Raw genomic sequence first — 55,267 nt, forward strand, 5'->3', positions numbered from 1 at the left:
ACCAAAATCCCAAACACATTCCCCCCCATCCCCCCATACCCCTTTGTGCCCACCGTGGTCAAAAACCCCCCCCCCCGGGCTTTGTCCCCCCGGTGTGGTGGGCCCGCCCCCCCCCCGGGGGGGCCCACCGCCTCCTGGACCAGGTCGAGGTCTTTTCGGCGCTGGCGGGGGATGGAGTCCACGGCGCCGATTGCCGCATCGATCATCAGGTCTTCCAGGCTCTCGCCGCTGCCGTCGGCCTCGGCGACGCCGATGGCGACCAGATCGGGATCGCCGGCAAGCTCGTATTTGTCGTCGAGCACGACATTGACGGCGACATGGCCGGCGAAGGACAGCTTGCGGCGATCGCGAATGCCCATCGCCTGGTCGCTGCCGATCAGCCTTCCGTCCTTGTAGATGCGGCCGAACGGCACCTGGTCGATGATGGCGGCGGCACCCGGATACAGCCTGAGCATGTCGCCGTCGCGCACCTGCGCGACCTGGCCGATGCCGGACGTCGACATCAGCGAGCCCTGCGCCACCAGATGCGCCGCTTCGCCATGCACGGGAACGCCGATTTGCGGCCGCACCCATTCATACATCTTGCGCAATTCGCTGCGGCGTGGATGGCCGGAGACATGCACCAGCGCATCGCCGTCCTCGATGATCTTGATGCCGAGATCGATCAGGCGGTTCTTGATTTCGAGGATCGCCTTCTCGTTGCCGGGAATGGTGCGCGAGGAAAACACCACCGTGTCGCCGGCCGTCAGCGCCACCGACTTCATCTCGTCGCGCGACAGCTTGGCAAGTGCGGCAAGCGGCTCGCCCTGGCTGCCGGTGCAGATGATGACGAGGTTTTCGCGCGGGATGAAGCCGTAATCCTCCTCGGCGATGAATTCCGGCAACCCGTCCATATAGCCGAGTTCATCAGCCACATCGATGACGCGCTTCATCGAGCGGCCAATCACCAGGCACTGGCGGCCGGCATCCCGCGCCGCCTTGGCGATGGAGACGATACGCCCGACATTGGAGGAGAAGCTGGTGACGGCGACCCGGCCCTTGGCGTTCTGGATGACGCTCTTGAGGCCCTCGCCCACCGCCACTTCGGACGGCGATTCCCCTTCCCGCATCGCATTGGTGGAATCGCAGACCAGCGCCAGCACGCCCTTGTCGCCATAGGCTCGGAAGCGCGCCTCGTCGGTCATCGGCCCGACCGTCGGCGCCGGATCGATCTTCCAGTCGCCGGTATGGATGACGACGCCGGCCGGCGTCGTGATCGCCAGCGACATCGGCTCGGGAATGGAGTGCGCAACAGGGATGGCCTCGATCTCGAACGGGCCGACGGTGAATTTCTCGCCGGCCCGGTAGATCGTCACCGGGATCTTCGGCGCCCCTTGCTCGCCCTGCCGCTTGGCTTCCAGCAGGCCGGCGCTGAACGGCGTCATCCACACCGGCGCCTTGAGCTTCGGCCAGATGTCGTGGAGCGCGCCGTAATGGTCCTCATGCGCATGGGTGATGACGATGCCGCGCAGATTGGCGACATTCTCCTCGATGAAGCGTGTGTCGGGCAGAACCAGGTCGACGCCGGGCAGGGTTGCATCGGGAAAGGTGACGCCGACGTCGACGACGATCCATTCGCGCGCATTGGCCGGCCCATAGCCGTAGAGGGCGAAGTTCATGCCGATCTCGCCGACACCGCCAAGCGGCACGAAGACAAGTTCGGCGTTTTCCGCTGTCGCCATGGTCTTTCCTTCCTTGCCGGTCAAAATTGCGGGCCGGTCAAAATTGTCGGCCGGTCAAAATTGTCGGCCGGTCAAATTCAAGCTGGTCAAATACCTGGCCAGTCAAACGTATTGGCCGGTCAAACGCCGGCCGAGGCAACCGCGCCGAAATGCACGTCGCCGGCGGCGATCGTCAGAACCGAACCTTCATCGTCGCGGATCACGAAACGGCAGTCCTCGTCAATGGTCTCGAAGGTGCCGCGCACCACATTACCGTCAATTCTGACAGCAACCTGCCCGCCAAGCCCCGCCGCACGCGCCAGCCAGCGCCGCCTGACGGCGGCAAGCCCACGCCCTTCGTTCCACAGCCGCGCATTCTCGCTCCAGGCATCCGACAGCGCCAGAAACAGCGTCTCGGCATCGCAAGCAGACCCCAGCGCGCTGAGCGACGTCGCTGGATAAGGCAAATCCTCAGGGTATGCCACCACGTTGACGCCGATACCGACAGCCACCGCCGAACGGTCGCCATCCAGCATCGCCGATTCCAGCAGGATGCCGGCGAGCTTGGCGCCCGAGGCAAGCACATCGTTCGGCCATTTCAGTTCGAAACGGTTCTTGCCTTGGCTCGCACCATCGAGGCCGATCGCGATCCTGCCCTTCGGCACGACAGCATCGAGCGCGTCGGCCAGCGCCAGTCCGGCAACGAAGCCGAGCGTCGCGGCAAGCCGAAGCTCGGTGTTGGTGATCACCAGCAGCGTCGCTGCCAGATTGCCCTCGGGCGTCGCCCAGGCGCGGCCACGGCGACCACGCCCGGCTTCCTGCTTTTTTGAGACGACCCAGAGTTTGCCCGGATCGCCGGCCCGCGCGTGCTCCAGCGCCAGCGCATTGGTGGAGCCGACCGTGTCGTGCGCCTCGAGCCGGAACCCGTCCGAAGCCGCGGTTGGAGCCAGCCTGAACGTCATTCCGTCAGAAGAAGGTCTTGGCCGCAGCAGCGGCGTAGGTTCCGATCGGGCCGCCGATCAGCACGTAGAACAGCACGAAAGCGCCGCAGACACCGAGCACGACGCGCAGTTCGGTCGCCATCGGCACGAAGCCGCCGACCGGTTCGTCGAACCACATGATCTTGATGATGCGCAGATAATAATAGGCGCCCACCACAGACGCCAGTACGCCGATGATCGCCAGCGCATAGAGGTTGGCATTGATGGCGGCGAGGAACACGTACCATTTCCCCCAGAAGCCGGCGAGTGGCGGGATACCGGCCAGCGAGAACATCAGGATGGTGAGGATCGTCGCCATGATCGGATTGGTCGCCGACAGGCCGGCGAGATCGCTGATCTGCTCGACATTGCCCTCCTTGCGCCGCATGGCGAGGATGAAGGCGAAGGTGCCGAGCGTCATCACCAGATAGATCAACATGTAGATGGCGACGCCGCGCACGCCGTCCTGGCTGTTCGCGGCAAGGCCGACCAGCGCATAACCCATATGACCGATGGAGGAATAGGCCATCAGCCGTTTGATGTTGGTCTGGCCGATGGCCGCGAAGGCACCAAGCGCCATCGAGGCGATCGAGATGAAGACGATGATCTGCTGCCAGTCGGCGGCGATCGGCTTGAAGGCGCCCATGGTGACGCGCACCATCAGCGCCATCGCCGCCATCTTCGGTGCCGCCGCCAGAAAAGCCGTCACCGGCGTCGGCGCGCCCTCATAGACGTCGGGCGTCCACATATGGAACGGCACCGCCGAGATCTTGAAGGCAAGGCCGGCCAGCACAAAAACCAGGCCGAAGACGAGGCCGAGCTGGCGCTCGCCGCCGCTCAGCGCCGCGGCGATCTCCTGGAAGCCGGTGTTGCCGGTGTAGCCGTAGACCAGCGAGATGCCGTAAAGCAGCATGCCCGACGACAGCGCGCCAAGGACGAAGTACTTCAGCCCGGCCTCGGTCGAGCGCAGATTGTCCCGGTTGATCGCCGCCAGCACGTAGATCGCCAGCGATTGCAGCTCGAGGCCGAGATAGAGCCCGATCATGCCGTTGGCCGAGATCATCAGCATCATGCCGAGCGTGCAGAGCAGGATCAGCACCGGATATTCGAACTTGTCGAAACGCTCCGCCTGGGCAAAGCGGACCGACATGACCAGCGTCACCGCCGAGCCGACCAGCGCCAGCACCTTCATGAAGCGGGCGAACGGATCCTGGATGAAGGCTTCGCCATAGGCGTTGCCCTGTCCCGGCGAAAAGACCAGCCAGGCGCCGGCGATCACCAGCACGGCGACGGCAAGGCCGCTCACCGTGACGGTGGTGTTGGCGCGCGAATAGGCGCCGAGCATCAACAGCGCCAAGGCGCCGATGGCGAGGATCAGCTCTGGCGTCGAGAGCGACAGGCTTGAGAGAAGGTCCGGCGTCATGGTTCGCAAACCCCCAGTCAGTTCGCCGCCGCGGTCTGCGCGGCGCCGATGGATGCGGTGACATTGGTAACGAGCGCCTTGACCGATTCGGCGGTCGCGTCGAAGATCGGCGCCGGATAGACGCCGAAGAAGATGACCAGCGCGACCAGCGGATAGATGATCACCTTCTCGCGCGTCGACAGGTCGAGCAGGCCTTTCAGGCTTTCCTTGGTCAGCGCGCCGAAGATCACCTTGCGGTAGAGCCAGAGCGCATAGGCCGCCGAAAGGACGACGCCGGTGGCGGCGAAGAACGCCACCCAGGTGTTGACCCGGAACACGCCGAGCATGGTCAGGAACTCGCCGACGAAGCCGCTGGTGCCGGGCAGGCCGACATTGGCCATGGTGAAGATCATGAACACGGTCGCATATTTCGGCATGTTGTTGACCAACCCGCCATAGGCGTCGATGTCACGCGTGTGCATGCGGTCGTAGACGACGCCGACGCAGAGGAACAGCGCGCCGGAGACCAGGCCGTGCGACAGCATCTGGAAGATCGAACCCTGGACGCCTTCCTGGTTCATCGCGAAGATTCCCATGGTGACGAAGCCCATGTGAGCGACCGACGAATAGGCGATCAGCTTCTTCATGTCCTCCTGCATCAGCGCCACCAGCGAGGTGTAGATGATGGCGACGACGGAAAGCGTGAAGATCAGCGGCGCGAACATTTCGGATGCGATCGGAAACATCGGCAGCGAAAAACGCAGGAAGCCGTACCCGCCCATCTTGAGCAGGATGGCGGCCAGGATCACCGAGCCGGCCGTCGGCGCCTCGACATGTGCGTCCGGCAGCCAGGTATGCACCGGCCACATCGGCATCTTCACCGCGAAGGACGCGAAGAAGGCAAGCCATAGCCAGGTCTGCATATTGGCCGGGAAGTTATGCGTCAGAAGCGTCGGGATATCGGTGGTGCCGGACTGGAAGAACATCGCCATGATGGCGAGCAGCATCAGCACCGAGCCGGCCAGCGTATAGAGGAAGAACTTGAACGAGGCATAGACGCGCCGCTTGCCGCCCCACACGCCGATGATGATGAACATCGGGATCAGGCCGGCTTCGAAGAAGACATAGAACAAGACGATGTCGAGCGCGCAGAACACGCCGATCATCAGCGTCTCGAGCAGCAGGAAGGCGATCATATAGGCCTTGACGCGCTTCTCGATCGATTCCCACGAGGCGAGAATGCAGAGCGGCATCAGGAAGGTGGTCAGGATGACGAACAGCATGGAGATGCCGTCTACGCCCATATGGTAGGAGATGCCGGAATCCAGCCAGGCAAACTTCTCAACGAACTGGAAGCCAGGCTGCGAATTGTCGAAGCCGGTCCAGATGAACAGCGAAACCACGAAGGTGAACGCAGTCGTGAACAGCGCGATGGCGCGGATGTTGCGGCGCGCGTTCTCGCTGTCGTCACGCACGAAAAGAATGAGCAGCACACCAACCAGCGGCAGGAAGGTGACCAGCGATAGGATCGGCCAGGCGGTCATCAGAGCATCATCCAGGTGACGAGTGCGGCAACGCCGATCAGCATGGCGAAGGCATAGTGGTAGAGATAGCCGGTCTGCAGCTTGACGACCCGGTTGGTGACGTCGACGACGCGCGCCGAAATGCCGTCCGGCCCGAGCCCATCGATGACGGTGCCGTCGCCTGTCTTCCACAGGAAGCTGCCGAGGCGCTTTGCCGGCCGCACGAACAGGAAGTCGTAGAGCTCGTCGAAATACCATTTGTTGAGCAGGAAGGCGTAAAGCAGGCGATGGTTGGCGGCGACGCTCCGAGGCATTTCCGGCGCGCGAATATAGAACTGCCAGGCAATCGCAAAGCCGATCAGCATGGCGATGAACGGTGACAGCTCGACCCACAACGGCACTTCGTGGATTTCGTGCAGGATGTGGTTGTCCGGCAGCGTGAACAGCGACGCCTTCCAGAATTCGGCATAGCCCTCGCCGATGAAGGCGCCGTGGAAGATCACGCCGGCGAACAGCGCGCCCGCCGCCAGGATGAACAGCGGCACCAGCATGACCGGTGGCGATTCATGGACATGGTGCATGACCTCGTGGCTGGCCCGCGGCTCGCCGTGGAAGGTCATGAAGATCAGCCGCCAGGAGTAGAAGGAGGTGAAGCAGGCAGCAATGACCAGCAATATGAAGGCAAACGCGGCTACCGCATTGTGGCCGGCGAAGGCCGCTTCGATGATGGCGTCCTTGGAAAAGAAGCCGGCCGTGCCGATGATCGTTACCGGAATGCCGACACCGGTCAGCGCCAACGTGCCGATCACCATCATCCAGTAAGTCGTCGGGATCAGCGTCCTCAGGCCGCCCATTTTGCGCATGTCCTGCTCGTCGGAGACGGCGTGGATGACCGAGCCCGAGCCGAGGAACAGCAGCGCCTTGAAGAAGGCGTGGGTGAACAGATGGAAAATCGCTGCGCCATAGGCGCCGACGCCGAGCGCCACGAACATGTAGCCGAGCTGCGAACAGGTCGAATAGGCGATGACGCGCTTGATGTCGTTCTGGACGAGACCGACGGTCGCCGCGAAGAAGGCGGTGAAAGCGCCGATGAAGGTGACCACCGTCAGTGCCGAATGCGACAGCTCGAACAGCGGCGACAACCGCGCCAGCATGAACACGCCTGCCGTCACCATGGTCGCGGCATGGATCAGTGCCGAGACCGGCGTCGGGCCCTCCATGGCATCCGGCAGCCAGGTGTGCAGCGGCACCTGCGCCGACTTGCCCATGGCGCCCATGAACAGGAGCAGGCAGACGACCGTCATCGCAGCCTGCTTGTCGAGTGCATAGCCGAGGAAGGTCAGCACGGCCGCGCCTTGCGGCGCGCCTTCCGCCGGAATGAACGTCGCCGCATTGGCGAAGATGGTGCCGAGATTGACCGAGCCGAACAGCACGAACACGCCGAATATGCCGAGCGCAAAGCCGAAATCGCCGACGCGGTTGACGACGAAGGCCTTGATCGCAGCCGCATTGGCCGACGGCTTCTTGTACCAGAAGCCGATCAGCAGATAGGAGGCAAGGCCGACGCCTTCCCAGCCGAAGAACATCTGCACGAGGTTGTCGGCCGTCACCAGCATCAGCATGGCGAAGGTAAACAGCGACAGATAGGCGAAGAAGCGCGGCCGGTCCGGATCGTGATGCATGTAGCCGATCGAGTAGATGTGGACCAGCGACGACACCGTGTTGACGACGACCAGCATGACCACCGTCAGCGTGTCGATCCTGAGCGCCCAGGACGCTTCAAGGCCGCCAGACTGGATCCAGCGCAGCACCGGCACGGTGAACACCTCGCCGCCGCCGAAGCCGACCGAGAAGAAGGCGACCCACGACAGCACAGCCGCTATCACCAGGAAGCCGGAGGTGATGTATTCTGAAGCCTTGGCGCCGAGCGAAGTGCCGAACAGGCCGACGATCAAGAAGCCGAGCAGCGGAAGGAAGACGATGGCCTGATACATGGTGGTTCCGTCAACCCTTCATCATGTTCACGTCTTCGACCGCGATCGAGCCGCGGTTGCGGAAGAAGACGACGAGAATGGCAAGGCCGATCGCCGCTTCGGCCGCCGCGACCGTCAGCACGAACAGTGCGAACACCTGGCCGACCAGGTCGCCGAGCGCCGCCGAGAAGGCGACGAAATTGATGTTGACGGCAAGCAGGATCAGCTCGATCGACATCAGGATGACGATGACGTTCCTGCGGTTCAGGAAGATGCCGAACACGCCGAGCGTGAACAGGATCGCCGATACGGTCAGGTAGTGCGCGATGCCGACGACCATCTCAGACTCCTTCGCCCGTCTTGACCTTGCGGATTTCCACTCCGGTTGCCGCCGTGCGGCCGACCTGGGCGGCGATCGACTGCCGCTTGACGCCCGGCTTGTGGCGCAGCGTCAGCACGATGGCGCCGATCATGGCGACCAGCAGCACCAGCCCAGCCACCTGGAAATAATAGAGGTAATCCGTATAGAGGATGTCGCCGAGCGCTGCCGTGTTGGAGCGCGCGGCCAGGTCCGGAATAGGCTTGGCAACCGTCGCCGCCAGTTTCGGCGCGAATGTATAGCCGCCGAGCACCACGATCAGCTCCGCCGCCAGGATCAGCCCGACCAGCGCGCCGATTGGTGCATATTGCAGGGCGCCTTCCTTCATTTCGGCGAAGTCGACGTCGAGCATCATGACGACGAACAGGAACAGCACCAGCACCGCGCCGACATAGACGACGAGCAGGATCATCGCCAGGAACTCGGCGCCGGTCAGCATGAACAGGCCGGCGGCGTTAAAGAAGGTCAGGATCAGGAACAGCACCGAATGCACGGGATTGCGCGCCGATATGACCATGAACGCCGATGCCACCGCGACAAAGGCGAAGAGGTAGAAAAAGGCCGCCTCTAGTCCACTCAGCATGGGTTCCCCCGGGTTTCCTGTCAGAACAGGACGTTCGTCCTGTTTTTTTTGCCACCGCCTCCGGTCGGCAAGTTGCATGTTCCTTAAACGAGGGCCCTCGCCCCGTCCATGCGTCAAATATCAGCGGTAAGGCGCATCCAGCGAGATGTTGCGCGCCAGTTCACGCTCCCAGCGGTCGCCATTGGCCAGGAGCCGGTCCTTGTCGTAATACAGCTCCTCGCGCGTTTCCGTCGCGAATTCGAAATTCGGCCCCTCGACAATGGCGTCGACCGGGCAGGCTTCCTGGCAGAAGCCGCAGTAAATGCATTTCACCATGTCGATGTCGTAGCGCACGGTGCGTCGCGTGCCGTCGTTGCGGCGTGGGCCGGCTTCGATGGTGATGGCCTGTGCCGGGCAGATCGCCTCGCATAGTTTGCAGGCGATGCAGCGTTCCTCGCCGTTCGGGTAGCGGCGCAGCGCATGTTCGCCACGGAAGCGCGGGCTGACCGGCCCCTTTTCATGCGGATAGTTGATGGTCTCCTTCGGCGCGAAGAATTGGCGCATCGACAGGAAGAAAGCGCTGACGAAGTCCTGCAAAAGCAGTGACTTGGCGGCCTGGGATAGCGTACTCATTCAGCACCCCCAAAGATCTGTGTTGCAGCGATTGCGCCGATAAATCCGAAAAAGACAGGCATCAGGAAACGGTATGCAAGTCTCGTCATCGACGCCAATATCTGCTTGTCCCAGCCAAACACCGGCACTCGGTAGTTTGCTGCCAACCTTTGGTCCTGTTGCCGCAAAACGTAGGGCAGCACAACGACGTTGCCAAAGAGCGCAACAAGCACGCCGACAGCTGCGCCTAGAAAACCAACGATCAGACTGCCCATCACGCAAACCCCGTGATCTTGAGGAAGGCGGCGGTGGCGACCACCATGAACAGCGAGATCGGCAGGAAGACCTTCCAGCCGAGCCGCATCAGCTGGTCGTAGCGGTAGCGCGGCACGAACGCCTTCACCATGGAGAACATGAAGAACACCAGGCAGACCTTGAGCACGAACCAGATCAGCCCCGGCACCCAGGTGAACGGCGCGAAGTTGAAGGGCGGCAGCCAGCCGCCAAGGAACAGGATGGTGGCCAGCGCGCACATCAGGACGACGGCGACATATTCGCCGAGGAAGAACAACAGGAACGGCGTCGAGGAATATTCGACCATATGGCCGGCGACGAGTTCCGATTCGGCTTCCACAAGGTCGAAGGGCGGCCGGTTGGTCTCGGCCAACGCCGAGATGAAGAAGACGATGAACATCGGGAACAGCGACAGCCAATGCCAGTCGAGGAAGGTGTTGGGCAGGCCGAGCCGCGTGCCCAGCCCGTCCTGCTGCGACAAGACGATGTCGGACAGGTTGAGCGAGCCGACGCAAAGCAGCACGGTGACGATGACGAAACCGATGGAGACTTCGTAGGACACCATCTGCGCCGCCGAGCGCAGCGCGCCGAGGAAGGGGTATTTCGAATTGGACGCCCAGCCGCCCATGATGACGCCATAGACCTCGAGCGAGGAGATGGCGAAGACATAGAGGATGCCGACATTGACGTTGGCGATCGCCCAGCCTTCATTGACCGGTATGACCGCCCAGGCAGAGATCGCCAGCACCGCCGACACCAAGGGCGCCAGCAGGAAAACGCCCTTGTTGGCGCCGGACGGGATGACCGGCTCCTTGAAGACGAATTTCAGCAGATCGGCGAACGCCTGCAGCGTGCCCCACGGGCCGACGACGTTCGGTCCGCGGCGCAATTGCACCGCCGCCCAGATCTTGCGGTCGGCGTAAAGCACATAGGCGACGAAGATCAACAGAACGACGATCAGCACGACCGACTTCAAAAGGATCAGCAGCGCCGGCAGCACGTAGAAGGAGAAGAAGGTGTCCATATCTACTCCGCCGCCTGCCTGAAGCCGTTCTTCGCCAAAGCCGAGCACTCGGCCATCACCGCGGAAGCCCGCGCGATCGGGTTGGTCAGGTAGAAATCCTTGACCGGCGAGGTGAAGGTGCCCTTGTTCAGCCGCCCGCCGAGCTTGGCAACCCTGGCGATGTCGGCCGGGTCGCCGGCCGCGACATGGTCGATGCGGGCAAGATGCGGGTATTCGGCATAGAGCTTTGCGCGTAGCTGCGGCAGCGAATCGAACGGCAGCTTCTTGCCGAGCACATCCGACAGTGCCCGAAGGATCGCCCAGTCCTCGCGCGCCTCGCCGGGCGCAAAGCCGGCCCGGTTGGTCTGCTGCACGCGGCCCTCGGTGTTGACGAAGGTGCCCGACTTCTCGGTATAGGCGGCACCCGGCAGGATGACGTTGGCGCGATGCGCGCCCTTGTCGCCATGCGTGCCGATATAGACGACGAAAGCGCCGCCGGTCTTTGCCATGTCGATTTCGTCGGCGCCGAGCAGGAACAGCACATCGGTCTCGCCCAGCATGCCGGCGACGTTCCCGCCGCCCTCGCCCGGCACAAACCCGACATCGAGGCCGCCGACGCGTGCCGCGGCAGTGTGCAGCACGGCAAAGCCGTTCCAGTCGGCCCTGGCGGCGTTGACTGCGACGGCGAGCTTCGCCGCCTGGCCGAGCACGGCCGCCCCGTCCGGACGTGCCATCGCACCCTGTCCGACGATGATCAGCGGATGCGTCGCCTTCTTCAGCAGCTGGAAGAACTTGCCGTTACCGTCGGCCAGATCCTTCAGCGATTCCGGCCCGGCGCCGAGCTGCTCGTAATCATAGCGCGTATCGCCGACATCGCCGATGACGCCGACCGGCAGATTGCCGGCCCGCCAGCGCTTGCGGATGCGGGCGTTGAGCAAGGATGCCTCGAAGCGCGGATTGGCGCCGATGATCAGCACCGCATCGGCCTGTTCGATGCCTTCGATGGTCGGGTTGAAGACATAGCTCGCCCGGCCGAGCGACGGATCGAGTGCGGCGCCGTCCTGGCGGCAGTCAGTGTTCTTCGAGCCGAGCGAAGCCATCAGAAGCTTCAGCGCGTAGATCTCCTCGACGGCTGCGAGATCGCCGGCAATGGCACCGATCTTTTCGGGTGCCGCATTCGACACCTCTTCCTTGATAGCGGCAAAAGCCTCGGCCCAGCTTGCCGGGGCCAGTCTGCCGTCCTTGCGCACATAGGGGCGGTCGAGGCGCTGCGTGCGCAAGCCGTCCCAGATGAAGCGGGTCTTGTCGGAAATCCATTCCTCGTTCACCGCCTCGTTGGTACGCGGCAGGATGCGCATCACTTCGCGGCCCCGGCTATCGACGCGGATCGCCGAGCCGACGGCGTCCATCACGTCGATGGATTCGGTCTTGGTCAGCTCCCACGGCCGTGCCTGGAAGGCGTAGGGTTTGGAGGTCAGCGCACCGACCGGGCAAAGGTCGATGACATTGCCCTGCAGTTCCGAAGTCATCGCGCTTTCGAGATAGGTGGTGATCTCGGCATCCTCGCCGCGGCCGATCAGGCCGAGCTCGGATATGCCCGCAATCTCGGTGGTGAAGCGGACGCAGCGCGTGCAATGGATGCAGCGGTTCATGATCGTCTTGACGAGCGGCCCGATATACTTGTCTTCGACCGCCCGCTTGTTCTCATGGTAGCGCGAGGAATCGACCCCGAACGCCATCGCCTGGTCCTGCAGGTCGCACTCGCCGCCCTGGTCGCAGATCGGGCAGTCCAGCGGATGGTTGATCAGCAGGAATTCCATCACGCCTTCGCGCGCCTTCTTGACCATCGGCGTGTTGGTGAAGATTTCCGGCGGCTCGCCGTTCGGGCCGGGGCGCAGGTCGCGCACGCCCATGGCGCAGGACGCCTGCGGCTTGGGCGGGCCGCCTTTCACCTCAATCAGGCACATGCGGCAATTGCCGGCGATCGACAGCCGCTCATGAAAGCAGAAGCGCGGCACTTCCGCGCCGGCGTCCTCGGCCGCCTGCAGCAGCGTGTAATGGTCGGGTACAGTGATCTCTTTCCCGTCGACCTTGAGCTTTGCCATTTCGCCTCAAACCCCTGCGGACGTTCCGCAATCTTTCCTTCCGGGCGCAGCCGAGACCGCGCACGATATTGAATTCACTTTTTGGCCCCGGCCAACGCGGCCGCCTGACCAATCCAGCTGTCGCGGCCGATGCGGCCCTTCAACGACAGGTAATCTTCGACCCAGGCGATCTCTTGCGGCGTCCACGCGGCGATCTGGGCGTATGTCCAGATGCCAAGGCCGTTCAGCACCTTTTCCAGTTTCGGCCCGATGCCCGATATCGCCTTGAGGTCGGCCGGCTCGGCTGGCCGATCCATCGGCTTGGGCTGCTTGAAATCCTCCGGCATCAGCCCGGCCGACGCATCCGCTGCAACGGTGCTGGCATTCGCCAAGCTCCGTGCAGCGGTGCTCGTCGCAATGTCAGTCACATCGTTGGCGAAGGACTGCGCCTCGGCAATCAGGGTTTTGGTCGCCGCGCGCGCCTTGGTCGAGGAGCTTTTGCCGGTCGCGGAAAAGCGTTCCGTTCGCGCCTCGAAATCCTCGGCGACCGGTTGCCAAAGCCGCTGCGAGGTCTCAGCGGCGCCTGAAAGCACGCCCATCCAGATACCAAAGGCGTGGTTGGCAAGGCCGATGCCGAGTGCCGTCATCGCCGCCGCGCCCGCGACAGGATGCGCCAGGAGATTGACGGCATTGGCCATCTCCTTCGGCATCATCCTGGTCAGATCCTGGTTCATCTTCAACAACGGGTCCATATCGGGCGTAAAATCGTCGGGTGTCGAAAACAGCGACATAGGTGGTCTCCTGGTCGTTTCCGTCTGCCCCGCGCTCGTTTCCTCGTTTCGGACATTCGCCCGCATTTTGAATTCTTCTATTCCGCCGCCGCCAGCACCGGTTCGGCGCGGTGTGCGTTGCGCGAAAACTCGTCGATGCGCCGCTCCACCTCGCCGCGGAAATGCCGCATCAGGCCCTGGATCGGCCACGCCGCCGCATCGCCCAGCGCGCAGATCGTATGGCCCTCGACCTGCTTCGTCACGTCGAGCAGCATGTCGATCTCACGCTTCTGCGCCTCGCCGCGCACCAGCCGTTCCATCACCCGCCACATCCAGCCGGTGCCCTCACGGCAGGGCGTGCACTGGCCGCAGCTCTCGTGCTTGTAGAAATAGGACAGCCGCGCGATCGCTTTCACGATATCGGTCGATTTGTCCATGACGATGACAGCCGCCGTGCCGAGGCCCGATTTCAGGTCGCGCAGCGCATCGAAATCCATCGGCGCGTCGATGATCTGCTCGGCCGGCACCAGCGGCACCGAGGCGCCGCCCGGAATGACCGCCAGCAGATTGTCCCAGCCGCCGCGAATGCCGCCGCAATGCGTCTCGATCAGTTCGCGGAACGGGATCGACATCGCCTCTTCGACGGTGCATGGATTGTTGACGTGGCCGGAGATGCAGAACAGCTTGGTGCCGACATTGTTGGGCCGGCCGAAGGACGAGAACCAGGCGGCACCGCGGCGCAGGATGGTCGGCGCGACAGCGATGGACTCGACATTGTTGACCGTCGTCGGGCAGCCATAGAGGCCGACATTGGCCGGAAACGGCGGCTTCAGCCGCGGCTGGCCCTTCTTGCCCTCGAGGCTTTCGAGCAGCGCCGTTTCCTCGCCGCAGATATAGGCACCGGCGCCATGGTGCATGTAGATGTCGAAATCGTAGCCGGAGGTGTTGTTCTTGCCGATCAGCTTGGCCGCATAGGCCTCGTCTATGGCGCGTTGCAGCGCCTCACGCTCGCGGATGAACTCGCCGCGCACATAGATGTAGGCGGCGACCGCGCCCATGGCGAAGCCGGCAAGCAGGCAGCCTTCGACCAGCGTGTGCGGGTCATGGCGCAGTATGTCGCGGTCCTTGCAGGTGCCGGGCTCGGATTCGTCGGCATTGACGACGAGATAGCTCGGCCGGCCGTCGCTTTGCTTGGGCATGAACGACCATTTGAGCCCGGTCGGGAAACCGGCGCCGCCGCGGCCGCGCAGGCCCGATGCCTTCATCTCGTTGACGATCCACTCGCGCCCCTTGGCAACGATGCCGGGCGTGTTGTCCCAGGCGCCGCGCGCCATGGCGCCGGCCAGCGACTTGTCGAAGCGGCCGTAGATGTTGTTGAAGATGCGGTCTCTGTCCTGAAGCATTGCTCGTTCCTCAGACCGGCTTCTTGCCGGTCGGCCGGCTCCTGTTTCCGGGCGACGGCTTGGCCGCAGCCTTCGCCGGTTTGACCTTGGCCTCCGGCGCTTTGAAAGCAGACGCCGGCTCGGCCTTGTTCTTGGGGCCCTTGCGCTGTTTCGAGACGTCCTCGACCTGCGGTTCGGCCTTGTTGGCATTGGCGGCCGAATGCAGAGGCGCTGCGACGCTCGCCGCCCTTTCCGCCGCGGGCGCGACTTTCGTCGCCGACGGCGATTTCAGCGCCGGGTTGGTCTCGACCGCGTCGGTCTTCGGCTTGCTGGCATTCGAGGGCGCAACCGGCGCCGGCGCGGCAGGAGCAGCTGGCGGAACTGATGCTGCGGCGGCGGCCGCCGGCTCTGCATCCTTGGCGGCCTTGGTCGCCGCCCTGGTTTCCCGGTCGCGGGTCGCCTTGAGGATCGCCTTTTCGCTCTTGAGGGTCGTCAGGCCACTGGCCGGCTCGGAAGTGATGCGGCCGTTTTGCGGTCCTGGCGTCACCGAAGCACCTTTGCCGGCGTCATAGAGGTCGATGATCTCGGCAAGCCGCTCCGGCGTCAAATCCTCATAGGTGTCCTTGAATATCATCACCATCGGTGCGTTGACGCAGGCGCCGAGGCATTCGACCTCCTCCCACGACAGCGTGCCCTTGTCGTTGGTGTGGAACTGGTCGTGATGGATCTTCGAGCGGCAGACATCCATCAGCGCTTCCGAGCCGCGCAGCATGCAGGGCGTGGTGCCGCAGACCTGGATATGCGCGCGGGTGCCGACCGGATTGAGCTGGTACTGGGTATAGAAGGTGGCGACTTCCAGCCCACGGATATAGGGCATGTCGAGCATGTCGGAGATCGTTTCGATCGCCGCCTTGGTCACCCAGCCTTCCTGCTCCTGCGCCAGCATGAGCAAGGGGATGATCGCCGATTGCTCGCGGCCCTTCGGATATTTCTTGATCCACTGCTTCGCCGCCGCCGCATTCGCCCGGTTGAAGGCGAAGGAGGCTGGCTGGAGGCTGGCTTCTGCGAGACGGCGGACTGACATTTAGCGATCGACCTCACCAAACACGATATCGAGTGAACCCAGCACCGCGGTGACGTCGGCCAGCATGTGACCGCGACACAAGAAGTCCATGGCCTGGAGGTGCGCGAAGCCGGGCGCGCGCAGCTTGCAGCGATAGGGCTTGTTGGTGCCGTCGGAGACGAGATAGACGCCGAACTCGCCTTTCGGCGCCTCGACGGCCGCATAGACCTCGCCGGCCGGCACGCGGTAGCCTTCGGTGTAGAGCTTGAAGTGATGGATCAGCGCTTCCATCGAGCGCTTCATCGCCGCGCGCTTCGGCGGCACCACCTTGCCGTCAAGGTTGGACACCGGGCCGGCGCCCTCCTTGCCGAGCAACAGGTCGACGCACTGGCGCATGATTTTCGCCGACTGCCGCATCTCTTCCATGCGCACCAGATAGCGGTCGAAACAGTCACCGTTCTTGCCGATCGGAATGTCGAAATCCATCTCGGCATAGCATTCGTAGGGCTGCGATTTGCGCAGGTCCCACGGCGCGCCCGAGCCGCGCACCATGACGCCGGAAAAACCCCAGGCCCAGGCGTCGGCCAGAGACACCGTCGCGATGTCGACATTGCGCTGCTTGAAGATGCGGTTGCCGGTCAAGAGTGAGTCGAGGTCGTCGACCGATTTCAGGAACGGGTCGATCCAGCTGCCGATGTCCTCGATCAGCTTCTGCGGCAGGTCCTGGTGGACGCCGCCGGGGCGGAAATAGGCGGCATGCATGCGCGAGCCGCTGGCACGCTCATAGAACACCATCAGCTTTTCGCGTTCGACGAAGCCCCACAGCGGCGGCGTCAGCGCGCCGACATCCATCGCCTGCGTCGTCACGTTGAGGATATGCGACATGATGCGGCCGATTTCCGAATAGAGCACTCGGATCAACTGCCCGCGCTTCGGCACCTCGATACCGAGCAGCCGCTCCGCGGCAAGCGCGAAGGCATGCTCCTGGTTCATCGGCGCGCAATAGTCGAGCCGGTCGAGATAGGGTACCGCCTGCAGATAAGTCTTGTGTTCGATCAGCTTTTCCGTGCCGCGATGCAAAAGCCCGATATGCGGATCGACGCGATCGACGACTTCGCCGTCAAGCTCCAGCACCAGGCGCAAAACGCCGTGCGCCGCAGGGTGTTGAGGGCCAAAATTAATGTTGAAATTGCGGACGGAGGTTTCAGCCATTTTTTCTATATACTCATTGCCCCAGTACCGGAGCTTCGATCCTCAACAAATCAGATTTTGATGTCCTTACCCTGTGCCTTCAGGGCAGCTTGTGTCTGCCGGAGTGCCTCAGGGACGATGGTTTTTTGGAAGTACTCGGCCAGATACGGCAGTTTGGCCATATAGGCCGGCGTCTTTGCCAAAATACGCGACCCCATCGGCGACGCGTAAAAGTCATCCATCGCCTCCACTTCATCGGGATCGAAGGCTTCCAGCAGCATCAACGCCGTCAGATGCTCTAGAGTCTCCGAGTTATCCAGCAATGCTCGCTTGATGAAGTCATCAGCAAACTCACCCGCATCGCTGTCTGAAATCGAGGGATTGGCTCCTTTCAATTCAGCTATCGTTTGCTGCCGCAAGGCGGGCGCCATCGCTTTGAAATTTGCGTTCATGTTGAAATTTCGAACATAGCGCAAGGCAGCGCTGACCGCTTTGGGATCATATTTTTGCAGCTTAGACTCAAAATTGCCGTCAGGAATGCTATCCGCTCGACCCGTCAAGTCACCGGCCAACAGCGCGAAAAACGATACGATCACGATCGGAAGCCAATGCCGTGATATTTTTATCATTGTTTCGCCTTTTCGTCGCCTGGAAGCACGTAATCCGTACCTTCCCACGGAGACAGAAAATCGAAATTGCGGAATTCCTGCTTGAGCTCCACCGGCTCGTAGATGACGCGCTTGGCTTCGTCGTCGTAACGCACCTCGACGAAGCCGGTCAGCGGAAAGTCCTTGCGCAGCGGATGGCCTTCAAAGCCGTAGTCGGTCAGGATCCGCCGCAGATCGGGATGGCCCGAAAACAGCACGCCGTAGAGATCGTAGGTCTCGCGCTCGAACCAGTCGGCGCCGGGATATATCCCGGTGATCGACGGCACGAGCGTCTCTTCGTCGGCCTGGACCTTGAGCCGGATGCGGATATTCTGCTTCGGCGACAGCAGGTGATAGACGACGTCGAAGCGCTTTGCCCGTGACGGATAATCGGCGCCGCAAACGTCGATGATCGAAATGAACTGGCATTTCGGGTCGTCGCGCAGGAAGGTCACCACCTCGATCAGGTCGCGCGGCTCGACCGAGATAGTGAGTTCGCCATAGGCGAGCACCGCCGCGCCGATCCGGCCGATCAGCTTCTCGCCGAGATAGGTCGAGAGGTCATTCAACGCCTGGGTCATGCCGCTCACCGCTCGATCGTGCCGGTGCGGCGGATCTTCTTCTGCAGCAGAAGGATGCCGTAGAGCAGCGCTTCGGCGCTCGGCGGACAGCCGGGCACGTAGATGTCGACCGGCACGATGCGGTCGCAGCCGCGCACCACCGAATAGGAATAATGATAATAGCCGCCGCCATTGGCGCATGAGCCCATCGAGATGACGTAGCGCGGCTCCGGCATCTGATCGTAGACCTTGCGCAGCGCCGGCGCCATCTTGTTGGTCAGCGTGCCGGCGACGATCATGATGTCGGACTGGCGCGGAGACGCGCGCGGCGCCACGCCGAAGCGCTCGCTGTCATAGCGCGGCATCGACGTGTGGATCATCTCGACGGCGCAGCAGGCGAGGCCAAACGTCATGAACATCAGCGAGCCGCTGCGCGCCCAGGTGATCAGCGCCTCGGTCGAGGTGACGAGAAAGCCCTTGTCGGCGAGCTCGTTGTTGATCTCCAGGAAGAATGGATCGTCGGACCCGACCGGCCTGCCGGTGTTGGGATCGATGAGGCCCTTGGGCTTCGGCGCGACGAGCGTACCGGAACTGTCGTTCAATCCCATTCCAGCGCTCCTTTTTTCCATTCATAGGCAAAGCCGATGGTCAACACCGCCAAAAACACCATCATCGACCAGAAACCGAGCATGCCGATCTGGCTGAACGACACCGCCCACGGAAACAGGAAGGCCACCTCCAGGTCGAAGATGATGAACAGGATCGACACCAGGTAGAAGCGGATATCGAACTTCATGCGGGCGTCGTCGAACGAGTTGAAGCCGCACTCATAGGCGGAAAGCTTTTCCGGATCGGGGTTGCGGTAGGCCACCAGGAACGGTGCGGCGAGCAGCGCCAGCCCGACGATCAGCGCCACGCCGATGAACAGGACGATGGGCAGGTACGAACCTAAAAGTGCGTTCATGCTGCAGTTTCCGTTGGCGGCCAATCCACTCTGATTACAGCACCGGACCCACTTGCGGAAGCGTGACAGTTTAACCACTGAACCGTTTTAAGGGGGCTCTATGCTGCAACGCGGCGAGGGTTAGCGCAGCGCTTTCGGCGAAGCAAGTCAAACCTTGTTCAAATCGCAGTGCTGGACGGCATATCCGGGAAAACTGGTCCGATCCGCTCCTGTTTGATTTCCTTCACTTTTTACTCCACTTTTCTCTCCTGACATGGATGCCGACAAAACCCTGTTAGCATGGCACGGAATCGCAGGTCATTTTCTCTGTCTAAAATCGTCCGGATGCCGCCTTCATGAAGGAAAAAATCTCGCTTGCCACGGCCCGCCGCATCGCGCTCGCGGCGCAGGGATTCAGTGACCCGCGACCCACCGGTACACCCGACCGCCGGCATCTGGCCCGCGTACTTGCCCGTACCGGCCTGCTGCAGATCGATTCCGTCAGCGCCGTGGTGCGCGCCCACTATATGCCGCTCTATTCGCGGCTTGGCCCCTACAAGCTGGCGCTGCTCGACGACGCCGCCGTAACGCGCAAGCGCATGGTCTTCGAATATTGGGCGCACGAAGCCTCCTTCTTGCCGGTCGAGACCTATCCGCTGATGCGCTGGCGCATGCAGCGGGCCGAGTGCGGCGACGAAATGTACAGCGGACTGGCCAAATGGGGCCGCGAGCACGCCGCCTATATCGAAGACATCTATCGCGAGGTCGCCGAACGAGGCCCGATCGCGGCGTCGGCTTTCGAAGGGCAGAAGGGTTCGGGTGGCTGGTGGGGCTGGAGCCATGCCAAGCACGCCTTCGAATGGCTGTTCTGGGCCGGCCGCATCACCACGGCGCATCGCCGCGGCTTCGAACGGTTCTACGATCTGCCGGAGCGCGTGCTGCCGCCAACAATACTGAGTCTGCCAACGCCCTTCCCCGAAGACGCTCACCGCGAATTGCTGCGCATCTCGGCCCGAGCCCACGGCATCGCCACGGCAGGCGACCTGCGCGACTATTTCCGCCTCTCGCCCGCCGACATCAAGGGCCGCATCGAGGAGCTGGTCGAGGCCGGCGAGCTGTTGCCGGTGAGCGTCGACGGCTGGAACAAAACAGCCTATCTCCACAAGGACGCCCGTTTGCCGCGCAAGATCGAGGCGCGCGCCTTGCTCGCGCCGTTCGATCCTGTCGTCTTCGAACGATCGCGCACGGAGCGGTTGTTCGACTTCCACTACCGCATCGAGATCTACACGCCGGCCGAAAAGCGCCGGTATGGCTATTATGTGCTGCCATTCCTGCTCGGCGACAGCATCGTCGGGCGCGTTGACCTCAGGGCCGACCGTCCGGCCGGCGTATTGCGCGTCCATGCCGCCTATGCGGAGCCCGGCGCCCCGCCACAAACCGCTGCCGAACTCTTCAAGGAATTGAAGCAGATGCAGGGCTGGCTCGGCCTGGAACGCATCGAGGTGACCGCTGCCGGCGATTTGGGCCGGCCGCTCGCGGATGTTGCCGCCGTAGGGTAGTGGGCAGTTTGAAATTTCGGAGATTTTTCTACCTGCGCTTTGGCTAGCTCTACGCTATGATCGAGAAATCGCTACACCGGACAGGTCGCACGTAGAAATCGTTCAAAACGGAATATGGCATTTGAGCCCCGTCGAGGACGTCGCCGGAATGAACGGCGGCGTGCGATGCGCTTCATGCAAGCAGCTGGGTAAGGTGCACAGAGCATCGGTCAATGGCATGCGCGCACATTTCGAGCATCACCAAGCCAACCCGGAATGCGAACTCAGCTACCGCAGTCCTGCTAGCAAAGCAATACGATGACCAAGCACCCCAAGCGCCCACGCGATCCCAACGAACTCGCAAAGGCAAGCTTTGGGAGATCGGCGACATTGTGGCGTTGATCGAGGGGAAGGAAGCTGAAAATCCGATGGTGCGTGGCCCTTATGAAAAGCGTTATAACTATCCGCCGTCGAACTAAGTTTGTCCTCTTGGCGGTCCTCGTAGTTCTCGTATTTGCCGGCTATTCCGAGCGTTACAGGCTGGGTCAGCACCTATGCCGCAACTTCATAGATACCTGGATTGAAAGGAGCGGATACATATTGTGCTATCGCGCTACATAGCGTGGCGCGGACTCACGTCGGAATTTCAAACTGATCCATTACCCGCCATAGACGTGCGTTGACACGACTACCCCCACAAGCCTAAATCCGTTCCAGACGGTCCCCTGCCCGCAACGGCAGGGGCCAAGAGGGAATGCGGTGCGAAATCTCGATTTCAAATCCGCGGCTGTCCCCGCAACTGTAAGCGACGAGCCAAGGCCGAAAACCACTGGGATATTCCCGGGAAGGCGGCACCCAGGCGATGACCCGCGAGCCAGGAGACCTGCCGTCTAGGACCTAAGAATCCGATCGCCTGGCGGGTTTTCCGGGCAAGGAGCCTGATTTGGAACGCGACAGCAGTTTTCCGGCTGAGACAGCGGATTTATTGTCCGGCCATGGTGATTCCCCGGCCGGCGTTACCGTCATCGTCTGCTCGTCCTGCCGTGACGAGACCGGTTCGGACGCTCATCCGCGCGCCGGCGAACTGCTCGCAGAGGACACGCGCCGCGCTGCTTCCAGCGACAACATCAAAATCCGCACCGTCGAATGCCTCGGCAATTGCAAGCGCCGGCTCAGCGCGGCCATGCTGCGCGACGGCTGCTGGAGCTACGTCTTCGGTGATCTGATCACGACCAGCGGCGCCGATCTCGTCACCGGGGCAAAGCTGTTCGCCAACTCGACGGATGGGCTCATTCCATGGCGCGGCCGTCCCGATTGCCTGAAGCGCGGCCTGGTTGCCCGCATCCCTCCCCTTGACCTTTTGAAGGACCTGACATGACCGCTGCCTCCCTTTCGCGCGTTCCCTGCACCGTGGTCACCGGCTTTCTCGGCGCCGGCAAGACGACGTTGATCCGCCATTTGCTCGAAAACGCCAAAGGCAAGCGCCTGGCCATCATCGTCAACGAGTTCGGCGACATCGGCATCGACGGCGAGATCCTGAAGGGCTGCGCCATCGACACCTGCCCCGAGGAAAACATCGTCGAGCTGGCCAATGGTTGCATCTGCTGCACCGTCGCCGATGATTTCGTCCCGGCGCTGGACCAGATCCTGTCGCTGACGCCGAGGGTCGACCACATCCTGATCGAGACATCCGGCCTCGCTTTGCCCAAGCCGCTGGTCCAGGCCTTCCAGTGGCCGTCGGTGAAAAGCCGCGTGACGGTGGACGGCGTCATTGCCGTGGTCGACGGACCGGCGCTGGCTGATGGCCGCGTAGCCAACGACATGGACGCCCTGCAGGCCCAGCGCGCGCAGGACGAGACGCTCGACCATGACGATCCGGTCGAGGAAGTGTTCGAGGACCAGCTCGCCTGCGCCGACCTGATCATCCTGTCGAAGAGCGACCTGATGGACGCAGCCGGCTCGGCCCGTGCCAATGCCGTCATCGGCAAGCACGTTGCGCGGGCGGTGAAGATCGTACCGACTTCGCAAGGCAAGGTCGACCCGTCGGTGCTGCTCGGCCTCGGCCTCGCCGTCGAGGACGACATCGAGAACCGCAAGACCCACCACGACGACGAGCTCGACCACGAACATGACGATTTTGACTCGTTCGTCATCGACATCGCGTCCGTGTCCAACCCGGACGAGCTCGCACAACGGGTCGCCACGGCGGCGGAGGAAGAAAACGTGTTGCGCGTCAAGGGTTTCGTCGAAGTCGGCGGCAAGCCGATGCGGCTCCTGCTGCAGGCCGTCGGTCCGCGCGTCAACCACTATTACGATCGCGCCTGGACCGCTGAAGACGACCGCCGCTCGCGCCTCGTCGTCATCGGGCTGAAAGGGCTGAACCGCCCGGCCATCGAGCGTATCCTCGCCGGCTGACCCCAGGTACGAGCCGCGATGCACATCCTCCCCACCACATCCGCCTCGCTCGACGATCTCGCCGAGCCTGTCGATCTCAGGCAAACGCCTGCGGATGTCGTGGCGCTGTCCTTCACCGACAGCGACCTGGCCGGGCTGGCGGCGGCGTGGAAGGCAGATGCGCACCGCCTGCCGTCGATGCGGCTCGCCGCCTTGCGCGACCTGCGCCATCCGATGTCCGTCGACCTGTGGATCGACAGTGTCGCCCGCCACGCCAAGGTCATTCTGGTCCGCATCCTCGGCGGCTACGAGTGGTGGCGCTATGGCTGCGACCAGCTCGCCGTTATCGCGCGAAATCGCGGTATCAAGCTGGCGCTGCTGCCCGGCGAGAGCCACGACGAGGATTTGCGGCTGATCGAAGGCTCGACGCTGCCGCGCGAGGAGTTGGACGGCCTGCTTGGCTATTTCCGCGAGGGCGGGCCGGCAAATATGACGGCGCTGGTGCAGAGGCTGGCAAGTCTCGCTGGATCGGGTGCCGCGGTAGCCGAACCTGTTAGCGTGCCAAAGGCGGGATTTTACGATCCGGGACTAGGGGTCGTAGAACGCGGCGTCCCCCTCCCCCTCGAGGGGAGGGTCCGGCCGCAGGCCGGGGGTGAGGTCCTCTCCGAAGCGCGCCTACACAAAACGTCCCGCACTGCCGTGACGACCCCACCCGGCCCTGCGGGTCCCCTCGAGGGGGAGGGGGACGTCGTGCCAATTCTCTTCTACCGTTCGATGCTGCTCGCCGCCGATGTCGCGCCCATCGACGCGCTTTTCGAAGCCCTGCGCCACCGCGGCATGGCTCCCGTGCCTATGTTCGTCTCCAGCCTCAAGGACCCGGCGTCGCTCGCCTTTGTCGAAACCGCGCTCGCAACCCTGAAGCCTGCCGCCACCATCACCGCCACAGCTTTCGCCTCGGGTGCCGAGCCCGGTGTCGAAACCCTGTTCGACCGCGCCGGCGTGCCGGTGTTCCAGGTCATCGTCGCGACCACCCGCCGCGACATCTGGCAAACCAATCAGCGCGGCCTGGCGCCCGCCGACCTTGCCATGCACGTCGTCCTGCCCGAGCTCGACGGCCGCATCCTGGCCGGCGCCATTTCATTCAAGGGCGAAAGCGAAACCGACCCGGCGCTGGCCTTCCGCGCCTTCGCCAACCGGCCTGAGCCCGACCGCGTGACGCAAGTGGCGAACCGTGTCGAGGCCTTCGTGCGCCTGCAGCGGACGCCGCGTGCGGAGCGCAAGCTCGCCATCCTGATCCCCGACTATCCGAGCGCCCCCGGTCGCACCGGCTACGCGGTTGGTCTCGACGTGCCGTCCAGCGTCCTGGCAATGCTGCACGACCTCAGCGAACAGGGCTACGCCGTTGAAAGCATTCCGCAAACGCCGCGCGAGTTGCTGGAGACGCTGGAAAAGGGCGGCCATGGGCTGGCATTGAAGGAGTATTTGACCTTCTCGACGGAATTGCCGCCGTCGGCCATCGCTGCGGTGGAAGCCGCATGGGGAAATCCAGAAGATGAGACAGGTTTGTGCGAGGCACCCCCCTCTGTCCTGCCGGACATCTCCCCCTCAAGGGGGGAGATTGGCAGTTCCGCCACCGGCTCTCCCTTAAGGCCCTCGGTAATTGGCGAAAGTAGAGACAACAGCGCAATCTCCCCCCTTGAGGGGGAGATGTCCGGCAGGACAGAGGGGGGCGCGACAGAACGCCAACCTTCGCTGCTGGTCAGCGAAAAACAATTCGCCTTCCGCGCAGCCACCTTCGGCAACGTCACCGTGGCACTCGCACCTGACCGCGGGCGCTCAGCCGACCGCCGCGCCGACTATCACGACCCGACGCTGCCGCCGCGCCATGCGCTGGTCGCCTTTGGCCTCTGGCTGCGCAAGTCGCTCGGCATCCATGCAATTGTCCATGTCGGCGCCCACGGCACGCTGGAGTGGCTGCCCGGCAAGACCGTGGCGCTCTGCGAAAACTGCTTTCCCGAGATAGTCACCGGTCCCCTGCCCGTCATCTATCCCTTCATCGTCTCCAACCCGGGAGAGGCAGCGCAGGCCAAGCGGCGCATTGCCGCCGTCACGCTCGGCCATCTGCCGCCGCCGCTGACCGGCGCCGGGCTGGACGAAAACCAGCACAGGCTTGAACGACTGGTTGACGAATATGCCCAGGCCGACGGGCTCGACCGCCGCCGCCGCGATCGCCTGGCGAAGCTGATCGTCGAGACGGCGGAAAAGACCGGCCTCGCCTCAGAGGCAGGCGTCGCCAGGACCGACGCAGCCGACGAGGCTTTGCGCCGCATCGACGCCTGGCTCTGCGATCTCAAGGATTTCGCCATCAAGGACGGCCTGCACATTTACGGCCGCTCGCCCGAAGGCGAAACCGATCCGTTGCGCCGGCAAAGTGCGGCAGCTGAAAAAACCGCGCTGCTTGCCGCCCTCGACGGCCGCCACGTCGCTGCCGGTCCGGCCGGTGCGCCGGCGCGTGGCCGGAGCGATGTGCTGCCGACCGGCCGTAATTTGTTTACCGCCGACCCGCGTACCATGCCGACGCCGACCGCCTATGATCTGGGCAAGATGGCAGCGGAAGAAGTGGTCCGCAGCTACATGCAATCGCATGGCGACTGGCCGCGCTCGCTGGTCATCGACCTGTGGGGCTCGGCCTCGCTGCGCACCGGCGGTGAGGAGATCGCGCAAGGACTGGCGCTGATGGGCTGCCGGCCGCAATGGGATTCCGCCACCGGCCGCATTACCGGCATAGACGTGCTGCCGCCGGCAACACTCGGCCGTCCGCGCATCGATGTCACCTGGCGCATATCGGGCCTGTTCCGCGACATGTTCCCGACCCAGATCGCGCTGATCGACGCCGCGGCCAACGCGGTGGCGACCCGCGACGAGGACGATTCGGAAAACCCGCTCGCCGCTAGGACCCGCATCGACGGCAAGATCAGCCCGCGCATTTTCGGCACCTCGCCGGGCACTTACGGCGCGGGCATCGAGGACTTGTTGTCGAGCGGCGACTGGGCCGCGCGCGAAGAGATCGGCCGCACGTATCTCGCCGCCACCTCGCACGCCTATGGCGGCTCCGAGGGCGAAGGCATTTCGGCGCCCGGCGCTTTTGAGGGCCGCCTCGCCGAGGCCGACCTTCTGGTTCATACCGGCGACGACCCCGGCCGCGACATCCTCGAAGGCTCGGCCGACGTCGCTTTCATCGGCGGCTTTTCGGCAGCGCTTGCCGCGCTCGGCAAGAACGCCGACGTGATCGTGCTCGACACCACGGACCCGCAAAGACCGAAGCCGCGCTCGATCAGGGAGGCCGTGTCGCGCGTCGTGCGGGCACGCGCGGTCAACCCGCGCTTCATCGCCGGCCAGATGCGTCATGGCCCGCGCGGCGCCTCGGAATTCGCCGAGACGGTCGACCGGCTGGTCGGCTTTGCTGAGACTACCCATGCCATATCGGGCACGCTGATCGAGGCGATGCACGACGCCTATCTTGGCGACCCCGTGGTGCGCGCCTTCATCCTGCGCGAGAACCCGGCGGCGGCAAAGGTGATTGCCGAGCGTTTGCTGTCGGCACGGCGGCGCGGGCTCTGGCATCCGCTGCGCAATTCGATCGATGACGATCTCACCGCACTGATTGCCGAAGCGCAAGCTCTGGGAGTGGCGGCATGAACGCTTTCTCGCGCCGTGGCGCCTGCCCTGCCTTGTCCGCGCCGATGCAGACCGGCGACGGGCTGCTGGTGCGGCTCAATCCGGTCGCTGGAGGACTGTTGCCGAAATCGTTGATCGGACTCTGCGAATCCGCCTTGCGCCATGGCAACGGTATCATGGAAGTGACCGCCCGCGGCAGCCTGCAGATCCGCGGCCTGACGCCGGCAAGCGCGCGGCTGCTGGCGATGGAGGTCGATGTGCTCGGCATCGCGGTGCGCACCGGCGTGCCGGTCGAGACCGGCCCGCTGGCCGGGCTCGACCAGGAGGAGATAGCCGACCCGCGCCCAATGGCGCAGCGGATTCGGGCGGCAATTGAGGACGCCGGTGTTACGCAACGCCTTGGCCCGAAGGTGTCGGTGATTGTTGACGGCCGCGGGCAACTGACGATGGATGCGGTTACGGCCGATGTCAGGCTGGTCGGGGTGCGGGCCGCCGACGGAATTAAGTGGCGGGTATCGCTCGCCGGAGATGCGCAGGGTGCCACGCCGCTGGCGATGTCCGAGGAAGATGCGGCTTGTGACATCGCCGTCGCCATTCTCAGGATGGTTGCCGAAAAGGGCCGCGATGCCCATGCGCGGGATTTGACGGCGAGGCAGCTGAGATCTCTCGCAAGTTGGCGATCCGTCGCGCCCCCCTCTGTCCTGCCGGACATCTCCCCCACAAGGGGGGAGATCGGCAGCTTCGCCGGCGGCTTCCCCCCAGCACCTTCGGCGATTGGCGAGATCGGAGACGAAGGCGCAATCTCCCCCCTAGAGGGGGAGATGTCCGGCAGGACAGAGGGGGGCGCGAAGGATCGCCGGCCCATCGGAGTTTTCGATCTGGCAGCCGGCAGTACCTCCCTCGGCATCGGTCTGCCGTTCGGCAGCATACCAGCGCAAAAACTTATCAATCTCACCCAATACGCCCTCACCCTCGGCACCACCGAAATCCGCCTGGCGCCGGGTCGCGCGCTGCTTTTGCTTGGCCTCTCCCCAGCCGCATGTCTTTCACTCCAGAAAACCGCCGCAGCCCTCGGCTTTGTCACCGACGGAGCCGATCCGCGCACCAGGATCGCCACCTGCCCCGGCGCACCCGCCTGCGCCTCCGGCCGGATCGCCACCCGCGACATCGCCGAGATCATCGCTACAGAAAACCGCGACATCCTTGATTCCTCGCTGACGCTGCACATCTCCGGCTGCGCCAAGGGCTGTGCCCATCCCGGTCCGGCGGCGCTGACCCTGGTCGGTGGCGAAAACGGAGCCGGACTTGTCGTGGACGGGACGGCAAAGGCATTGCCCGCCGGATACAGGCCGGGCTACGACGCCGCGCACGGCATCGGCCGCGTTGCAGCGGCGATCCGCAGCGCACGACATTCCGGCGAGACTGCTGCCGCCTGCCTGGCAAGGCTCGGCGCGGCCGGCATCACCGAAATCTACCGACAGGAATGAGCATGCCCGCCCAGAACGCCTACGACTACATCCATGATGGCACGGCGATCTACGAGCGCTCCTTCGCCATTATCCGCGCCGAGGCCGACCTTTCGCGCTTTTCCGAAGCCGAGGCCGAAATCGCTATCCGCATGATCCACGCCTGCGGCCAGGTCGATGCTTGCAGGCACTTCGTTTTCTCGAGCGATTTCGTCGCCGCCGCGCGCACGGCGCTGGCGGCCGGCGCGCCGATCTTCTGCGATGCGCAGATGGTCTCGCATGGCGTCACGCGCGCCCGGCTGCCGGCCGGCAATGAGGTGATCTGCACGCTGCGCGATCCGCGGACCGCCGACATCGCGAAAAAGATCGGCAACACCCGCTCGGCCGCCGCGATCGACCTGTGGGGCGAGCGCATGGCTGGTTCGGTCGTCGCCATCGGCAATGCGCCGACAGCCCTTTTCTATCTGCTGGAAAAGCTGCGCGACGGCGCGCCGAAGCCGGCGGCGATCATCGGCATGCCGGTCGGGTTTGTCGGTGCCGCCGAATCGAAGGATGCGCTGGCCGAAAATTCCTATGGCGTGCCTTACGCCATCGTGCGCGGCCGGCTGGGCGGCAGCGCCATGACCGCCGCCGCACTCAATGCATTGGCGAGGCCGGGCCTATGAATACGATTGCAAAAGGCAGGCTTGTCGGCGTCGGCACCGGACCCGGCGACCCGGAACTCTTGACGCTGAAGGCAGCGCGCGCGCTCGCCGAGGCCGATGTCGTCGCGCATTTCGCCAAGCGCGGCAACAACAGCAATGCGCGCGCCATTGTCGGCGCGCATTTTCGCCCTGATCTGATCGAACTGCCGCTGCTCTACCCGGTGACGACCGAGATCGACAAGGACCACAGCGATTACCGCTCGCAGATAACCGATTTCTACGAGCAATCGGCCGAAAAGGTCGCCGCGCACCTCAGCGCCGGCAGGATGGTCGCTGTGCTTTCGGAAGGCGACCCGCTTTTCTACGGCTCCTACATGCATCTTCATGTCCGGCTGGCGCACCGCTTTCCGAGCGAAGTCATTCCCGGCGTCACCGCCATGTCCGGCTGCTGGTCGGCGACCGGCCTGCCTATCGTCCAGGGTGACGACGTGCTGACGGTGCTGCCGGGCACCATGAGCGAATTCGAGCTGACGCGTCGCCTCGCCGATACCGACGCTGCGGTGATCATGAAGGTCGGCCGCAACCTGCCCAAGATCAGGCGCGCGCTGGAGGCAACCGACAAGCTGGCGCGGGCCATCTATGTCGAGCGCGGCACCATGCCGGGCGGCGTCTCGATGCGGCTGGCCGATAAAAAGGACGACCAGGCGCCTTATTTCGCCATCGTGCTGGTGGCCGGCTGGTCGGGCCGGCCAAGCGCATTGAAAGCCGAAGCATGAGCGGCCGCCTCACTGTCATCGGCCTCGGGCCCGGCAACGCCGACCAGGTGACGCCGGAGGCAACCCGCGCCGTTGCCGAGGCAAAATTCTTCTACGGCTATAAACCCTATCTCGACCGGCTCGATCTGCGCCCCGACCAGATTCGCGTCGCTTCCGACAATCGCGAGGAACTCGCGCGCTCCAGGGACGCGCTGCTCAAGGCTGCGGAAGGCCACGATGTCGCCGTCGTGTCGGGCGGCGATCCCGGCGTCTTCGCCATGGCCGCGGCCGTCTGCGAGGCGATGGAGGCGGGCCCACCCGAATGGCGCGCGGTCGACATCGCCATCGTGCCCGGTATCACCGCCATGCTCGCCGTCGCTGCCCGCATCGGCGCGCCGCTCGGCCATGATTTCTGCGCCATCTCCCTGTCCGACAATCTGAAGCCGTGGGATCTGATCGAGCTACGCCTGCTGGCGGCAGCCGGCGCTGGCTTCGTAATCGCGCTCTACAACCCGATCAGCAAGGCGCGCCCATGGCAGCTAGGCCGCGCCTTCGAATGCCTTGCTGCGATCCTGCCCGGCACCACGCCGGTGATCTTCGGCCGTGCCGCCGGCCGTCCCGACGAGCGCATCGAGGTTTTTCTGCTGGCCGACGCCGATGCCGCGAAGGCCGACATGTCGACCTGCATCATCATCGGCTCGCCGGAAACCAGGATCATCAAGCGGGGTGACAAGGCCGCGCTGGTCTACACGCCGCGTTCGGCAGCGGGCCCAAGAACATGACCGACCAGAACATGATCGACCATCGCGGCAAGAGATTCGACGGTCTCAGCCGACGTGACGTCCGGCAGCGCCGGCCTGCGGATCATCACCACCTCGATTCCCAGCGCTCGCGCCGCCGCGATCTTGCCGTAGGTCGCCTCGCCGCCGCTGTTTTTGGAAACAACGAATTCGATGTGGTGTTGCAGAAGCAGTGCATGTTCGTCGACTTCCCGAAACGGCCCGCGCGCCAAGAGATAGCTCGCGCGGGGCACAGCGAGCCTGGGCTCGACCGGGTCGACACTGCGGATGAGATAATGATGCTGGGGAGCGGCCTTGAAGGCAGCGACCTCCTGTCGCCCGAGCGCCAGGAACACGCGGCGCGGCACCGGTCCCAAAGCCGTCACCGAGCTGGCAACGGTGTCGACCAACATCCAGTGATCACCTTCGACCGCCTCCCATCCGGGACGCCTGAGCGCAACGATAGGCACGCCGGTCATGCGCGCTGCTTCCGCCGCATTGGCGGAGATTCGCGCCGCATAGGGATGCGTGGCGTCGATCAGCAGGTCGATCTTGTTCTGGCGGAGATACGCCGCCAGCCCGCCGGCACCGCCGAAGCCGCCGACCCGCACCGGCACCCCCTGCGCGGCCGGGTTTTCAGTGCGGCCGGCCAGCGACAGCATGACCGAAATATCCGCGCGCGCGGCCAGCTTTCCGGCCATTTGCCGGGCTTCGGTGGTTCCGCCGAGGATCAGTATGCGGTGGGTCATTATGCCTGCTGAAGCTCCGCGCGGCGCCAAGCTCACCTCAAAGTGGCTCACGATCATCGGCATCGGCGAGGACGGTGTAACGGGTCTCGGCGACGAGGCCAAGCAGTTGATCGCGGAGGCCGAATTCGTCTTCGGCGGCAAGCGCCACCTTGCCCTCGTCGCGTCGCTCGCCAAAGGTGAAGCGCGCGCCTGGCCGACACCTTTCGATGCCGAGATGCGCGACGTGCTGGCGCTCTCCGGCAGACGCGTCTGCGTGCTGGCCTCCGGCGATCCCCTCTACCACGGTGTCGGCGTCACCCTCGCCCGCAAGGTCGCGGCAGAGGGTATGCGGGTGATCCCCGCGCCCTCGGCCTTTTCGCTGGCCGCCTCACGCCTGGGCTGGGCGCTGCAGGACGTCGAGACCATTTCGCTGCATGGCCGCTCGCTCGACCTGATCCGGCCGTTGCTGCATCCTTGCACCCGCATTCTCGCGCTGACCTCGGACAGCGATGCACCGGGAGCGATTGCCCGTCTGCTGACAGAGCTCGGCTTCGGCGCCTCGCAGCTGACCGTTCTGGAGGCGCTGGGTGGGCCGAACGAAAGCCTGCGCTCGGCGAGCGCCGGCACTTTCGACCTCGAAAAGATCAACCCGCTCAACGTGCTCGCGATCGAAGTTGAATCGACTTCGCAAGCGCGCATCGTGCCGCTGACAGCGGGACTTGCCGATCATTTGTTCGAGCATGACGGCCAGATCACCAAGCGCGAAGTGCGCGCCGTCACGCTGTCCGCTCTCGCGCCAAGACGCGGCGAACTGCTGTGGGACATCGGCGCCGGATCGGGCTCCATCGGCATCGAATGGATGCTGGCGCATCCCTCCATGCGCGCCATCGCCGTTGAGGCCGATCCGGCCCGTGCCACCCGCATCCGACGCAACGCCGCGGCCTGCGGCGTTCCCGGTCTCACCGTCGTCGAAGGTTCGGCACCGCAAGCGCTTGCCGGGCTGGAGACGCCCGCGGCGATCTTCGTCGGCGGCGGCGGCAGCGATGCCGGCGTGCTGGAGGGAGCCGTCGATGCCTTGCCTGCCGGCGGCCGGCTCGTCGCCAATGCGGTGACCCTGGAGATGGAGGCGCTGCTGCTTTCCCGTCACGCCGCGCACGGCGGCGAACTCACCCGCATCGCTGTATCCCGTGCTTCGCCGGTCGGTTCGATGCAGGGGTGGCGGCCGGCCATGCCAGTTACCCAATGGAGCTGGGTCAAGCCATGATGGTCGCGGGCATCGGCAGCCGCAAAGGCGTCAGCGCGCGCGACGTGCTTGCCGCGGTAGAAACCGCTCTGGAAGCGCACGGGCTTGCCCTGCCCGCGCTTTCAGCCCTCGCGACCACGTCTCTCAAGCAGGATGAAGCGGCAATCTTCGCCGCCGGACGCGAACTCCGCCTTCCGGTGATCGTCGTCGAGCAGGATGAACTCAAAGCCGCATCTACGACCAGCCGTTCCGACCTATCGCAGGAGCATGCCGGCACGCCGTCGGTTTCCGAAGCGTCGGCGCTTGCCGCCGCCGGCAAAGGCGCAAAACTGCTCGGGCCGCGCACCGTGCTCGGTGCCGTCACTTGCGCCATCGCCATCAGCGGAGATGCGGCATGACCGTTCACTTCATCGGTGCCGGCCCCGGTGCTGCCGACCTCATCACCTTGCGCGGCAGCCGACTGCTCGGCAGTTGTCCCGTCTGCCTCTATGCCGGATCGATCGTCGCGCCGGAGCTGTTACAGCACTGCGCGCCCGGAACGAGGTTGATCGACACCGCGCCGATGTCGCTCGACGAGATCGAGGCCGAATATCTGGCCGCCCACGCGGCCGGCAATGATGTTGCCCGCCTGCATTCCGGCGATCTTTCGGTGTGGAGCGCCGTTGCCGAGCAGATCCGCCGGCTGGAAAAGCACGGCATTCCTTATACGCTGACGCCGGGCGTGCCGTCCTTCGCCGCTGCGGCGGCAGCGCTGCGCCGCGAGCTGACCATTCCAGAAGTCGCGCAAAGCCTGGTGCTGACCCGCATCTCCGGCCGCGCCTCGAAAATGCCGCCCGGCGAAACGCTGGCCGGCTTCGGCCGCACCGGCGCCACGCTGGCCATCCACCTTGCCATCCACGCTATCGACCGCGTCGTCGCCGAGCTGACGCCGCATTACGGCGCCGACTGCCCGGTCGCGGTCGTCTTCCGAGCCTCCTGGCCGGACGAGCGCGTGCTGACCGGCACGCTGGCCACCATCGAGGCGCAATTGGCCGCCGATCCGATGGAACGCACGGCAATCATCTTCGTGGGCCGCTCGCGGGCGGCCGAAGGCTTTGGCGAAAGTTCACTGTACGACGCGCACTACCAGCGACGCTTTCGCGGACGGGACGGATTGTGAGCGGCAGCAACAGAAACACTACGGTCGAGCAGGCGCTCACCCGGCTAAACTTCAAGCCGCGCCAGCTTGAGCCCGGGCATGTCTGGCTGGCCGGCGCCGGCGCTGGCGATCCCGGCTGCCTGACGCTGGAAGTGCTAGCCGCCCTCGGACAGTGCGACGCGCTGGTTTATGACGCGCTGGTCTCGCCAGAAGTCGTCGCTGTCGCCGAGGGCGCGGAACTGTTCTATGCCGGCAAACGCGGCGGCAAGCCGTCGATGAAGCAGGACGACATCACCGCTCTGCTGGTCCGGCTGGCGCGCGAGGGCCGGCGCGTCGTCAGGCTGAAGGGCGGCGACCCCTATATTTTCGGGCGTGGCGGCGAAGAGGCGCTGGCGCTGGCCGGGGAAACTATCCCGTTCCGCATCCTGCCTGGCCTGACGTCCGGCCTCAGCGCGCTGGCCGCGACCGGCATTCCCGGCACCATGCGCGGCATCAACAAGGCGCTGATCCTGGCGACCGGCCATGCCGCCGGCACCGATGATGATCTCGACTGGGCGGCAATCGCCCGCACCGGCCAGCCGGTGGTCATCTATATGGGCATGGCCAACCTGCCGCTGATCGCCGCTTCGCTGATCGAGGGCGGCCTGCCACCTTCGACGCCCGCCGCGGTCATCGTTGCCGCGACGACGCCGCAGGAGCGTATCGTCGTCGCCACGCTCGCCACGATTGCGGAAGAGGCAGCGGCCGCCGGTCTGACCTCGCCGGCGCTGATCGTCGTCGGCGGGATCGTCGGGATGCGCGCGGCACTGGCGGGTGAGCCATGACCCGCGCCATCATCATCGGCGCGCCGCGCTCGGGCTCGGGCAAGACCAGCGTCACCATCGGCATTCTACGCGCCCTCGCCCGGCGCGGCCTGAAAGTGCGCGGCGCCAAATCCGGCCCGGACTATATCGATCCCGGCTTCCACACCGCCGCCACCGGGTTGTCCGGCATCAATCTCGACAGTTGGGCAATGCCGCCCGCCCTGCTCAACGCACTGGCCGGCGAAGCGACCGAGGACGCCGACTTCATCTTCCTCGAAAGCGCCATGGGCCTGTTCGACGGGATCCCTGCTGCTCCGGGCCGTTCCGGCTCGGCCGCCGATCTCGCCCGGCTCTATGGCCTGCCGGTGCTGCTGGTGCTCGACGTCTCCGGACAGTCGACCACGGCGGCGGCCGTCGCCAAGGGCTTTGCTATTTATGACCCCGATGTGCGCATGGCCGGGGTCGTGCTCAACCGGCTGGGCAGCGAGCGCCACCGCCGGCTATGCGGCGATGCCATCGAGGCACTTGGCCTGCCTGTCGTCGGCGCCATCCTGCGCGATCCCTCGCTCAACCTGCCCGAGCGCCATCTCGGCCTCGTCCAGGCCGGCGAATATGAGAATCTGATGGCGCATCTCGACCGGCTGGCCGACATGGTCGAGCGCTCGCTCGACCTTGACGCCATTATGGCGCTGGCGGCGCCATTCACGCCCGCGCCAGGCAATTTCGACGACGCGCTGCCGCCGCCCGGCCAGCGCATCGCACTGGCAGAGGACGCCGCCTTCACCTTCCTCTATCCGCACGTTGCCACGCATTGGCGCAAGGCCGGCGCCGAGATCGTTCCCTTCTCGCCGCTCACCGATGAGGCGCCAGGCGACGATTGCGATGTCTGCTGGCTGCCCGGCGGCTATCCCGAGCTTCATGCCGGCCGCCTCGCGGCCGCGGCGAATTTCAGGGCCGGCATGGCTCGGTTCGCCACCACGCGGTCGGTGCACGGCGAGTGCGGCGGCTTCATGGTGTTGGGCGAAGCGCTCGAGGACGCGTCGGGCGAGACGCATCGGATGCTTGGCCTCCTCGGCCATTCGACCAGCTTCGCCAAGCGCAAGATGAATCTCGGCTACCGCGAGGCGCGGCTGCGGTCCGGCTGTCCGCTCGGCAGCCAAGGCACGCTGATCCGCGGCCATGAATTCCACTACGCGCAGATGATTGCGACCGGCAATGACGAGCCGCTGGCCGACCTCGCCGACGGTCAAGGAAATCCGCTCGGCGCCTCGGGCTACCGGCGCGGCAATGTCAGCGGCACGTTCTTCCATGCCATTGCGAGGGGCGAGAGCATGATCCCGAACCGAAGGACCGCGTTAGCGAAAAGTGGTAGCCGGTTTTCGGAATAGAATCATGCTCAACCTCCAGATCCCCTCGCAACAGCAAATTCTCGATGATATCGCGCTTTGCCTCGTCTTCTTTACCCGGCTGCCGCTGCCGCAAGCCGACTTCCGTGGCCGCAGCCTTGCCGCTGCGATCTGGGCTGCACCCGTTGCCGGCCTCGCCGTTGCTGTTGTCGGTGGGCCGGTCTACGCCGTGGGCACAAGGCTCGGCCTTGCCACGGCTCCCGCTGCCGCATTGACCCTTGCCGCGATCTTGCTCGCTACCGGCTGCCTGCATGAAGACGGGCTTTCGGACGTCGCCGACGGCTTTGGCGGCGGCAAGACGCGCGACAGGAAACTCGAGATCATGCGCGACAGCCGCATCGGTGCCTACGGCGCCTGCGCGCTCGGCATCTCGCTGCTGATCCGCTGGAGCGTGCTCTCTGGATTCGCCGGCCCGGCCCATGTCTTCTGGGCCCTTATTGCCGCGCATGCGGGCTCGCGCGGCCTGCTCGGCGCCTTCATGCACCTGCTGCCGCCGGCCCGCGCCGACGGCCTCTCGGCTGATGCAGGCTTAGTCACCGCCGAAACCGCGGGTGTCGGTGCCGTGCTCGGCGCCGTCGCGCTGCTGGCGCTTGGGTTCAGTGCTGCCATGTTCGCGCTCATCCTGCTTGCGTTCTTGTTTGCCGCGTTTCGAGCGCTTTGCCTCAACCAGATCGGCGGCCAGACCGGCGACACCGTCGGCGCCCTGCAGCAGCTCGGCGAGATCGCAATCCTGCTCGTCGCTTCCATTTCCCTTTCCTGACTCTGTTTCGGAGATTTTGCCCCCATGCCTTTCAAATCGCTCGATGAACTGCGCGCCGCCTGCCTCGACCTGCCCATTGGCAGCGACGCCGCGGCCAATGCCGTCGCCCGCCGCCAGGACACGCTGACCAAGCCGCAAGGCAGCCTTGGCCGGCTGGAGACAATAGTCGCCTGGCTGGCGCGCTGGCAGGGCCGCGACATGCCAAAGCTCGACCGTGTCAAGGTCTTGGTCTTCGCCGGCAATCACGGCGTCACCGCGCAAGGCGTGTCGGCCTTCCCGTCGGAGGTCACCGTGCAGATGGTGGCGAATTTCGCCGGCGGCGGCGCCGCCATCAACCAACTTGCCCGCGTCGCCGGCGCGGAGCTGGACGTCATCCCGCTAGACCTCGACCGTCCGACCGGCGACTTCACGCAAGAGCCCGCAATGGACGACGAGGCCTTCCTCGCCGCTGTCTCCGCCGGCTACGACGCGATCAGCAGGGAACTCGACCTTGTCTGCTTCGGTGAAATGGGCATCGGCAACACCACGCCGGCGGCGGCCATCTCGACCGCGCTGTTCGGCGGCGGCGCGGAAAGATGGTCCGGGCGCGGCACCGGCGTCGACGACGCCGGCCTCGAGCGCAAGATCATCGCCATCGAGGCCGGCCTGAAGCGCCACGCCCCGGCGCTGGCCGATCCCCTGAAGGTAGCGGCAGCCCTCGGCGGCCGCGAGCTTGCGGCGATCTTGGGCGCTACACTGGCGGCGCGCCATCTCGGCGTGCCGGTGCTGCTCGACGGCTTCGTCTGCACCGCCGCCGCGGCACCCTTGGCCGGGCTGCATCCTGCCGGCCTTGCCCACACCATGGCCGCTCATGTCTCGGCCGAGTCCGGCCACCGCCGCCTGCTCGAAGCGCTCGGTCTGCCGCCGCTGCTTGATCTCGGCATGCGTCTCGGCGAAGGCTCAGGCGCTTGCCTGGCGGTCAACATCGTCCGCTCGGCGCTCGAATGCCATGCCCGCATGGCAAGCTTCGCCGAGGCCGGCGTGTCGGAGAAGTAAGGCGGAGCCAAGCGCGGATCGCGTTGATGAACAAACGCTCACAGATCTTCGGAGACCCCAAACAGGGGCTTCGCGATATTCTTGCTCGGATCATCAGAGATTTCGACAGCAAGAGCGGCGCCTTTGCCGGGCTGAAATACAATTCGCCGTGGATACTCGCCACCGAGGATTGGGCAGAGCGATCGGGCCATACGGTCGAAGAGCTATGCGAGATGATTTCTCAATGGCGAATCTCAATCTTTTCTGGCGAGCAGACAGACCCGAGAATCGTTCAGATTTTTGAAGATCTTCGCAGCGCCGCGGAAGATTGGCGAACCGAGACAGACTACATCGATCCACCGCTTCCCTACGATCCTGAAGAGGCAAAATTCCCCAATCGCAAAGAACTGAAAGCGCATACCCTCAGGGCTTGGGGATTCTTTGGGATTATCGACGCAGTGGCATAGCTATGATGCCAAGGACCTTAGGTTCTGCGGAATTTTTGAGAACAGATTTGGTCACGATGTTACAGTCATAATGACCTTTAAGCTTGGATATGGTGGGCCTATCCGGCTGGATTTTCACTTTCCTTACTACGCAGACGATGAACCTACATCCTTTGGACTGGGCGGTCTCTCGGGCGAGGCGCTATTCAATGCACTTCGACTGCCCAGGCATCCTGAACTCGAATGGATCGCAGGCAAGAGCAAAACAAACTTCGATGCCGTCGACGGCGTGATAGCCATAACGCGAGCAATCCTGACCTATCTGAGGCCCACCATCCAATAGTCGGGCGAGCCGACCGCAGCTGGCTGATACGTGCAAACCTGCAAAACGCCGTCTCGCGTTCCCAGCTCGTTAAGGTCCTTCCACCAAATCCCGGAGATTTTTGGTGGGTGCGCACAGGATTGAACTGTGGACCCGCTGATTAAGAGTCAGCTGCTCTACCAACTGAGCTACGCACCCACTCGGCCGGCAAAACCGGCGTTGGCGGGCATATAGCCGCCGATATCCGCCATGTCCAGCCCCGTGGGATTCATTTCCCGACAAATCGCCGAAGTGCCGCGCCCGTCAAACAAAAAGCCTGCCTTCAGCCACCTTCACCGCATGGCCGCCGATGCGGGCGGCCGCCAGTTTGCCGCCTTCGACATTCAGTTCGAGGCGAATGCGCGAAGGCCGGCCCATCTCCAGCCCCTGCTCGATCCACAGTTGTGAAACGCCGTCCGTCGGGCCGTCGAAATGCATGATCGCGCCGGCGAAGGCGGCCGCCGCTGAGCCGGTCGCCGGGTCTTCGTAGGACGGATTGCCGGGCACCATCATGCGGACATGGAAGGCGCTGTCGTGATGCACCGTCTCGCGGCAATAGACATAGGGGCTGGCGAAGGCCCATTCGCTCTTGCGTGGTGCGAGCTCCGACCAGGCCTGGTTGTCCAGCCTGATCCGGGCGGCCGCCTCCAGATTGGCGACGGGGATGGTCACGTAGGGCACGCCCGCCGACCAGAACGAAACGCGGTGGTTCTCGAAGCCGATCTCGTGCGGCCCAAGGCCAAGGGCCGCGCCGATCGCCTCGGGATCGGCCGACAATGCCAGCTGCGCCGGCAGTTTCGCCAGGTCGAACTCGGCAAAGGTCGAACCGTCGTGCTTGCTGACAGCGCAGCGCACCGGGCCAATATTCTCCTCGAGCACGAAGATGCCGGCGGCCTCTCCCGCAATTTCGGCGAGCGCTATCGCCGAGCCGACGGTTGGGTGGCCGGCGAACGGCATTTCATAATCGGGCGTGAAGATACGGATGCGGGCCCGGTGCTTCGGGTTGTCCGGCGGCAGCACGAAGACGGTTTCGGACAGGTTGAACTCGCGCGCCACCGCCTGCATCGTCGCAACGTCCAGCCCATCACAGTCGAGCACCACGGCCAGCGGATTGCCGGCCAGCCGGTTGGTGGTGAATACGTCGTAAAGCAAGTAATTCCGCGGCTGCATCTCAGTAAGTCCTCTGCCTCATTCCAAACATGAGCGAAATTTAATTTGAATTTTGAACCATAAGGCCTGATTTGTGCACCGATGGGATATCACTGAACATAGGGGTCCGGCGTGGACCAGATTGTCAATCTGCCAAAGACGGAATCCGCTTCCGCCATCGAGACGGCGCTCGGGCTCGACCACCAGGGCCTGAAGACAAAACGCCGTCGCGGTTGGGGTTACGCAGTGTTCGCACTGCTTGCCGTCGCCGCGAGTGTCGTCGGCTACCAGTGGTATGCGGGCTCGCCCGCCAAGATCGAGTATACCACGACACTGGCCGCCATGGCCGACCTTACCGTCGCCGTTTCGGCTACCGGCGCGCTGCAGCCTCTCACCCAGGTCGATATTTCCAGCGAACTCTCCGGCGTCGTCCGCTCGGTTTCGGTCAATGAGAACCAGCTGGTGAAGAAGGGCGATGTGCTGGCCGCGCTCGACACCGCAAAGCTGGAGGTGCAGATCGAGCGCGCCCAGGCCTCCGCCAAGGCAGCGGCGGCGAGCGTCGAGGACGCCACCGTGACCCTGGCCGAAAACGAAAAGGCGCTGGTGCGCGCGGCGCAACTGACCAAGCGCGGCATGGCGACGGACCAGTCGCTCGAAGCGGCAACCGCCACCCGCGACCGCTCGAAGGCGGCGCTTGATATCGCCAAAGCCAACCTCGCCATGGCCAATGCCGATCTCAAGGCGCAACGGACGGATCTTGCCAAGAGTACCATCTACGCTCCGATCGACGGCATCATACTGACGCGCTCGGTCGACCCCGGCCAGACGGTCGCCTCCTCGCTGCAGGCGCCGGTGCTGTTCGTCATCGCCGCGGATTTGAAGAACATGGAATTGAAGGCTGCGGTCGACGAGGCCGATATCGGCGCCGTCAAACCCGGCCAGCATGCGCGCTTCACCGTCGACGCGTTCCCCGAACGGCCATTCGACGCCGAAATCCGCGACATTTCCTATGCCTCGGTCACCACCGACGGTGTCGTTACCTATGATGCAAGGCTCGACGTCGACAATAGCGAGCTTCTGTTGCGGCCCGGCATGACAGCCACCGTCTCGGTCGTCACCAAGCAGGCCAAGAACGTGCTCACCGTGCCATCGATCGCCTTCCGCTACCGGCCGGCGCAGACGGCGGAGCGCGGCTGGAGCCTCACCGACCTGTTCACCGGCCGCATGGGACGCCCCGGCGGCAACCGCCAGCACCAGGCGGCGGCGAAGCCCACCGACGGCTCGCGCACGCTCTACGTGCTGGAGAATGGGCGGCCGCATCCGGTCAACGTCAGGGTCGGCTCGACAGACGGAGAACTGACCGAGATCGTCTCCGGCCTGGAGGAAGGCGCGCAAGTCATTACCGCCTCGCAGCAGCGGAGCTGATCGTGGCATCGGGCGCGACCACCCTCATAGGCTTCGACAAGGTCTGGAAAAGCTATGGCCAGGGCGAAGCCCGGGTGCATGCGCTGGCCGGCGTCGACCTCGCCATCAGGCGCGGCGAATTCATCGCCATTATGGGCCCGTCCGGTTCGGGCAAATCGACGGCCATGAACATCATTGGCTGCCTCGACACGCCGACCGCTGGGACCTACAGCTTCGAAGGCATCGACGCCGGCCGTCTCGATCGCAATCGCCGCGCCGTACTGCGCAACCTCTATGTCGGCTTCGTCTTCCAAGGCTACAACCTCTTGCCGCGCACCACGGCGGCGGAGAATGTCGAACTGCCGCTGATCTACCGCGGCGTTGGTGCCCGCGAGCGTCGCGGCCTTGCCATGCAGGCGCTTGCCGAGGTCGGCCTTGTCGGCCGCGAGCATCATACGCCAGCCGAGCTGTCCGGCGGCCAGCAGCAGCGCGTGGCGATCGCCCGCGCCATCGTCACCAGGCCGACGCTGCTCGTTGCCGACGAGCCGACCGGCAATCTCGACACCGCACGCACGCACGAGATCATGGAACTCCTGACGCAGCTGAACAGCGAGCTCGGGCTGACTATCGCCATGGTCACGCACGAAGCCGATGTTGCCGGCTATGCGCAGCGCACGATCCGTTTCCTCGATGGCCATGTCGCCTTGGACACAGCCAATCTCGAGATGGCCTAGCCATGATCTGGGAAACCGTTCGCCTCTCGCTCCGCTCCATCCGCCGCAACGTGCTGCGCTCGTTCCTGACGCTGCTCGGCATCGTCATCGGCGTCGCCGCCGTCATCGCCATGCTGACCATCGGCTCGGGCACCACCGAGAAGGTCAAATCCGACATTTCCAAGCTCGGCAGCAATCTGCTCGTCATCCGTTCCGGCCGTCCGGCCGGGCCTGGCGGACCTGGAGGGCTCGATCAGGTCGTCCGACCGCTGGACGACAAAGATCTCGCAGCGCTTGTCGCGCATCTGGACGGCGCGCGTGCCATCTCGCCGGCGTCGCAAAAGCAGGTGCGCGTCATTTTCGGCACCGAAAGCCTGACCTCGGGCGTCACCGGAACCGACAGCGTCTATCTCGATGCCCGCGACTGGAAGCTGGTTTCGGGCCGTCCGTTCAGCGATTCGGAAACCCGCTCGGGGACCGGCGTCTGCCTCATCGGCGAGACGGTGCGCCAGCAGTTCTTCGGCGCCGGCGACCCTGAAGGCGAGATCATCCGCGTCAACCGCACTTCCTGCAAGATCATCGGCTTGCTCGAACCGAAGGGCTATACCGGTTTCGGCCAGGACCAGGACAATGTCGTGCTGATGCCGCTCGCCGCCTATCAGCGTCGCATTGCCGGCAATCGCGACATCGATTCGATCTATGTCGCCGCCGACGACCGTACGCCAACCACGGTGCTGCAGCAGCGCGTCGAGGACATCTTGCGCGACACACGCCGCATCACGCCCGACCGCGACGATGATTTCTCGATCCGCGACATGACCCAGATCGCCGATGCCATGGCCAGCGCGACCACCACCATGACTGGCATGCTCGGTGCCGTCGCCGGCGTCAGCCTGCTCGTCGGCGGCATCGGCATTATGAACATCATGCTGGTGTCGGTAACCGAGCGCACGCGCGAGATCGGCATCAGGCTCGCCATCGGCGCCCACGAAAAGCACATCCTCATCCAGTTCCTGGTCGAGGCAACCGTGCTGTCGCTGCTTGGCGGCATCATCGGCATCCTGATCGGCCTGGCCCTTGCCGGCCTCGCCTCGCTGACGCTGACGATCCCGTTTGCGCCAAGCCCGGCGGTCATCCTGCTTGCTGTCGGCTTTTCCGCGCTGATCGGCATGGTGTTCGGCTTCTTCCCGGCGCTGCGCGGCGCGCGGCTTAACCCGATCGACGCGCTGAGGCATGAATAGGCATTGCAGCAAGTGTCGCCTCCAGACGCTGCCAATTTTTTATGCAACCTGCCCTTGTCGCAGCACATTCTGCAATGATAACAATGCTGTTGGGGACTAAGGGGGGAACAATGGATGAGCAAGAAAGCGCGACTGGCTCTGGCGATTGTGATCGTCGAAGCCGCCTTGGCAGGGCTTTGGTGGAATTTGATCCTTTATGGGATGGACAACCCCGATCGCGTCACCGCTGACTTCCAGCAGGTAATTGGGCAGACGATGGGAACGGCGATGGGCGCGCTCCTGGGTCTCGGCGTGCTGTTGTATTTTGTTGCCGCCCGCAACGACCGCAAGGCTATTGAAGGTAGGCTACGACGTTAGAGTTGGAAACCTTGCTCGCTCGCAAAGTGCCATTCGATCAGCGGTCTCATATGCGGCATCAGCCCGTCCGGCAGGTCGGCTGCATTGCGGATGATGACGGGGCCTTCGATTTCAGGCTCTGATTCGGCGGCGACGAATGCACTGATCCGCTGTGCCAGGTCGTCGGCGGAGGCCGTCTCGCGGTAGCGGCGAAAGATCACCGTGCCGGTTGCCGTCGACAGGGCGTAATAGCGCCTGCCGCGTGTCGCACCTGATAGATCGAGCCCGGTTTCCTCCAGTACCTCGCGGATCATGTTGAAGTCGACGTCAACGATGCTGTCGCGGAAATCGGTTGGCTCGAACGAACCGGCGGCGAAGTAGACGCGCCCGGCATTGACCGTATGCGGTGCCATACGGATCGCCACCAGCGCATTGTCGGCAGCGACCAGCATGGCGTGCGCGTAGGCATGTTCGGCGCCAGGCACCTGTCGATTGCTGCGCCAAAGCATGAAGGTCGAATAACGCACCGCATGGCAACGGCCGACTAGGCGATTGTCGCGATAGCTGAGAGCGGAAAGCAGCACCACGGTGCCGTCGAAAAGCGCCGGCTTGGCGGCGGTCTCACGCCGCCAGTTCGCCGCGATCGCGTCGGCATGATCGCGCTCGAACGGATGCGGGCCGGAATCGAGCCTGACGTCGATGGCATCGACCGGCAGGATGACGTTGCGCGGCAAATCGAAACTCACGCCTGTCTCACACCATGTCGAGGGCAATTGCTACTGGGCAATGGTCGGATGCCTTCGGCCGGTCCCACCCGGCGCGTGGGAAGCGCTCGACCTCCTGGCCCGCCGGAAATATGGTGCGCCAAGGCTGCCCGCTACGGATGATATCGGGAACGGCGGTGGCGTTCTGCCTGGCTAGCGCCCTCGACAAAAGGATGTAGTCGAGCTGGCAGAGATGCCGCTCTTCCGGTCCGCGCGTGTGATAGAAAGTCCAGCGGTCCATTTCCGGCCGCCGCTCGACCGCGTTTTCGCAAAAACCGCCGGCAGTGAGCACGTCGATGCAGGACCAGGTCTCGTCGATCACCTCGAAGCGATGGCCGTCGAAAACATCGCCAGTGATCTTCACGCGCTGCCGGTAGTCGTTCATGTCGCCGCAGATTGCCCAGCGCTTGTCGGCGGCATTATCCTTACCGAAGCGCTCCTCGATGATCCGGCGCACCGCTTGCGCCTCGGCGATGCGCAGCGGCATTGTCGCCTCGCGGCCGTCGAGGCCGTTACGGGGCGAGCCCATCGACTTGAAATGCACGAGATACAGCGTCAACGGCGCGCCAGCGACCGTCAGATCGATTTCCAGGCAGTCGCGTCGGAAGATGCGTTCATTGGCCTGGTGACCAAGCGCTGCCAATTCCGCCGTGTGCAGGCCGAATTGCTTGAACGTGACATAGGCGTAGCTAGTCATGCGCACGAATTCGATTGGCTGGCCCTGCGCGGTCTCGTTGCGCATCATCACGGCGACGTCGATGCCGCGCGAATCATTGCCGGCGGTGGTGTATTTCTGCCGGTAGCCTTGCCCCACCATCTTGAACAGATAGCCATATTCGAAGGCCCTCAGCGCCTCGATATTGTCGACTTCCTGCATGCAGATGATGTCGGCGCGGGTGGCCGCGATCGCCAGCGCCGTCAACTGGCGCGTGTCGTCGGACTGCGCGATCGCCCGCGCCTGCTCGAGCATCTTGTATTCGGCCTCGCTCTGGATGTCGAAAAGCGCCAGTGTGCGATCTTCGTTGAGCTGATTGCGGTATCCGGAATAATCAAACCTGTTCATTAGGTTTTCGACGTTGAAGGTGGCAAGGCGCAGCGACATGGCTTTGAGCTTTGCCCGCAAGCGCGCCCGAAAACAAGGGCGCAGAAACCAGGCGGCTCTGATTGATCGCGCGCTCGCCATGGTTGACGGAACCTTTTTGTTCATCTTCCGTTCAGATGGAAAGTTCCATCAATAGGCCCTTCCCCGAGGTTTCTGGGCGTGGGGCCTGAATTTCGGAGAGTGCGATGAAACCGCTCTTTTTGTCTTCCGTCAGATCCGGGCTGATGGCCCTCGGTCTGATCGCCAGCCTCTCGGCCCCGTCGCTTGCCGGGCCGATGCCCAAACCCCTGCTGCCGGTGGCGGGCAACGCTGCCGACATCGTGCAAATTCGTGAAGATTGGGCAGGCGGCAATGACAGGCAGATCTGGCGTTGGCGCAATCGCGGCTTTCGGCAATGGCACGGCGGCGACGATTGGAGATGGCGGTCCCACAATTTCCGCGGCCGTCATTTTTCGAGACACTGGGACAATGGCGGCTGGGACGACAGCTGGCGCTGGCGCCACCATCGCCGCCATTACCGCGGCGGCTACTATGATGATGGTGCGGGTGCCGCGATTCTTGGCTTGGGCCTGGGCCTCGGCCTTGGCAGCCTGTACAACAGCTACAACTACTACGACGCGCCGCCACCGCGCCGCTATTATCGCGCAGGGCGGCTTTCCAGTGCTCATGTCCAATGGTGTTACAATCGCTACCGGTCGTACCGCGCCTGGGACAACACCTTCCAGCCCTATTACGGGCCGCGCCAGCAATGCTACTCGCCCTATAGGTAAGCAGGCCGACAACAAGCATCATTCGGCGCCGTGCTTCGCGGCGCCTTTTTCTTCCAGCCAGGAACCGCGAACATCGCCCAGTCCCGACTGCTGATAACGCTATTTTTATCAGGCAGGTCTAATAATCCTCCCGATCAGAACGCCCGAGACGCGAAAAATGGCTGGATTGCGTGCGATGGCCGAGGACGAACAGAGGGACAAACACCGGCAGCGCGTCTTGAAGGGCGCGACGATCCTGACCGGCGTGAGCAATTCCGAGGTCACATGCACGCTGCGCAACATGCACGCCGGCGGCGCCGAATTGAAGGTCTCGATCGACGCGCGCGTGCCCGATGAGTTCCTGCTCTATGTTCCGACCGACGGCATTGCCTACAAGGCCGTGGTCCGCTGGCGCCGCGAGGATCGTATCGGCGTGATGTTCACCGGTACCGAACCAAAGCCCAGTTGGCACTACGGCTGAGATCCCGGCGCTATCCGGGTGGCAGGACTCGCAGTGTCTGCTCGTCAAACAGCGGCTCATCCTGGCCGACGCGAACGAATAGAAGCTTTCGCAGTTCGGGCGATTGCACCTCGAAATACTGAATGCCGTCCGGGGCTTCGCCCCATTCGCCGCAAGGCGGTACGCCGACCTCGTCAGGGTTGGCGACGGTCTTCAATTCCTCACGATAGGCGGCATTGGGACTGAAAACATACCGGAGGATGCGCGCGGGCGTCGCCCCTTCGGTGTAAGGCATGAGCACGCAACGTGTGCTGATGGCTTTCTCGGTCTTCTCCGTAAAAATGCGCTGCAACGCAGCATCGGCGGCCTCGCCAGGCAGCATATCGAAGACTTCGACGACAGGATCGGCCGGCCCGCCGTCGCTGTATTTGATGGCAAGAGCATTGCCGCCAAGCTCGAAATGAATCCGGCGAAGACCGAAATCGCAACGCTGCACTCAGGCAGCCAGCCCGACATCCCTGTCCGCCAGCCGTTCCCAGGTGCATTTGTCGACAGGCGGACGCGACGGCTTGCCTTGATCGGCGCGAGCGCCGGTTGCCATGGCAACAAGGACCGGCAGGGCGCAGATGCAGGCCGGCAGTCTCTTGCTATTCATCGCTGCAACCCGACAAGGTAAAGGCATCCCAGGCTGAACCGTCGGGATTGGCATTGGCGAAATCGGGCCATTCGGTAAAAATCGCGCCGAAGTCAGGCAACAGCAATCCTGCCGGTGCCGGCGAGGCTTCGCGGGAATTCAACTGCTCGGCACCGCCTGCATTGAACGCATAGACTTGCCCATCCCACACTCTGCACAGCCCGGTGCCGTCCTCGAGACCAGCCTCACGATCGTCGTCGGTGCAGGTGTGCCGGATCGTGCCCACAGGAAAGGAGTACTTGCCATTGGTCCAGGTAATGTCCGACGGCAGACGAATGTCGGTATTGGGCACGATCAACGAAAAGACCTCGGTCGTCAGCGCGGCCGGCTCGTTGTTGGTTGGCCGGAACTGTATCGTCGCTCCCGAACGCGGCTCGCGATAGGTCGCATGGCTGAGCGAACATTCTGTTGCGTTCGCTGCTTGCAACAGGCTCAGCATGCTCAGAAAAATAGCTGCTGCTTTGCGGATGATCATTTAAGTCCCTTGGAGCAGCATCATTGTGAAGTTTGAGCATCGATGCTTTAGCATGGCCCAAGGCCGCGTCGAAAAGAAAGAATCGATGATGCGAAATCTCTTGATGCTCATTTCGATCTTAACATTTACGTGCGGCAGCGCCTTTGCCACGGAACCCTATGTGGGCACATGGTCCGGGGACAGATCGAACTGTACCGCCGTTGCGGATGTTCAACGCCAGACTGTCTACACATTGTACCGCGACGCGCTGTCGGTCCCTGCTCTCGGCTGCGAACACGCATCGTTTCTCAAGACGCCTACGGGCTGGGTGGCTCGGGCCAGCCAATGCTACGGATCCGACCCGTCGGCCGAAGAGCCGTTCTCCCGTGTCATCCATATTGTGGTCGACGGGGCGACGGTGAGATTGACATGGCCTGGCTTCGACAGCGGAGTTCTTGTCAGATGCTGAAGACAGGCGTCTTTTTCCGCTGGATATGCAGCCTAGGACAGCAGCTTCAGATGACGCCTACCAGCAGCGCGGCTCCACCGAGGAGGCCAACTGCGCAGACCCACAGGAGCCAGAGCCCGCTCACCCTGCATTCGAGAACCGCTGCAACCGGGTTGTCGGGATCGTAGTGGACCTCGACCTTGTCGCCCTGGAGGTAGCGCTGCGATCGACCGCTGACGAGGCTCGGCAGCGAAGCCGTCACGTTTGCGCCGAACGCGATGCGATCGGCGGCGTAGCGCTGGCCGGCGACGCTATAGCTGTAGACGACGCGGGATTTGAAGACTGTCCGCCAGGGCCGATAGCCGCCTCCGGACCTGTCGCGGGTCTCGAATTTCTGCAGGCCCGAAGCATCGATGCGTCCTGCCGTGATCGGCCATTTGGCCGCCTGTTCCGCAAGTGACTTCTGGGCAAAGCCCATGCGCAGGACAAACAATCCCATGAAAAGCAGCAGGGCAGCGGCGCCGAGGTTCTGCGGCCTGGGCAAAAACGGCCGGATCGCTTCGAGGACGCCGCCGACGGAGAAGACCAATACAAGCGCGCCGACCACCAGCCCGGCCGAAAGCTGGACCATGAACTTGAAGGAGCCGTCGGGCATGGTGCGTTCGATCACCGCCTTGGCTGGATCGGCCGGATTGTAGAAGACGGTTACGCCGGCCCCGTTTGGAAATTTCGCAAGGGTTTCCGCCACTGCAAAGTTTCCAAGGTTCTCCTGCACGCTGTAGTGCGAACTGCGAAATGTCTTGCCGTTCACCTTGTATTCGAAGGTGATTGCCGGGAAGTTGCGGATTTCGGTCGACCCTCTGCTGTCCGAACCGGATCCCGAACTGGTCACCTCGCGGGCCTCGACCCGCGACGAGATGATTTTTCCCGGCGTCGGAGACCAGCGGCTGACCGCCCTCACCTCCCACCATTTCAGCAAGGTGACGAGGGAGAGCATGCCGGCAACCGCGCAGGCAAACCCGATCAACAGAAATTTGAGTTCCAACTCTCACCCCCTTGGCACTTTTGTGCCATGCCCCGCACAGGCATATCACGGTGATGAGGATAGTGCGCCTGTCCAGAAGCCTGGAAACCACACGATCTTGATGCGAAAAGGCCGGCGGATCGCTCCGCCGGCCTTTCTTGATCGGCAATGAAATTGCGATCAGTTCTTGGCCTTGTCGACCAGCTTGTTCATGGAAATTCCCACGCGCCCGCAGGGCGAAGCCCGAGGACGGGTAACGAAACGAACGTGGACGTCCTTCAGTTCTTGGCCTTGTCAACCAGCTTGTTCTTCGAAATCCACGGCATCATCGCGCGCAGCTTGGCGCCGACTTCCTCGATCTGGTGGCTGTCGTTGTTGCGGCGGATGCCCTTGAAGCGCGACATGCCGGCGCGGTATTCCTGCATCCATTCCGAGGTGAACTTGCCGGTCTGGATATCCTTCAGCACGCGCTTCATCTCGGCCTTGGTCTCGGCGGTGATGATGCGCGGGCCCGAGACATATTCGCCCCATTCGGCGGTGTTCGAGATCGAGTAGTTCATGTTGGCAATGCCGCCTTCATAGATCAGGTCGACGATCAATTTGACCTCGTGCAGGCACTCGAAATAGGCCATTTCCGGCGCGTAGCCGGCTTCCACCAGTGTCTCGAAGCCGGCGCGGATCAATTCGACCAGGCCGCCGCACAGCACCACCTGCTCGCCGAACAGGTCGGTCTCGCACTCCTCGCGGAAATTGGTCTCGATAATACCCGAGCGGCCGCCGCCAACGCCGCAGGCATAGGAGAGCGCCAGGTCGAGCGCATTGCCCGAAGCGTCCTGGTTGACCGCGACCAGGCACGGCACACCACCGCCCTTCTGGTATTCGCCGCGCACCGTATGGCCAGGCCCCTTCGGCGCGATCATCACGACGTCAACCGAAGCTTTGGGCTCGATCAGGCCAAAATGCACGTTGAGGCCGTGGGCAAAGGCGATCGCTGCGCCATCGCGGATGTTCGGCGCGATCTCGGATTTGTAGATGTCGGCCTGCAGCTCGTCCGGCGTGGCCATCATCATCAGGTCGGCCCACTTGGCGGCATCGGCTACGCTCATCACCTTGAGCCCGTCGGCCTCGACCTTCTTGGCGGTCGCCGAGCCGGCCTTGAGGCCGATGGCGATGTCTTTGACGCCGGAATCCTTAAGGTTGAGCGCATGCGCCCTGCCCTGGCTGCCATAGCCGATGATGGCGACCTTCTTGCCCTTGATCAGGTTGAGATCGGCATCGCGATCGTAATAGACACGCATTTTTGTTCCTTCCCGTTTTGAATTCAGAGGCCTTGCGGCCCGGTTTTTGCCCCGTAAAGAGCGAGAAACTGCTGCGTCGCCCGGACGGCATCGCCGCCGATCGCCGCATCAGTCAATTCCAGCCGGTCGCCAAGCAGCAGGCGGATCTGCACGTCGCGGGCGACCAGCCCGAAAAAGGTGCGGAACGCCGTCTCCGCGTCGGAAAACTCGAGGAAACCAGCTTCCTTGCCTGCCTCCAGCACCGGTTTAAGGCGCCGGGCCAGTGCGAAGCGGCCGTTCTCCAGCACGATGGCGCCGAGATCGTCCTTCCCCGAACTAGCATGGCCGACCGCCACCCTGTTCAGCGCGATCGAGGTGTCGCTCGAAATTACCTTGAGCCAGTCCGAAGCGAAGCGTTCGAGGCTCGCCGTCAGCGAAGGGAGGTCGAGCCCCTTGCGGTCGACCGGCACTACCCGCACCTTAGACGCCTGCCATTGTACCGTTGCCGTCAACAGCCCGTCGCGATCGCCGAACCATTTGTAGAGCGTCTCCTTCGAGCAGCTCGCCCGCCGCGCCACGGCGGTCATGGTCAACTGATCGCCCTCCTCGACCAGCAGGCGAAGGGCGGCGTCGAGCACGTCCTTCTGCCGCTCCGTCAGCGCCTCGCTGGTTTCGATGTCGGTCACAGCGTGCAACACAGTTTTTCCTCAGGAGGCAAACTCGCCGCAGTTCAGATACGAGCTCGATGGCGTACCGTACGTTACGGTTCGGCTTTATGGCGTATTGCCCGACCCGACGCAAGCCTTTATTTCTGTAGCTTGCTCCATGCGGGGCATCACGGGAGACACTGATCATGCTCGCCGGATTGCTTGCGTTGACCGTTACCGCAGTGTTCGCGGGTGCGGCTATCTACGTCAGCGTCGCCGAACAGCCGGCGCGGCTTCGCCTCGAGGACAAAGCATTGCTGCAGGAATGGCAGCCTTCCTACGAGCGCGGCGCCGCCATGCAGGCCTCGATTGCCGTCATCGCCTGTTTTCTTGGCCTCGTCGCGTGGTGGCTGACTGGCAATCTCGCTTATCTGGCCGGCGCCGTGCTGATCATCCTGCCTTGGCCATGGACGCTGCTGGTGATGATGCCGGCAAACAGGTTGCTGGAGGCGATGGACGCGAACTCCGTCAATCCTGAAGCTCGGACATTGATCGCCAAATGGGGCAATCTGCATCTGGTCCGCGTCGGGCTTGGCGTTCTGGCGACGTTGGCATTCCTCTTGGGCAGTGCCTGACCTCGCCAATCGGTCGCCATCTTCGTCATGAAGGCGTGTCACTCCAGGGCGGGCGGATCTCGCAGGCGCCCAAGCAGAGCTGACAGCGCGTCCAGTTCAACATTGGAAAGCCGGGAGCCGACCAACTCCGCGATCGACCGGCCGTAGACAGCCCACATGCGGCGGCGCGTCTCGCGTCCCTTGTCTGTGACGCGGACTGTTTGCCCGCGGCCGTCATCGGCAACTGGAAGCTTCTCGACCTGCCCGTCGGCTTCGAGCCGCGCCAGCAGCCGGGAGATGTTGTACTGCGCAAACAGGGTGCGCTCGGTGAGTTGGAACGGCCGCAATCCGCCCTCGCCCGCCTCGGCAAGCTCGTGCAGGACGTCGTACCAGGCAAGCGGCGGCAGGCCACTGTCCTTCAGCGCGTCCTCGGCTCTTTCCAACAACTGGCGCGAAACCCGCATCAGGCGAGCCCAGGCCTTGATGGCTGGAGGTGAAGGAATCCCGGTCATGATTGCATCGTAGGCGATAGATGCTATTGCATCAAGCTTGACGATCGATGCAAATGCATCTATATAGATGCATTTGCATCAATCACGAGAGGCAATTCCGATGAAGCATGAAATCTGCAAGATCGCCGACATTCCGGAAACAGGCAGCCTCATCGCTCCGTTTTTCGGCCGCGAGGTCCATGTCTACCGCAGCGGCGAGCGTATCCGCGCCGCCGCCAACGTCTGCCTGCATTTCGGTGGCCCGCTCGACTGCAAGGACGGCAAGCTCGTCTGCCAGTGGCACGGCGCCTCGTTCGACATGGCGAACGGTGATCGCCTCGAAGGCCCGGCGCCGAAGGGCTCCCGCCTGATGTTCCTCTCCACCCGCGTCGAGGACGGTGCTTTGAACTATGTCTGGGGGGAGTGAGATGACCGACAAGCTCACTCTCGTCAGCCATCATCTTTGCCCCTATGTGCAGCGCGCGGCGATTTCGCTTCGCGAAAAGGGCGTGCCGTTCGAACGCATCACGGTCGATCTCGCCAACAAGCCTGCCTGGTTCAAGGCGATATCGCCGCTCGGCAAGGTGCCGCTGCTCCGCGTTGAGCATGACGGCCAGGAAACGGTGATCTTCGAATCGCTCGTCATCCTCGAATTCCTCGAGGAAACCCAGCCCAATCCGCTGCATCCCACCGACCCCTATGCCCGTGCCCGGCATCGCGCCTGGATCGAGTTCGGCTCAGCAATCCTCAATGCCATCGGCCGCTTCTATTCAGCACTCACCGAAGCCGCCTTCATCGCCGAACGCGGGGCTCTGGCAGCAATGTTCGATCGCCTGGAAGTGGAACTGGCGAACGGCGCGGCTGGACCATGGTTCGACCGCGAGCGTTTTTCACTGGTCGACGCGGTCTACGGGCCGATCTTCCGCTATTTCGACATCTTCGACCGGATCGGCGATTTCGGCATCCTGGACCGAAAGCCGTTTGTCTCGGCCTGGCGCAAGGCCTTGCACGAACGCCCATCCGTGAAGGACGCGGTCGCTCCCGATTATCCGCAACGCCTCCACGCATTCTTGCAGGCTAAGGGTTCGCACCTTTCGGAAATCATGCGCCAAAACGATCCGGCCACAGCGCTTCCGCAAGCCCGATCGGCTTGAATGGATTGAGCACCGTTCCTGTAACCATGGAAGCAAGAAACTCCGGCGCCGGCGGGACTTTTGCCAGCGTCGCCACCGGCCTGTCGCGGACGAACGGCATCACAATCGAATCCGATTGATAAAACGGCGTCAGCACCAGCGACAGCGTCTGGAAGACCCGCACATGCCATCGCCGCGCCCGAACGTAAGCTTCCAGCGCAGTATCGATACGGTCCGTTCCTATGAGCGCGTAGTTGAGCGCGGCTGCATCGAGCAGCGCCGGGCGGCGCGGAAAAGCACGCCGAACAGAGCCGCGCGGTGCACCGCCAGCCCGAAGCGGCCGCCACTCCGGGCATCGTAGCGGACGTCGAGCACTGTGCGGCCGGTCTTGGCATCTGCACCATGCAGGCGGTCTATGCGGCTGCCCAGCGCCAGAATGTCATCGAGCAGGCCGAGATCGGCAAGCACCGTCAGCCCGGTCGGCTGCAGGATCAGCCCGGACCCGACCGGTTGTGGCTGGTCGAAGCGCTCGAAGATGGTGACCCTATGTCCGGCGCGCGTGAGATAGAGCGCGGCGGCAAGTCCAGCCGGCCCGGCGCCGGCAATCGCGATGTCCAGAGAATTGCCCATCTGCCCGCCCCAACCCAGGCCGGACAATCCTTCAGCACCGCCGCTAAATCAAGCCGCCGTCCCGGCCTGGAGGCTCAGCCTTCGGCAGCATCGAAAACCTTCCGCGCCTCGCGTACGGCGCCGTGATTGAGCTCGGCCCATTGGATCAGCTGATGCAAGGGTCCAAACATCGAGCGCCCGAGATCGGTGAGGCTGTATTCGACGCTCGGCGGTTTGGTCGGAAACACCTGGCGATGAACATAGCCGTCGCGCTGCAGATCGTGCAGCGTCTGGGTGAGCATCCGCTGTGAAATATCGGGCACCAGCCGCCGCAATTCGCCGAAGCGGTACGGCTTCTCGGCCAAGGCCTCCATCAGCAGTGAACTCCATTTATTGCTTATGCCCTGGATCACGTCGCGAACCGGGCAATCCGCAAGGTTTCCGCCACCGCTGCCTGCTTTGTATATCTCGAGCTTCGATCTCAGATTGACGATCTTGCCGTCCATGGTTGGTTCCCTGGGTGTGCCTACCTCCCGCAAAACTGCCTTCTTTACGAGGATGGGTCAATTCCTATTTTAGTGCTGGTCTCTTTTTGAGACTAACATATGCACCCGCCGCTCCGGCGCAACGTCAGGACATCTCATGACCGACACCCTTCTCGTCACCGGCGCCTCCGGCCAGCTTGGCCGGGGCGTCATCAATCATCTGCTTGACACGCTCAAGGTCTCCCCTCAGCGCATCATCGCCGCCACCCGCAACCCGGAAAATCTGGCCGATCTGGCAGCCCGAGGCGTCACCATCCGGGCAGTCGACTTCGACGACGCCACGTCATTGGCCAGTGCATTCACCGGCGCCGACAGGGTTCTGATCATTTCGACAAACGAGCTCGGCGTTCCGGGCAAGCGCCTGAAGCAACATGAGGCCGCGGTCGCCGCCGCAAAAAGCGCCGGCGTTTCGCATCTGCTCTACACGTCGATGCCCAATCCGGAGCCGGGATCGCCGGTACTGTTTGCGCCCGATCACCACGGCACCGAGCAGGCGATCAAGGCGAGCGGTATCCCCTACACCATCTTCCGCAACGGCTGGTACCAGGAGAACCTGTTCATGGCGCTGCCGCATGCCATCGCCTCGGGGCACTGGTACACATCCGCTGGAGACGGCCGCATTGCCCACGGCGCGCGCGACGATATGGCCGCGGCAATCGCCGCCGGCCTCGCTTCGAGTGCAACCGAAAGCACGACATACACGCTGACGGGTCCGCAGGCCTATACGGTGGCTGAAATCGCGGCCCTCGTCACCGAAGTTACCGGCAAGCCGATCGAGGTCGTCCAGCTTTCGGACGAAGCGCTGACCGGGGGATTGAAGGCAGCCGGCGTCCCCGAAGGTTTCGCCCCGGTCATCGTTTCGTTCGACACCAACACACGCTCCGGCCGCATCAACATGGTGACGGACGAGATCGAGACGCTGTCCGGCAGGAAGCCGCGGCCGCTGAAGCAATTTCTTGAGGCAAATAAGGCGGCTCTGGTGAGCTGAGCCTGACAAATGGCCGTGCCCTTCGAAGGGCACGGCCATTCATTTAGATAGCCACCTGCGTTCCGATCTCGACGACGCGTCCGGTCGGGATCTGGAAATATTCCGTCGCATCGGCCGCCGTGCGCGCCAGCCCGATGAACAGCTTGTCCTGCCAGACCGGCATGCCGGAATTGGGCGAGGCCTTGAGAGAGCGCCGCGACAGGA

At 63.7% G+C, this 55,267-nt stretch carries 61 protein-coding genes, 1 tRNA gene, 1 pseudogene and 1 riboswitch (1 of these 64 cut by a window edge); of the genes and pseudogenes, 29 read left to right on the forward strand and 34 right to left on the reverse strand.

Annotation, left to right across the window (positions count from 1 at the left end; all coding sequences use genetic code 11):
• The 19 genes from NKH99_RS18175 to NKH99_RS18265 form a co-directional block, all read right to left on the reverse strand.
• A partial coding sequence (locus NKH99_RS18175; protein WP_353014881.1) for a ribonuclease J occupies window positions 1–1,721 on the reverse strand: 1,721 nt, incomplete at its 3' end.
• Window positions 1,722–1,840: 119 nt separating this feature from the next.
• On the reverse strand, window positions 1,841–2,662 hold the full coding sequence (locus tag NKH99_RS18180; RefSeq protein WP_353014882.1) for a biotin--[acetyl-CoA-carboxylase] ligase: 822 nt from the start codon (window positions 2,660–2,662) through the stop codon (window positions 1,841–1,843).
• A gap of 4 nt (window positions 2,663–2,666) precedes the next feature.
• Window positions 2,667–4,103 (reverse strand): NADH-quinone oxidoreductase subunit NuoN, encoded by a 1,437-nt coding sequence (gene nuoN, locus NKH99_RS18185; protein ID WP_352470239.1) that lies wholly within the window; start codon window positions 4,101–4,103, stop codon window positions 2,667–2,669.
• Window positions 4,104–4,120: 17 nt separating this feature from the next.
• Window positions 4,121–5,626, reverse strand: a complete 1,506-nt coding sequence (locus NKH99_RS18190) for an NADH-quinone oxidoreductase subunit M (RefSeq protein WP_352681670.1) — start codon at window positions 5,624–5,626, stop codon at window positions 4,121–4,123.
• Entirely contained in the window at window positions 5,626–7,599 is a 1,974-nt protein-coding gene (gene nuoL, locus NKH99_RS18195; RefSeq protein WP_353014883.1) for an NADH-quinone oxidoreductase subunit L, read from the reverse strand. The genes NKH99_RS18190 and nuoL overlap by 1 nt, the downstream gene beginning before the upstream one ends.
• Before the next feature lie 10 nt (window positions 7,600–7,609).
• Window positions 7,610–7,918, reverse strand: a complete 309-nt coding sequence (nuoK, locus tag NKH99_RS18200; protein WP_023676620.1) for an NADH-quinone oxidoreductase subunit NuoK — start codon at window positions 7,916–7,918, stop codon at window positions 7,610–7,612.
• 1 nt (window position 7,919) lies between these two features.
• Window positions 7,920–8,540, reverse strand: a complete 621-nt coding sequence (locus tag NKH99_RS18205) for an NADH-quinone oxidoreductase subunit J (RefSeq protein WP_023676621.1) — start codon at window positions 8,538–8,540, stop codon at window positions 7,920–7,922.
• A 120-nt stretch (window positions 8,541–8,660) separates the two neighbouring features.
• Window positions 8,661–9,152, reverse strand: a complete 492-nt coding sequence (gene nuoI / locus NKH99_RS18210) for an NADH-quinone oxidoreductase subunit NuoI (protein WP_352745068.1) — start codon at window positions 9,150–9,152, stop codon at window positions 8,661–8,663.
• Complete coding sequence (locus NKH99_RS18215; protein WP_352745070.1) at window positions 9,149–9,406, reverse strand: hypothetical protein; 258 nt, start codon at window positions 9,404–9,406, stop codon at window positions 9,149–9,151. Before NKH99_RS18215 ends, nuoI begins: the two co-directional genes overlap by 4 nt.
• Entirely contained in the window at window positions 9,406–10,449 is a 1,044-nt protein-coding gene (gene nuoH, locus NKH99_RS18220; protein WP_292663045.1) for an NADH-quinone oxidoreductase subunit NuoH, read from the reverse strand. Before nuoH ends, NKH99_RS18215 begins: the two co-directional genes overlap by 1 nt.
• Before the next feature lie 2 nt (window positions 10,450–10,451).
• Entirely contained in the window at window positions 10,452–12,533 is a 2,082-nt protein-coding gene (gene nuoG / locus NKH99_RS18225; RefSeq protein WP_353014884.1) for an NADH-quinone oxidoreductase subunit NuoG, read from the reverse strand.
• Window positions 12,534–12,607: 74 nt separating this feature from the next.
• Complete coding sequence (locus tag NKH99_RS18230) at window positions 12,608–13,303, reverse strand: helix-hairpin-helix domain-containing protein (protein WP_352831107.1); 696 nt, start codon at window positions 13,301–13,303, stop codon at window positions 12,608–12,610.
• Window positions 13,304–13,380: 77 nt separating this feature from the next.
• On the reverse strand, window positions 13,381–14,685 hold the full coding sequence (nuoF, locus tag NKH99_RS18235; RefSeq protein WP_023676626.1) for an NADH-quinone oxidoreductase subunit NuoF: 1,305 nt from the start codon (window positions 14,683–14,685) through the stop codon (window positions 13,381–13,383).
• 10 nt (window positions 14,686–14,695) lie between these two features.
• On the reverse strand, window positions 14,696–15,748 hold the full coding sequence (nuoE, locus tag NKH99_RS18240) for an NADH-quinone oxidoreductase subunit NuoE (RefSeq protein ID WP_352470233.1): 1,053 nt from the start codon (window positions 15,746–15,748) through the stop codon (window positions 14,696–14,698).
• On the reverse strand, window positions 15,749–16,939 hold the full coding sequence (locus NKH99_RS18245; RefSeq protein ID WP_353014885.1) for an NADH-quinone oxidoreductase subunit D: 1,191 nt from the start codon (window positions 16,937–16,939) through the stop codon (window positions 15,749–15,751).
• Between the two features lie 50 nt (window positions 16,940–16,989).
• Window positions 16,990–17,514, reverse strand: coding sequence for a DUF2059 domain-containing protein (locus tag NKH99_RS18250; RefSeq protein ID WP_353014886.1), 525 nt, complete (start codon window positions 17,512–17,514; stop codon window positions 16,990–16,992).
• A gap of 29 nt (window positions 17,515–17,543) precedes the next feature.
• Entirely contained in the window at window positions 17,544–18,146 is a 603-nt protein-coding gene (locus NKH99_RS18255; protein ID WP_352470230.1) for an NADH-quinone oxidoreductase subunit C, read from the reverse strand.
• A 5-nt stretch (window positions 18,147–18,151) separates the two neighbouring features.
• Window positions 18,152–18,733: a NuoB/complex I 20 kDa subunit family protein gene (locus tag NKH99_RS18260; RefSeq protein WP_023670824.1), complete on the reverse strand. Its 582-nt coding sequence runs from the start codon at window positions 18,731–18,733 to the stop codon at window positions 18,152–18,154.
• Window positions 18,724–19,089 (reverse strand): NADH-quinone oxidoreductase subunit A, encoded by a 366-nt coding sequence (locus NKH99_RS18265; protein ID WP_023676631.1) that lies wholly within the window; start codon window positions 19,087–19,089, stop codon window positions 18,724–18,726. The genes NKH99_RS18260 and NKH99_RS18265 overlap by 10 nt, the downstream gene beginning before the upstream one ends.
• 335 nt (window positions 19,090–19,424) lie before the next feature.
• Between NKH99_RS18265 and NKH99_RS18270 the strand changes: the two genes are divergently transcribed.
• The 9 genes from NKH99_RS18270 to NKH99_RS18305 all read left to right on the forward strand — a co-directional run bounded on the left by NKH99_RS18270 (window position 19,425) and on the right by NKH99_RS18305 (window position 30,325).
• A complete protein-coding gene (locus tag NKH99_RS18270; RefSeq protein ID WP_353014887.1) occupies window positions 19,425–20,627 on the forward strand; it encodes a winged helix-turn-helix domain-containing protein in 1,203 nt (400 codons plus the stop codon).
• A 97-nt stretch (window positions 20,628–20,724) separates the two neighbouring features.
• Window positions 20,725–20,928 (forward strand): hypothetical protein, encoded by a 204-nt coding sequence (locus tag NKH99_RS32750; RefSeq protein ID WP_502900080.1) that lies wholly within the window; start codon window positions 20,725–20,727, stop codon window positions 20,926–20,928.
• Window positions 20,929–21,307: 379 nt separating this feature from the next.
• Window positions 21,308–21,511, forward strand: a riboswitch (cobalamin riboswitch).
• 38 nt (window positions 21,512–21,549) lie between these two features.
• Window positions 21,550–21,984 carry a DUF1636 family protein gene (locus NKH99_RS18275; protein WP_353014889.1) on the forward strand — a complete coding sequence of 145 codons (435 nt, stop codon included), beginning with the start codon at window positions 21,550–21,552 and terminating at the stop codon, window positions 21,982–21,984.
• The gene (gene cobW, locus NKH99_RS18280; RefSeq protein WP_352617406.1) at window positions 21,981–23,021 is read left to right on the forward strand and encodes a cobalamin biosynthesis protein CobW; all 1,041 of its coding nucleotides are present in this window, start codon (window positions 21,981–21,983) and stop codon (window positions 23,019–23,021) included. Before NKH99_RS18275 ends, cobW begins: the two co-directional genes overlap by 4 nt.
• An 18-nt stretch (window positions 23,022–23,039) precedes the next feature.
• The gene (locus NKH99_RS18285) at window positions 23,040–26,699 is read left to right on the forward strand and encodes a cobaltochelatase subunit CobN (protein WP_353014891.1); all 3,660 of its coding nucleotides are present in this window, start codon (window positions 23,040–23,042) and stop codon (window positions 26,697–26,699) included.
• Window positions 26,696–28,165 (forward strand): precorrin-3B synthase, encoded by a 1,470-nt coding sequence (gene cobG / locus NKH99_RS18290; protein ID WP_352768851.1) that lies wholly within the window; start codon window positions 26,696–26,698, stop codon window positions 28,163–28,165. Before NKH99_RS18285 ends, cobG begins: the two co-directional genes overlap by 4 nt.
• A complete protein-coding gene (locus NKH99_RS18295) occupies window positions 28,162–28,809 on the forward strand; it encodes a precorrin-8X methylmutase (RefSeq protein WP_502893717.1) in 648 nt (215 codons plus the stop codon). Before cobG ends, NKH99_RS18295 begins: the two co-directional genes overlap by 4 nt.
• Window positions 28,806–29,564, forward strand: a complete 759-nt coding sequence (locus NKH99_RS18300; RefSeq protein WP_352817140.1) for a precorrin-2 C(20)-methyltransferase — start codon at window positions 28,806–28,808, stop codon at window positions 29,562–29,564. Before NKH99_RS18295 ends, NKH99_RS18300 begins: the two co-directional genes overlap by 4 nt.
• Window positions 29,561–30,325, forward strand: a complete 765-nt coding sequence (locus NKH99_RS18305; RefSeq protein WP_352919440.1) for a precorrin-3B C(17)-methyltransferase — start codon at window positions 29,561–29,563, stop codon at window positions 30,323–30,325. The genes NKH99_RS18300 and NKH99_RS18305 overlap by 4 nt, the downstream gene beginning before the upstream one ends.
• Here NKH99_RS18305 and NKH99_RS18310 read toward each other — a convergent pair.
• Window positions 30,289–31,071, reverse strand: coding sequence for a cobalt-precorrin-6A reductase (locus NKH99_RS18310; RefSeq protein WP_352817146.1), 783 nt, complete (start codon window positions 31,069–31,071; stop codon window positions 30,289–30,291). The genes NKH99_RS18305 and NKH99_RS18310 overlap by 37 nt on opposite strands.
• A 1-nt stretch (window position 31,072) precedes the next feature.
• Between NKH99_RS18310 and cbiE the strand changes: the two genes are divergently transcribed.
• From cbiE to NKH99_RS18355, 9 genes are all read left to right on the forward strand, one after another.
• On the forward strand, window positions 31,073–32,314 hold the full coding sequence (gene cbiE, locus NKH99_RS18315; protein WP_353014894.1) for a precorrin-6y C5,15-methyltransferase (decarboxylating) subunit CbiE: 1,242 nt from the start codon (window positions 31,073–31,075) through the stop codon (window positions 32,312–32,314).
• Entirely contained in the window at window positions 32,311–32,691 is a 381-nt protein-coding gene (locus NKH99_RS18320) for a cobalamin biosynthesis protein (RefSeq protein WP_352767859.1), read from the forward strand. Before cbiE ends, NKH99_RS18320 begins: the two co-directional genes overlap by 4 nt.
• On the forward strand, window positions 32,688–33,452 hold the full coding sequence (gene cobM, locus NKH99_RS18325) for a precorrin-4 C(11)-methyltransferase (protein WP_353014896.1): 765 nt from the start codon (window positions 32,688–32,690) through the stop codon (window positions 33,450–33,452). The genes NKH99_RS18320 and cobM overlap by 4 nt, the downstream gene beginning before the upstream one ends.
• On the forward strand, window positions 33,449–34,255 hold the full coding sequence (cobA, locus tag NKH99_RS18330) for a uroporphyrinogen-III C-methyltransferase (protein ID WP_353014898.1): 807 nt from the start codon (window positions 33,449–33,451) through the stop codon (window positions 34,253–34,255). Before cobM ends, cobA begins: the two co-directional genes overlap by 4 nt.
• Window positions 34,252–35,622, forward strand: a complete 1,371-nt coding sequence (locus NKH99_RS18335) for a cobyrinic acid a,c-diamide synthase CobB (RefSeq protein WP_352926780.1) — start codon at window positions 34,252–34,254, stop codon at window positions 35,620–35,622. The genes cobA and NKH99_RS18335 overlap by 4 nt, the downstream gene beginning before the upstream one ends.
• Before the next feature lie 4 nt (window positions 35,623–35,626).
• On the forward strand, window positions 35,627–36,400 hold the full coding sequence (locus NKH99_RS18340; RefSeq protein WP_353014900.1) for an adenosylcobinamide-GDP ribazoletransferase: 774 nt from the start codon (window positions 35,627–35,629) through the stop codon (window positions 36,398–36,400).
• 24 nt (window positions 36,401–36,424) lie between these two features.
• Window positions 36,425–37,435, forward strand: coding sequence for a nicotinate-nucleotide--dimethylbenzimidazole phosphoribosyltransferase (cobT, locus tag NKH99_RS18345; RefSeq protein WP_352919461.1), 1,011 nt, complete (start codon window positions 36,425–36,427; stop codon window positions 37,433–37,435).
• 26 nt (window positions 37,436–37,461) lie between these two features.
• Complete coding sequence (locus tag NKH99_RS18350; RefSeq protein ID WP_352831137.1) at window positions 37,462–37,881, forward strand: hypothetical protein; 420 nt, start codon at window positions 37,462–37,464, stop codon at window positions 37,879–37,881.
• A gap of 70 nt (window positions 37,882–37,951) precedes the next feature.
• Window positions 37,952–38,203, forward strand: a complete 252-nt coding sequence (locus NKH99_RS18355; protein ID WP_352681703.1) for a hypothetical protein — start codon at window positions 37,952–37,954, stop codon at window positions 38,201–38,203.
• Between the two features lie 101 nt (window positions 38,204–38,304).
• On the opposite strand, the gene NKH99_RS18360 is transcribed toward NKH99_RS18355, so the two are convergent.
• A tRNA-Lys gene (locus NKH99_RS18360) sits at window positions 38,305–38,380 on the reverse strand.
• 105 nt (window positions 38,381–38,485) lie between these two features.
• Window positions 38,486–39,391: a PhzF family phenazine biosynthesis protein gene (locus NKH99_RS18365; protein ID WP_352681705.1), complete on the reverse strand. Its 906-nt coding sequence runs from the start codon at window positions 39,389–39,391 to the stop codon at window positions 38,486–38,488.
• A gap of 111 nt (window positions 39,392–39,502) precedes the next feature.
• Between NKH99_RS18365 and NKH99_RS18370 the strand changes: the two genes are divergently transcribed.
• The 4 genes from NKH99_RS18370 to NKH99_RS18385 all read left to right on the forward strand — a co-directional run bounded on the left by NKH99_RS18370 (window position 39,503) and on the right by NKH99_RS18385 (window position 43,085).
• On the forward strand, window positions 39,503–40,795 hold the full coding sequence (locus NKH99_RS18370) for an efflux RND transporter periplasmic adaptor subunit (RefSeq protein ID WP_353014902.1): 1,293 nt from the start codon (window positions 39,503–39,505) through the stop codon (window positions 40,793–40,795).
• A gap of 2 nt (window positions 40,796–40,797) precedes the next feature.
• A complete protein-coding gene (locus NKH99_RS18375; RefSeq protein ID WP_352681709.1) occupies window positions 40,798–41,508 on the forward strand; it encodes an ABC transporter ATP-binding protein in 711 nt (236 codons plus the stop codon).
• Between the two features lie 2 nt (window positions 41,509–41,510).
• Window positions 41,511–42,728, forward strand: coding sequence for an ABC transporter permease (locus NKH99_RS18380; RefSeq protein ID WP_353014904.1), 1,218 nt, complete (start codon window positions 41,511–41,513; stop codon window positions 42,726–42,728).
• A gap of 114 nt (window positions 42,729–42,842) precedes the next feature.
• A complete protein-coding gene (locus tag NKH99_RS18385; protein ID WP_352636669.1) occupies window positions 42,843–43,085 on the forward strand; it encodes a hypothetical protein in 243 nt (80 codons plus the stop codon).
• Here the strand turns inward: NKH99_RS18385 and NKH99_RS18390 are convergent.
• Both NKH99_RS18390 and NKH99_RS18395 read right to left on the reverse strand, forming a co-directional pair.
• Window positions 43,082–43,810, reverse strand: a complete 729-nt coding sequence (locus NKH99_RS18390) for a hypothetical protein (protein ID WP_353014906.1) — start codon at window positions 43,808–43,810, stop codon at window positions 43,082–43,084. The genes NKH99_RS18385 and NKH99_RS18390 overlap by 4 nt on opposite strands.
• A 7-nt stretch (window positions 43,811–43,817) precedes the next feature.
• On the reverse strand, window positions 43,818–44,930 hold the full coding sequence (locus NKH99_RS18395; RefSeq protein ID WP_353014908.1) for an endonuclease/exonuclease/phosphatase family protein: 1,113 nt from the start codon (window positions 44,928–44,930) through the stop codon (window positions 43,818–43,820).
• Here NKH99_RS18395 and NKH99_RS18400 point away from each other — a divergent pair.
• The 3 genes from NKH99_RS18400 (at window position 44,929) to NKH99_RS18410 (ending at window position 46,160) form a co-directional block, all read left to right on the forward strand.
• Window positions 44,929–45,066, forward strand: a complete 138-nt coding sequence (locus NKH99_RS18400) for a hypothetical protein (protein ID WP_352470206.1) — start codon at window positions 44,929–44,931, stop codon at window positions 45,064–45,066. The two genes, NKH99_RS18395 and NKH99_RS18400, sit on opposite strands and share 2 nt — an antisense overlap.
• 49 nt (window positions 45,067–45,115) lie before the next feature.
• Window positions 45,116–45,700: a BA14K family protein gene (locus tag NKH99_RS18405; RefSeq protein ID WP_352539591.1), complete on the forward strand. Its 585-nt coding sequence runs from the start codon at window positions 45,116–45,118 to the stop codon at window positions 45,698–45,700.
• Between the two features lie 175 nt (window positions 45,701–45,875).
• Window positions 45,876–46,160: a PilZ domain-containing protein gene (locus NKH99_RS18410; RefSeq protein ID WP_352470452.1), complete on the forward strand. Its 285-nt coding sequence runs from the start codon at window positions 45,876–45,878 to the stop codon at window positions 46,158–46,160.
• Between the two features lie 10 nt (window positions 46,161–46,170).
• Here the strand turns inward: NKH99_RS18410 and NKH99_RS18415 are convergent, their stop codons facing one another.
• From NKH99_RS18415 to NKH99_RS18440, 6 genes are all read right to left on the reverse strand, one after another.
• A complete protein-coding gene (locus NKH99_RS18415; protein ID WP_353014910.1) occupies window positions 46,171–46,635 on the reverse strand; it encodes a hypothetical protein in 465 nt (154 codons plus the stop codon).
• Entirely contained in the window at window positions 46,636–46,794 is a 159-nt protein-coding gene (locus NKH99_RS18420; RefSeq protein WP_353014912.1) for a hypothetical protein, read from the reverse strand.
• Window positions 46,787–47,308, reverse strand: a complete 522-nt coding sequence (locus NKH99_RS18425) for a hypothetical protein (protein WP_352539589.1) — start codon at window positions 47,306–47,308, stop codon at window positions 46,787–46,789. The genes NKH99_RS18420 and NKH99_RS18425 overlap by 8 nt, the downstream gene beginning before the upstream one ends.
• A gap of 494 nt (window positions 47,309–47,802) precedes the next feature.
• A complete protein-coding gene (locus tag NKH99_RS18430; RefSeq protein WP_352831147.1) occupies window positions 47,803–48,780 on the reverse strand; it encodes a DUF3592 domain-containing protein in 978 nt (325 codons plus the stop codon).
• A 257-nt stretch (window positions 48,781–49,037) separates the two neighbouring features.
• Window positions 49,038–50,057 (reverse strand): ketol-acid reductoisomerase, encoded by a 1,020-nt coding sequence (ilvC, locus tag NKH99_RS18435; RefSeq protein ID WP_023676662.1) that lies wholly within the window; start codon window positions 50,055–50,057, stop codon window positions 49,038–49,040.
• Window positions 50,058–50,080: 23 nt separating this feature from the next.
• Entirely contained in the window at window positions 50,081–50,734 is a 654-nt protein-coding gene (locus NKH99_RS18440; protein ID WP_352539587.1) for a TetR/AcrR family transcriptional regulator, read from the reverse strand.
• A 155-nt stretch (window positions 50,735–50,889) separates the two neighbouring features.
• Between NKH99_RS18440 and NKH99_RS18445 the strand changes: the two genes are divergently transcribed.
• Window positions 50,890–51,318, forward strand: a complete 429-nt coding sequence (locus NKH99_RS18445; RefSeq protein ID WP_352919470.1) for an anthrone oxygenase family protein — start codon at window positions 50,890–50,892, stop codon at window positions 51,316–51,318.
• A 38-nt stretch (window positions 51,319–51,356) separates the two neighbouring features.
• Here NKH99_RS18445 and NKH99_RS18450 read toward each other — a convergent pair whose 3' ends face one another.
• Window positions 51,357–51,809, reverse strand: coding sequence for a MarR family winged helix-turn-helix transcriptional regulator (locus NKH99_RS18450; RefSeq protein WP_352470199.1), 453 nt, complete (start codon window positions 51,807–51,809; stop codon window positions 51,357–51,359).
• A 100-nt stretch (window positions 51,810–51,909) separates the two neighbouring features.
• Between NKH99_RS18450 and NKH99_RS18455 the strand changes: the two genes are divergently transcribed.
• Together NKH99_RS18455 and NKH99_RS18460 are read left to right on the forward strand one after the other, a co-directional pair.
• The gene (locus tag NKH99_RS18455; protein ID WP_352470198.1) at window positions 51,910–52,215 is read left to right on the forward strand and encodes a Rieske (2Fe-2S) protein; all 306 of its coding nucleotides are present in this window, start codon (window positions 51,910–51,912) and stop codon (window positions 52,213–52,215) included.
• Between the two features lies 1 nt (window position 52,216).
• Window positions 52,217–52,942, forward strand: coding sequence for a glutathione S-transferase family protein (locus NKH99_RS18460; RefSeq protein ID WP_353014915.1), 726 nt, complete (start codon window positions 52,217–52,219; stop codon window positions 52,940–52,942).
• On the opposite strand, the pseudogene NKH99_RS18465 reads toward NKH99_RS18460, so the two are convergent.
• Window positions 52,890–53,551: pseudogene (locus tag NKH99_RS18465) on the reverse strand (FAD-dependent oxidoreductase). The gene NKH99_RS18460 and the pseudogene NKH99_RS18465 sit on opposite strands and share 53 nt — an antisense overlap.
• A 74-nt stretch (window positions 53,552–53,625) precedes the next feature.
• Window positions 53,626–54,036, reverse strand: a complete 411-nt coding sequence (locus NKH99_RS18470; RefSeq protein ID WP_352466906.1) for a winged helix-turn-helix transcriptional regulator — start codon at window positions 54,034–54,036, stop codon at window positions 53,626–53,628.
• A 136-nt stretch (window positions 54,037–54,172) separates the two neighbouring features.
• Between NKH99_RS18470 and NKH99_RS18475 the strand changes: the two genes are divergently transcribed.
• Window positions 54,173–55,063 carry an SDR family oxidoreductase gene (locus NKH99_RS18475; RefSeq protein ID WP_353014917.1) on the forward strand — a complete coding sequence of 297 codons (891 nt, stop codon included), beginning with the start codon at window positions 54,173–54,175 and terminating at the stop codon, window positions 55,061–55,063.
• Between the two features lie 43 nt (window positions 55,064–55,106).
• Here NKH99_RS18475 and NKH99_RS18480 read toward each other — a convergent pair whose 3' ends face one another.
• Window positions 55,107–55,267, reverse strand: partial view of a potassium transporter Kup gene (locus tag NKH99_RS18480; RefSeq protein ID WP_352450049.1) — the 3' portion only. It continues 1,759 nt past the right edge of the window; only the last 161 of its 1,920 coding nucleotides appear in the window; its start codon lies off the right edge, out of view — the gene reads right to left on this strand; the stop codon is at window positions 55,107–55,109.

It is taken from the genome of Mesorhizobium sp. M0854 (genome assembly GCF_040319815.1).
Lineage (GTDB): Bacteria > Pseudomonadota > Alphaproteobacteria > Rhizobiales > Rhizobiaceae > Mesorhizobium.

Coding starts and splice junctions, on each gene's coding strand:
- NKH99_RS18410 (WP_352470452.1), top strand. CDS start 45,876: ATGGCCGAGGACGAACAGAGGGACAAACACCGGCAGCGCGTCTTGAAG.
- NKH99_RS18295 (WP_502893717.1), top strand. CDS start 28,162: ATGAGCATGCCCGCCCAGAACGCCTACGACTACATCCATGATGGCACG.
- NKH99_RS18265 (WP_023676631.1), bottom strand. CDS start 19,089: ATGAACGCACTTTTAGGTTCGTACCTGCCCATCGTCCTGTTCATCGGC.
- nuoG (WP_353014884.1), bottom strand. CDS start 12,533: ATGGCAAAGCTCAAGGTCGACGGGAAAGAGATCACTGTACCCGACCAT.
- nuoN (WP_352470239.1), bottom strand. CDS start 4,103: ATGACGCCGGACCTTCTCTCAAGCCTGTCGCTCTCGACGCCAGAGCTG.
- NKH99_RS18310 (WP_352817146.1), bottom strand. CDS start 31,071: ATGACCCACCGCATACTGATCCTCGGCGGAACCACCGAAGCCCGGCAA.
- NKH99_RS18260 (WP_023670824.1), bottom strand. CDS start 18,733: ATGGGATTGAACGACAGTTCCGGTACGCTCGTCGCGCCGAAGCCCAAG.
- NKH99_RS18450 (WP_352470199.1), bottom strand. CDS start 51,809: ATGACCGGGATTCCTTCACCTCCAGCCATCAAGGCCTGGGCTCGCCTG.
- nuoH (WP_292663045.1), bottom strand. CDS start 10,449: ATGGACACCTTCTTCTCCTTCTACGTGCTGCCGGCGCTGCTGATCCTT.
- NKH99_RS18190 (WP_352681670.1), bottom strand. CDS start 5,626: ATGACCGCCTGGCCGATCCTATCGCTGGTCACCTTCCTGCCGCTGGTT.
- NKH99_RS18420 (WP_353014912.1), bottom strand. CDS start 46,794: ATGAATAGCAAGAGACTGCCGGCCTGCATCTGCGCCCTGCCGGTCCTT.
- NKH99_RS18445 (WP_352919470.1), top strand. CDS start 50,890: ATGCTCGCCGGATTGCTTGCGTTGACCGTTACCGCAGTGTTCGCGGGT.
- NKH99_RS18255 (WP_352470230.1), bottom strand. CDS start 18,146: ATGACCCAGGCGTTGAATGACCTCTCGACCTATCTCGGCGAGAAGCTG.
- nuoI (WP_352745068.1), bottom strand. CDS start 9,152: ATGAGTACGCTATCCCAGGCCGCCAAGTCACTGCTTTTGCAGGACTTC.
- NKH99_RS18365 (WP_352681705.1), bottom strand. CDS start 39,391: ATGCAGCCGCGGAATTACTTGCTTTACGACGTATTCACCACCAACCGG.
- NKH99_RS18460 (WP_353014915.1), top strand. CDS start 52,217: ATGACCGACAAGCTCACTCTCGTCAGCCATCATCTTTGCCCCTATGTG.
- NKH99_RS18215 (WP_352745070.1), bottom strand. CDS start 9,406: ATGGGCAGTCTGATCGTTGGTTTTCTAGGCGCAGCTGTCGGCGTGCTT.
- NKH99_RS18470 (WP_352466906.1), bottom strand. CDS start 54,036: ATGGACGGCAAGATCGTCAATCTGAGATCGAAGCTCGAGATATACAAA.
- nuoF (WP_023676626.1), bottom strand. CDS start 14,685: ATGCTTCAGGACAGAGACCGCATCTTCAACAACATCTACGGCCGCTTC.
- NKH99_RS18380 (WP_353014904.1), top strand. CDS start 41,511: ATGATCTGGGAAACCGTTCGCCTCTCGCTCCGCTCCATCCGCCGCAAC.
- NKH99_RS18180 (WP_353014882.1), bottom strand. CDS start 2,662: ATGACGTTCAGGCTGGCTCCAACCGCGGCTTCGGACGGGTTCCGGCTC.
- cobW (WP_352617406.1), top strand. CDS start 21,981: ATGACCGCTGCCTCCCTTTCGCGCGTTCCCTGCACCGTGGTCACCGGC.
- nuoL (WP_353014883.1), bottom strand. CDS start 7,599: ATGTATCAGGCCATCGTCTTCCTTCCGCTGCTCGGCTTCTTGATCGTC.
- NKH99_RS18405 (WP_352539591.1), top strand. CDS start 45,116: ATGAAACCGCTCTTTTTGTCTTCCGTCAGATCCGGGCTGATGGCCCTC.
- NKH99_RS18285 (WP_353014891.1), top strand. CDS start 23,040: ATGCACATCCTCCCCACCACATCCGCCTCGCTCGACGATCTCGCCGAG.
- cobG (WP_352768851.1), top strand. CDS start 26,696: ATGAACGCTTTCTCGCGCCGTGGCGCCTGCCCTGCCTTGTCCGCGCCG.
- cbiE (WP_353014894.1), top strand. CDS start 31,073: ATGCCTGCTGAAGCTCCGCGCGGCGCCAAGCTCACCTCAAAGTGGCTC.
- NKH99_RS18300 (WP_352817140.1), top strand. CDS start 28,806: ATGAATACGATTGCAAAAGGCAGGCTTGTCGGCGTCGGCACCGGACCC.
- NKH99_RS18425 (WP_352539589.1), bottom strand. CDS start 47,308: ATGATCATCCGCAAAGCAGCAGCTATTTTTCTGAGCATGCTGAGCCTG.
- NKH99_RS18335 (WP_352926780.1), top strand. CDS start 34,252: ATGACCCGCGCCATCATCATCGGCGCGCCGCGCTCGGGCTCGGGCAAG.
- NKH99_RS18340 (WP_353014900.1), top strand. CDS start 35,627: ATGCTCAACCTCCAGATCCCCTCGCAACAGCAAATTCTCGATGATATC.
- NKH99_RS18400 (WP_352470206.1), top strand. CDS start 44,929: ATGGCTTTGAGCTTTGCCCGCAAGCGCGCCCGAAAACAAGGGCGCAGA.
- NKH99_RS18475 (WP_353014917.1), top strand. CDS start 54,173: ATGACCGACACCCTTCTCGTCACCGGCGCCTCCGGCCAGCTTGGCCGG.
- nuoE (WP_352470233.1), bottom strand. CDS start 15,748: ATGTCAGTCCGCCGTCTCGCAGAAGCCAGCCTCCAGCCAGCCTCCTTC.
- NKH99_RS18385 (WP_352636669.1), top strand. CDS start 42,843: ATGAGCAAGAAAGCGCGACTGGCTCTGGCGATTGTGATCGTCGAAGCC.
- ilvC (WP_023676662.1), bottom strand. CDS start 50,057: ATGCGTGTCTATTACGATCGCGATGCCGATCTCAACCTGATCAAGGGC.
- NKH99_RS18230 (WP_352831107.1), bottom strand. CDS start 13,303: ATGTCGCTGTTTTCGACACCCGACGATTTTACGCCCGATATGGACCCG.
- NKH99_RS18205 (WP_023676621.1), bottom strand. CDS start 8,540: ATGCTGAGTGGACTAGAGGCGGCCTTTTTCTACCTCTTCGCCTTTGTC.
- NKH99_RS18350 (WP_352831137.1), top strand. CDS start 37,462: ATGAACAAACGCTCACAGATCTTCGGAGACCCCAAACAGGGGCTTCGC.
- NKH99_RS18320 (WP_352767859.1), top strand. CDS start 32,311: ATGATGGTCGCGGGCATCGGCAGCCGCAAAGGCGTCAGCGCGCGCGAC.
- NKH99_RS18455 (WP_352470198.1), top strand. CDS start 51,910: ATGAAGCATGAAATCTGCAAGATCGCCGACATTCCGGAAACAGGCAGC.
- NKH99_RS18395 (WP_353014908.1), bottom strand. CDS start 44,930: ATGTCGCTGCGCCTTGCCACCTTCAACGTCGAAAACCTAATGAACAGG.
- NKH99_RS18355 (WP_352681703.1), top strand. CDS start 37,952: ATGACCTTTAAGCTTGGATATGGTGGGCCTATCCGGCTGGATTTTCAC.
- NKH99_RS18245 (WP_353014885.1), bottom strand. CDS start 16,939: ATGGCTGAAACCTCCGTCCGCAATTTCAACATTAATTTTGGCCCTCAA.
- NKH99_RS18270 (WP_353014887.1), top strand. CDS start 19,425: ATGAAGGAAAAAATCTCGCTTGCCACGGCCCGCCGCATCGCGCTCGCG.
- cobT (WP_352919461.1), top strand. CDS start 36,425: ATGCCTTTCAAATCGCTCGATGAACTGCGCGCCGCCTGCCTCGACCTG.
- cobM (WP_353014896.1), top strand. CDS start 32,688: ATGACCGTTCACTTCATCGGTGCCGGCCCCGGTGCTGCCGACCTCATC.
- nuoK (WP_023676620.1), bottom strand. CDS start 7,918: ATGGTCGTCGGCATCGCGCACTACCTGACCGTATCGGCGATCCTGTTC.
- NKH99_RS18305 (WP_352919440.1), top strand. CDS start 29,561: ATGAGCGGCCGCCTCACTGTCATCGGCCTCGGGCCCGGCAACGCCGAC.